Origin of the sequence: Brooklawnia cerclae (genome assembly GCF_011758645.1) — a bacterium.
Lineage (GTDB): Bacteria > Actinomycetota > Actinomycetes > Propionibacteriales > Propionibacteriaceae > Brooklawnia > Brooklawnia cerclae.
This window is the reverse complement of record NZ_JAAMOZ010000003.1, coordinates 115,343-171,844: the sequence shown is the minus strand read 5'-3', so window position 1 is coordinate 171,844 and position 56,502 is coordinate 115,343. Positions and strand designations below refer to the sequence as shown.

At 67.2% G+C, this 56,502-nt stretch carries 55 protein-coding genes and 1 pseudogene (2 of these 56 only partly in view); 26 read left to right on the top strand and 30 right to left on the bottom strand.

All coding sequences use genetic code 11. The annotated features are described in order from the left end of the window. On the bottom strand, positions 1-944 hold the 5' portion of the coding sequence (locus tag FB473_RS15405) for a DUF2207 family protein (protein WP_167170831.1). Its footprint begins 805 nt before the window's first position; 944 of the gene's 1,749 nt are visible here — the first part of the coding sequence; its start codon is at positions 942-944; the stop codon falls past the left edge of the window. 148 nt (positions 945-1,092) lie between these two features. Between FB473_RS15405 and FB473_RS18525 the strand changes: the two genes are divergently transcribed. Beyond that, positions 1,093-2,226, top strand: a complete 1,134-nt coding sequence (locus FB473_RS18525) for a neutral zinc metallopeptidase (RefSeq protein ID WP_167170828.1) — start codon at positions 1,093-1,095, stop codon at positions 2,224-2,226. A gap of 13 nt (positions 2,227-2,239) precedes the next feature. Here the strand turns inward: FB473_RS18525 and ispF are convergent, their stop codons facing one another. Both ispF and ispD read right to left on the bottom strand, forming a co-directional pair. Then, entirely contained in the window at positions 2,240-2,710 is a 471-nt protein-coding gene (ispF, locus tag FB473_RS15395) for a 2-C-methyl-D-erythritol 2,4-cyclodiphosphate synthase (RefSeq protein WP_376837127.1), read from the bottom strand. Positions 2,711-2,728: 18 nt separating this feature from the next. Continuing rightward, positions 2,729-3,518: pseudogene (gene ispD, locus FB473_RS15390) on the bottom strand (2-C-methyl-D-erythritol 4-phosphate cytidylyltransferase); the annotation flags it as partial. Between the two features lie 207 nt (positions 3,519-3,725). Between ispD and FB473_RS15385 the strand changes: the two are divergent. From FB473_RS15385 to FB473_RS15335, 11 genes are all read left to right on the top strand, one after another. After that, positions 3,726-4,439, top strand: a complete 714-nt coding sequence (locus tag FB473_RS15385; protein ID WP_167170817.1) for a triose-phosphate isomerase — start codon at positions 3,726-3,728, stop codon at positions 4,437-4,439. A gap of 33 nt (positions 4,440-4,472) precedes the next feature. Further along, entirely contained in the window at positions 4,473-5,324 is an 852-nt protein-coding gene (locus FB473_RS15380; protein WP_167170814.1) for a class II fructose-bisphosphate aldolase, read from the top strand. A 28-nt stretch (positions 5,325-5,352) separates the two neighbouring features. Beyond that, positions 5,353-5,883, top strand: a complete 531-nt coding sequence (locus FB473_RS15375; RefSeq protein ID WP_167170811.1) for a YjbQ family protein — start codon at positions 5,353-5,355, stop codon at positions 5,881-5,883. A 145-nt stretch (positions 5,884-6,028) separates the two neighbouring features. Further along, entirely contained in the window at positions 6,029-6,292 is a 264-nt protein-coding gene (locus FB473_RS15370; RefSeq protein ID WP_167170808.1) for an HPr family phosphocarrier protein, read from the top strand. Beyond that, a complete protein-coding gene (ptsP, locus tag FB473_RS15365) occupies positions 6,289-7,995 on the top strand; it encodes a phosphoenolpyruvate--protein phosphotransferase (RefSeq protein ID WP_167170805.1) in 1,707 nt (568 codons plus the stop codon). Before FB473_RS15370 ends, ptsP begins: the two co-directional genes overlap by 4 nt. A 95-nt stretch (positions 7,996-8,090) precedes the next feature. Next, a complete protein-coding gene (gene srlA / locus FB473_RS15360; protein WP_243864036.1) occupies positions 8,091-8,696 on the top strand; it encodes a PTS glucitol/sorbitol transporter subunit IIC in 606 nt (201 codons plus the stop codon). Next, on the top strand, positions 8,693-9,697 hold the full coding sequence (gene srlE, locus FB473_RS15355) for a PTS glucitol/sorbitol transporter subunit IIB (protein WP_167170801.1): 1,005 nt from the start codon (positions 8,693-8,695) through the stop codon (positions 9,695-9,697). The genes srlA and srlE overlap by 4 nt, the downstream gene beginning before the upstream one ends. 54 nt (positions 9,698-9,751) lie before the next feature. Continuing rightward, on the top strand, positions 9,752-10,123 hold the full coding sequence (locus tag FB473_RS15350; RefSeq protein ID WP_167170798.1) for a PTS glucitol/sorbitol transporter subunit IIA: 372 nt from the start codon (positions 9,752-9,754) through the stop codon (positions 10,121-10,123). A 1-nt stretch (position 10,124) separates the two neighbouring features. Continuing rightward, positions 10,125-10,553, top strand: a complete 429-nt coding sequence (locus tag FB473_RS15345) for a transcriptional regulator GutM (protein WP_167170795.1) — start codon at positions 10,125-10,127, stop codon at positions 10,551-10,553. Between the two features lie 76 nt (positions 10,554-10,629). Then, positions 10,630-11,937 (top strand): NAD(P)H-dependent oxidoreductase, encoded by a 1,308-nt coding sequence (locus FB473_RS15340; RefSeq protein ID WP_167170791.1) that lies wholly within the window; start codon positions 10,630-10,632, stop codon positions 11,935-11,937. Between the two features lie 409 nt (positions 11,938-12,346). Beyond that, complete coding sequence (locus tag FB473_RS15335; protein WP_167170788.1) at positions 12,347-13,315, top strand: sugar-binding transcriptional regulator; 969 nt, start codon at positions 12,347-12,349, stop codon at positions 13,313-13,315. Positions 13,316-13,317: 2 nt separating this feature from the next. Here FB473_RS15335 and FB473_RS15330 read toward each other — a convergent pair whose 3' ends face one another. Both FB473_RS15330 and FB473_RS15325 read right to left on the bottom strand, forming a co-directional pair. After that, positions 13,318-13,995, bottom strand: coding sequence for a response regulator transcription factor (locus tag FB473_RS15330; protein WP_167170785.1), 678 nt, complete (start codon positions 13,993-13,995; stop codon positions 13,318-13,320). Beyond that, positions 13,992-15,167: a sensor histidine kinase gene (locus FB473_RS15325; protein WP_208390861.1), complete on the bottom strand. Its 1,176-nt coding sequence runs from the start codon at positions 15,165-15,167 to the stop codon at positions 13,992-13,994. The genes FB473_RS15330 and FB473_RS15325 overlap by 4 nt, the downstream gene beginning before the upstream one ends. A 267-nt stretch (positions 15,168-15,434) precedes the next feature. On the opposite strand from FB473_RS15325, the gene phoU reads away from it, so the two are divergent. After that, positions 15,435-16,100, top strand: coding sequence for a phosphate signaling complex protein PhoU (gene phoU / locus FB473_RS15320; protein WP_167170778.1), 666 nt, complete (start codon positions 15,435-15,437; stop codon positions 16,098-16,100). Between the two features lie 190 nt (positions 16,101-16,290). Here phoU and FB473_RS15315 read toward each other — a convergent pair whose 3' ends face one another. Next, on the bottom strand, positions 16,291-17,040 hold the full coding sequence (locus FB473_RS15315; RefSeq protein ID WP_167170775.1) for a phosphoglyceromutase: 750 nt from the start codon (positions 17,038-17,040) through the stop codon (positions 16,291-16,293). 64 nt (positions 17,041-17,104) lie between these two features. Between FB473_RS15315 and FB473_RS15310 the strand changes: the two genes are divergently transcribed. After that, positions 17,105-17,845 carry an SDR family NAD(P)-dependent oxidoreductase gene (locus tag FB473_RS15310; RefSeq protein WP_167170772.1) on the top strand — a complete coding sequence of 247 codons (741 nt, stop codon included), beginning with the start codon at positions 17,105-17,107 and terminating at the stop codon, positions 17,843-17,845. A gap of 76 nt (positions 17,846-17,921) precedes the next feature. Next, positions 17,922-18,533, top strand: a complete 612-nt coding sequence (gene udk, locus FB473_RS15305) for a uridine kinase (RefSeq protein WP_167170769.1) — start codon at positions 17,922-17,924, stop codon at positions 18,531-18,533. Between the two features lie 24 nt (positions 18,534-18,557). On the opposite strand, the gene FB473_RS15300 is transcribed toward udk, so the two are convergent. From FB473_RS15300 to FB473_RS15280, 5 genes are all read right to left on the bottom strand, one after another. Continuing rightward, positions 18,558-18,872: an SMR family transporter gene (locus FB473_RS15300; RefSeq protein ID WP_167170766.1), complete on the bottom strand. Its 315-nt coding sequence runs from the start codon at positions 18,870-18,872 to the stop codon at positions 18,558-18,560. 397 nt (positions 18,873-19,269) lie between these two features. Further along, entirely contained in the window at positions 19,270-19,635 is a 366-nt protein-coding gene (locus FB473_RS15295; RefSeq protein ID WP_167170763.1) for a biotin/lipoyl-containing protein, read from the bottom strand. Between the two features lie 37 nt (positions 19,636-19,672). After that, the gene (locus FB473_RS15290) at positions 19,673-19,957 is read right to left on the bottom strand and encodes a hypothetical protein (protein WP_208390846.1); all 285 of its coding nucleotides are present in this window, start codon (positions 19,955-19,957) and stop codon (positions 19,673-19,675) included. A gap of 15 nt (positions 19,958-19,972) precedes the next feature. Continuing rightward, positions 19,973-21,529 (bottom strand): acyl-CoA carboxylase subunit beta, encoded by a 1,557-nt coding sequence (locus tag FB473_RS15285; RefSeq protein ID WP_167170760.1) that lies wholly within the window; start codon positions 21,527-21,529, stop codon positions 19,973-19,975. Positions 21,530-21,544: 15 nt separating this feature from the next. Further along, entirely contained in the window at positions 21,545-23,059 is a 1,515-nt protein-coding gene (locus tag FB473_RS15280) for a methylmalonyl-CoA carboxytransferase subunit 5S (RefSeq protein ID WP_167170757.1), read from the bottom strand. A gap of 158 nt (positions 23,060-23,217) precedes the next feature. Between FB473_RS15280 and asnB the strand changes: the two genes are divergently transcribed. The 4 genes from asnB to ilvD all read left to right on the top strand — a co-directional run bounded on the left by asnB (position 23,218) and on the right by ilvD (position 29,966). Continuing rightward, positions 23,218-25,119: an asparagine synthase (glutamine-hydrolyzing) gene (gene asnB, locus FB473_RS15275; protein WP_243864035.1), complete on the top strand. Its 1,902-nt coding sequence runs from the start codon at positions 23,218-23,220 to the stop codon at positions 25,117-25,119. A 376-nt stretch (positions 25,120-25,495) separates the two neighbouring features. Continuing rightward, positions 25,496-25,993, top strand: a complete 498-nt coding sequence (locus tag FB473_RS15270; RefSeq protein ID WP_167170748.1) for a MarR family transcriptional regulator — start codon at positions 25,496-25,498, stop codon at positions 25,991-25,993. Between the two features lie 56 nt (positions 25,994-26,049). Continuing rightward, positions 26,050-27,822, top strand: a complete 1,773-nt coding sequence (locus tag FB473_RS15265; protein WP_167170745.1) for an MDR family MFS transporter — start codon at positions 26,050-26,052, stop codon at positions 27,820-27,822. Positions 27,823-28,121: 299 nt separating this feature from the next. Beyond that, the gene (gene ilvD, locus FB473_RS15260; protein ID WP_167170742.1) at positions 28,122-29,966 is read left to right on the top strand and encodes a dihydroxy-acid dehydratase; all 1,845 of its coding nucleotides are present in this window, start codon (positions 28,122-28,124) and stop codon (positions 29,964-29,966) included. A 60-nt stretch (positions 29,967-30,026) separates the two neighbouring features. On the opposite strand, the gene FB473_RS15255 is transcribed toward ilvD, so the two are convergent. The 4 genes from FB473_RS15255 to FB473_RS15240 form a co-directional block, all read right to left on the bottom strand. Further along, complete coding sequence (locus FB473_RS15255; RefSeq protein ID WP_167170739.1) at positions 30,027-30,857, bottom strand: DeoR family transcriptional regulator; 831 nt, start codon at positions 30,855-30,857, stop codon at positions 30,027-30,029. Positions 30,858-30,972: 115 nt separating this feature from the next. After that, positions 30,973-32,001 carry a 4-hydroxythreonine-4-phosphate dehydrogenase PdxA gene (gene pdxA, locus FB473_RS15250; protein ID WP_167170736.1) on the bottom strand — a complete coding sequence of 343 codons (1,029 nt, stop codon included), beginning with the start codon at positions 31,999-32,001 and terminating at the stop codon, positions 30,973-30,975. Further along, a complete protein-coding gene (locus tag FB473_RS15245) occupies positions 31,998-33,398 on the bottom strand; it encodes a four-carbon acid sugar kinase family protein (RefSeq protein ID WP_167170732.1) in 1,401 nt (466 codons plus the stop codon). The genes pdxA and FB473_RS15245 overlap by 4 nt, the downstream gene beginning before the upstream one ends. After that, the gene (locus FB473_RS15240) at positions 33,395-34,744 is read right to left on the bottom strand and encodes an MFS transporter (RefSeq protein WP_167170729.1); all 1,350 of its coding nucleotides are present in this window, start codon (positions 34,742-34,744) and stop codon (positions 33,395-33,397) included. The genes FB473_RS15245 and FB473_RS15240 overlap by 4 nt, the downstream gene beginning before the upstream one ends. A gap of 394 nt (positions 34,745-35,138) precedes the next feature. Between FB473_RS15240 and FB473_RS15235 the strand changes: the two genes are divergently transcribed. The 5 genes from FB473_RS15235 to FB473_RS18520 all read left to right on the top strand — a co-directional run bounded on the left by FB473_RS15235 (position 35,139) and on the right by FB473_RS18520 (position 38,495). Continuing rightward, entirely contained in the window at positions 35,139-36,053 is a 915-nt protein-coding gene (locus FB473_RS15235; RefSeq protein ID WP_167170726.1) for a sugar-binding transcriptional regulator, read from the top strand. A 55-nt stretch (positions 36,054-36,108) separates the two neighbouring features. Further along, positions 36,109-36,603 carry a WXG100-like domain-containing protein gene (locus FB473_RS15230; RefSeq protein WP_167170722.1) on the top strand — a complete coding sequence of 165 codons (495 nt, stop codon included), beginning with the start codon at positions 36,109-36,111 and terminating at the stop codon, positions 36,601-36,603. Between the two features lie 373 nt (positions 36,604-36,976). Continuing rightward, the gene (locus FB473_RS18635) at positions 36,977-37,273 is read left to right on the top strand and encodes a TNT domain-containing protein (RefSeq protein ID WP_167171126.1); all 297 of its coding nucleotides are present in this window, start codon (positions 36,977-36,979) and stop codon (positions 37,271-37,273) included. A 12-nt stretch (positions 37,274-37,285) separates the two neighbouring features. Continuing rightward, positions 37,286-37,687: a hypothetical protein gene (locus tag FB473_RS15220; protein ID WP_167170719.1), complete on the top strand. Its 402-nt coding sequence runs from the start codon at positions 37,286-37,288 to the stop codon at positions 37,685-37,687. 73 nt (positions 37,688-37,760) lie between these two features. Further along, the gene (locus tag FB473_RS18520; protein ID WP_167170715.1) at positions 37,761-38,495 is read left to right on the top strand and encodes a glycohydrolase toxin TNT-related protein; all 735 of its coding nucleotides are present in this window, start codon (positions 37,761-37,763) and stop codon (positions 38,493-38,495) included. 55 nt (positions 38,496-38,550) lie between these two features. Here the strand turns inward: FB473_RS18520 and FB473_RS15210 are convergent, their stop codons facing one another. The 5 genes from FB473_RS15210 to FB473_RS15190 form a co-directional block, all read right to left on the bottom strand. Continuing rightward, positions 38,551-39,465 carry an SMP-30/gluconolactonase/LRE family protein gene (locus tag FB473_RS15210; RefSeq protein ID WP_167170712.1) on the bottom strand — a complete coding sequence of 305 codons (915 nt, stop codon included), beginning with the start codon at positions 39,463-39,465 and terminating at the stop codon, positions 38,551-38,553. 167 nt (positions 39,466-39,632) lie between these two features. Continuing rightward, a complete protein-coding gene (locus tag FB473_RS15205) occupies positions 39,633-40,568 on the bottom strand; it encodes a type IV toxin-antitoxin system AbiEi family antitoxin domain-containing protein (protein ID WP_167170709.1) in 936 nt (311 codons plus the stop codon). A 120-nt stretch (positions 40,569-40,688) separates the two neighbouring features. After that, on the bottom strand, positions 40,689-41,711 hold the full coding sequence (gene fbaA, locus FB473_RS15200; RefSeq protein WP_167170705.1) for a class II fructose-bisphosphate aldolase: 1,023 nt from the start codon (positions 41,709-41,711) through the stop codon (positions 40,689-40,691). Between the two features lie 52 nt (positions 41,712-41,763). Then, a complete protein-coding gene (locus FB473_RS15195) occupies positions 41,764-42,324 on the bottom strand; it encodes a hypothetical protein (protein WP_167170702.1) in 561 nt (186 codons plus the stop codon). 4 nt (positions 42,325-42,328) lie between these two features. After that, positions 42,329-43,378 (bottom strand): D-2-hydroxyacid dehydrogenase, encoded by a 1,050-nt coding sequence (locus tag FB473_RS15190; RefSeq protein WP_167170698.1) that lies wholly within the window; start codon positions 43,376-43,378, stop codon positions 42,329-42,331. Positions 43,379-43,460: 82 nt separating this feature from the next. Between FB473_RS15190 and FB473_RS15185 the strand changes: the two genes are divergently transcribed. Continuing rightward, complete coding sequence (locus FB473_RS15185; protein WP_167170694.1) at positions 43,461-44,201, top strand: HAD family hydrolase; 741 nt, start codon at positions 43,461-43,463, stop codon at positions 44,199-44,201. 6 nt (positions 44,202-44,207) lie between these two features. Here FB473_RS15185 and FB473_RS15180 read toward each other — a convergent pair whose 3' ends face one another. Further along, positions 44,208-45,656, bottom strand: a complete 1,449-nt coding sequence (locus FB473_RS15180; protein ID WP_208390845.1) for an MATE family efflux transporter — start codon at positions 45,654-45,656, stop codon at positions 44,208-44,210. A gap of 170 nt (positions 45,657-45,826) precedes the next feature. Here FB473_RS15180 and FB473_RS15175 point away from each other — a divergent pair, with 170 nt between their 5' ends. Beyond that, positions 45,827-47,155: an MATE family efflux transporter gene (locus FB473_RS15175; protein WP_208390844.1), complete on the top strand. Its 1,329-nt coding sequence runs from the start codon at positions 45,827-45,829 to the stop codon at positions 47,153-47,155. Between the two features lie 220 nt (positions 47,156-47,375). On the opposite strand, the gene FB473_RS15170 is transcribed toward FB473_RS15175, so the two are convergent. The 9 genes from FB473_RS15170 to FB473_RS15130 form a co-directional block, all read right to left on the bottom strand. Then, positions 47,376-47,999, bottom strand: a complete 624-nt coding sequence (locus FB473_RS15170; protein ID WP_341770152.1) for a TrmH family RNA methyltransferase — start codon at positions 47,997-47,999, stop codon at positions 47,376-47,378. 77 nt (positions 48,000-48,076) lie between these two features. Next, positions 48,077-48,616, bottom strand: a complete 540-nt coding sequence (pyrE, locus tag FB473_RS15165; protein WP_167170682.1) for an orotate phosphoribosyltransferase — start codon at positions 48,614-48,616, stop codon at positions 48,077-48,079. 46 nt (positions 48,617-48,662) lie between these two features. Continuing rightward, a complete protein-coding gene (locus FB473_RS15160) occupies positions 48,663-49,853 on the bottom strand; it encodes a sortase (RefSeq protein ID WP_167170679.1) in 1,191 nt (396 codons plus the stop codon). A gap of 9 nt (positions 49,854-49,862) precedes the next feature. Further along, a complete protein-coding gene (locus tag FB473_RS15155) occupies positions 49,863-51,377 on the bottom strand; it encodes a S10 family peptidase (protein ID WP_243864032.1) in 1,515 nt (504 codons plus the stop codon). A gap of 25 nt (positions 51,378-51,402) precedes the next feature. After that, positions 51,403-52,170 (bottom strand): alpha/beta hydrolase family protein, encoded by a 768-nt coding sequence (locus FB473_RS15150; protein ID WP_167170676.1) that lies wholly within the window; start codon positions 52,168-52,170, stop codon positions 51,403-51,405. 84 nt (positions 52,171-52,254) lie between these two features. Then, entirely contained in the window at positions 52,255-53,286 is a 1,032-nt protein-coding gene (locus FB473_RS15145) for an ABC transporter permease (RefSeq protein ID WP_167170672.1), read from the bottom strand. Next, the gene (locus tag FB473_RS15140) at positions 53,286-54,296 is read right to left on the bottom strand and encodes an ABC transporter permease (protein ID WP_167170669.1); all 1,011 of its coding nucleotides are present in this window, start codon (positions 54,294-54,296) and stop codon (positions 53,286-53,288) included. Before FB473_RS15140 ends, FB473_RS15145 begins: the two co-directional genes overlap by 1 nt. Next, positions 54,293-55,849, bottom strand: a complete 1,557-nt coding sequence (locus FB473_RS15135; protein ID WP_167170664.1) for a sugar ABC transporter ATP-binding protein — start codon at positions 55,847-55,849, stop codon at positions 54,293-54,295. Before FB473_RS15135 ends, FB473_RS15140 begins: the two co-directional genes overlap by 4 nt. After that, positions 55,827-56,502: the 3' portion of an autoinducer 2 ABC transporter substrate-binding protein gene (locus FB473_RS15130; RefSeq protein WP_167170661.1), read on the bottom strand. It continues 371 nt past the right edge of the window; the window shows 676 of its 1,047 coding nt (coding positions 372-1,047); its start codon lies beyond the right edge, outside the window; it ends in the stop codon at positions 55,827-55,829. Before FB473_RS15130 ends, FB473_RS15135 begins: the two co-directional genes overlap by 23 nt.

The window sequence follows — 56,502 nt, the reverse complement described above, 5'->3', positions numbered from 1 at the left end:
GGGAGGATCGGGACGACGAGCTGGAATCGCTCCTCGCCCTTGGCGATCGGCTCGAACTCGGCCACGATGGTCGGCTTGGCTCCGGTCTCGTCCGCACCTACCGCGCGATGCAGGAGGTACAACGCGACGCCGCCGACGACCAGGGCTCCGAGCGCGACGAGGAGCGGGAGAAGATCGGTCGAGAACGCGCGATCGAGCGTCCACCGGTGGTCGAGGATCTGATTGGGGACGACAGCACTGGACGGCACGACGAACGACAGATCGACGACCTCGCCGGTGCCGCGGGGCCCGTCGGTGAACTCGGGATCGAGCGCTTCGAAGGTGCCGGACGCGAAGGTCGAGCAACTCGTGGTCGCAGCGGGCGGGCCCGCCTGGCAGTCGATGTCGAGCGTCCTGGTGGAATCCGGCAGCGTGACGGTGCCGCTCACGTCCTGCACGCCCACGCTCAGCCCCTGCAGGTAGCGCCAGGAGACCTCGGTGCGGGGATCCTGACCGGAGACCTCGGGGAGCGCGACCGCGGCACCCTTCACCGTGTACTCGATGACGATCGGATCGGATCCGGCCTGCGCGGTATCGACGCTGATCACCAGGTAGTCGCCGTCGCTGGTGATCGACGGGCCGAGATCGGAACCGCCTGCGGTGACGCGTACATCGCTGATGTCGTACCTGAGGACGGTGTATTCGAGGCCGTCCTTGACCGTGGCGAGCCGTTGTTCGAGGCTGTCCGGCGCGTCGCCACCGAAGGTGATCGTCTCGGAGACGTTGAGGGTGCCGTCGGCGAGCACCTGCCCCTCGACGACGTAGGACTCGGCCATGTCCTCGGCAGCCGCGGGCGCCGTGAACGCGCAGAGCCCGACGAGCGAGGCGGCCGCGACCACGAGGCCGGCGCGCACGAGTCCGGCGCGAGGACGAGCGGGCTTGCGCAGCCCGTGGCGTGTGCTCACAGCGCACCTCTTTCTGGTCGGTCTTGCGGGAATGCCTGGTCACCCGGACGGACACCGGCATCCCCTCGGCCCATCGCCCCCAAGCTATCGCAAGCGAGGTTGAGTTTTTCCTCGTCGGGCTGCTCCCGCCTGCGGTTACTCTGGTCGCGTGAGTCAGTGGGGTCAGCAGAACTGGGGTCAGCAGGGCGGCCGGGCCGTCCCTCCGCAGCGATGGGCTGCGGCACAGCCCCAGTGGAGCGCGTCGGCGCAGCAGTGGGGTGCGCCACGCCAGCAGTGGGCCCCACCGGTCGCGCAGCAGCCCTGGGGCACCCAGGCCCAGACCTATCGTCCCCAGCAACAGGTGTCCCGCGGCAGGGGGGCCGCCTCCGCGATCCGCGTCATTCTGTTCGTGCTCGGGGCGATCGTCGCGGGCATCGTGCTGGTGGGCCTGTTCTCCGAGACCGACGATCTCCCGACCGTCGAGGCTCCGCCCGCGGAGTACCAGAACGAGAGCTACCAGGTGCCCGCACCCGACCTGAGCCCGCCGGACCTGCCCGTGCCCGACACGTACGAGGAAGCCAGCGAATGGCTCACCGACAACGCGGTCTACGACCAGTCTGTGGCGGAGCCGGTGCGCTGCGACGCCGCCCCGATCGACCTCACCTCGGCGTCCGACGCCCAGTTGGAGGCTCACTTCAACGAGTTGACCGGATGCCTCATGCGGGTGTTCGCGCCGGCCCTGGAATCGGCCGGGTTCGAGGCCGTTCGGCCCAGCGTCACGGTCTACAGTTCCCCGATCCAGACCAAGTGCGGGACGATGGACACGCAGAACGCCGCCTATTGCGGAGGTGACCAGCAGGTCTACTACGCGACCGACCTGCCCGACATCATCCCCGCCAACCTGCAGCGGGTCGACTACGTGGTCGAGAGCATCATCGCCCACGAGTTCGGGCACGCCATCCAGGCCCGTACCGGCATGCTCATCTCGGAGTCGGCATGGGAGGGCAGGTCGGACGAGTCCGACGCGCTGAGCCTTTCCCGGCGTCTCGAGGTGCAGGCCGACTGCTTCGCCGGCGAGTTCATCGACTCGGTGGGCTACTCGGTCGGTGTCGACGAGGCGGGCTCCCAGGAGATCTCGGAGCTGTTCTACGCGATCGGCGACGACCAGCTGTCAGGGGATCCCACCATCGAGGGCAACCATGGCCACGGCGACTCTCGTCAGCTGTGGTTCACCCGCGGCACGCAGAACACCTCCCTGGGCACGTGCAACACGTTCGTCGCCGCCGAGGACGAGGTGGCCTGACCTCCGCAGAACTTTATTGGGGTTGATCGTGGGTCGTACTCGACCCACGATCAACCCCAATAGTGTGCGCGGCCTCGATGAGTGCCGTCGCGACCGCCGCGACGCCCTCTCCCGCGCCGGTGAAGCCCATGCCGTCGGCAGTAGTCGCGGCGAGTGACACCGGGACGCCGCCCAGCGCGTCCGAGATCACCTTCTCGGCCTCCGCCCTGCGCCCCGCCAGCCGGGGCCGGTTGCCGATCACCTGGATCGAGACGTTCCCGATGTGCCACCCGGCGGCGGCGACCCGCGACGCTGTCTCGGCGAGGAACGCGACACCGCTGGCCCCGGCCCATGCCGGGTCGCTCGTGCCGAAATTGGAGCCCATGTCGCCGAGGCCGGCCGCCGACAACAAGGCGTCACAGGCCGCGTGACAAGCCACGTCACCATCGGAATGACCGGCGAGTCCCCGAGGTTCGTCCGGGAAGTGCAGCCCCGCGACCCACATGGGCGTGTCCTCGGCGAGTCGATGGGCGTCGAAGCCGATCCCGGTCCTGATCATCGAGGGCTCACCGCCCGAAATGACGGAAGAACCGCCGCCCGGAATGGTGGCCGAGGGTGTCGCGGACCTTCCAGAGCGCCTGCGCCACCGTCAGGTCGTTGGGTTCGGTGATCTTCATCGACAGCAGCGAGCCGGGCACGAGCGTGACGTCGTGGCCGGCTCGCTGGGCACAGGACACGTCGTCGGTGAACTCCGCGCCGTCGGCTGCCATGCGCTCGTGCGCGTCCCAGATGACGTCGAAGGGGAAACCCTGCGGCGTCTGGATCGCGCGCAACGTCGTACGGTCGACGACCTGGGTGCGTCCGTCGCCGTCGAGGCGCCGCATGCTGTCGGTCACGGGAACGGCCGGGGCCACCGCCTTGGCTCCCTCGCGCAGGGCCTTGATGACGCCGGCGATCACGTTGGCGGGAACCATGGGGCGCACCGCGTCGTGGATGAGGACGATCTTCGTCCCCTTGAGCCTCGGATCGTCCCGGATGACACGTAGGCCGTTGTGGACCGACTCCTGCCGGGTGGCACCGCCGAAGGTCTGGAGCACGGGGATCGGCAACGCGGCCAGGGTCGGGCCGATGGCCTCGGCGACCTTGGCGTTGACGACCACGACCGCGTGGGTGCAACCGCCCGCCGCCATGGCCTCGATCGACATCACCAGTAGCGCGCGCCCCGTGAGCTTCAACGCGGGTTTGGGAATGTCCCCGCCGTATCTCAGGCCGAGGCCTGCCCCCACTATGACCGCCACTACCGGTTCTGCCATGAGACGAAGTCTTCCACAGGTTCGTCCCGGGACCATCCGCGAGCCCAGCTTCCCGAACCGTGGTCGGGCCCGGAATCGACCACAGTCGTACGGCAACCGCTGTCGGAGCGGGTGTTGCGTCCTGCGCGAGCCGGTGTCACAATCGCATAGGCACATTGTTTCGTGCTTATGCATAAACTTGCAGATACCCAACGTCGGGAGGACACCATGACTGCAGAGCCGCAAAGTTCACCGAGAGCCGACTTCACGTCCCCGTTCCTGATCGTCAACCCCAAGGCATACCTGGGCAGCGCGGACACCCTCAAGCTGGCGCTGCTCACCGACGAACTCGCGGGCCGTTTCGGCATCGACGTCATCTTCACGGCGCAGCACGTCGACCTCCGCATGGTGGCCGAGGCAACGAAGAACCTGACAGTCACGGCCCAGCACATGGACCCGATCGTCAAGGGCCGCGGCATGGGCCACATCCTCCCCGATTCCCTCGTCGAGGCAGGGGCGAAAGCAGTGGTCCTCAACCACGCAGAACACCAACTCACCCTCGCCGCCCTTGACGCGACCCTGGAGCGCGCCCGCGAGGTCGGCCTCATGACCATCGTGTGCGCCGACACCGACGCCCAGTGCCGCGCGATCGCCACCCTGGGCCCCGACATCATGATCTGCGAGCCCACCGCGAACATCGGCACCGGGCAGATGGACGCCGGGGACTACATCGAACGCACCACCCGGATCGTCAAGGACGTCGACCCCTCGATCCTGGTCATCCAGGCGGCCGGCGTGAGCCGCGGCACCGACATCACCCGGGTGCTCGAGCAGGGGGCGGACGGCTCCGGCGGTACGAGCGGCATCATCAAGCACCCCGACTGGCGCGAGATCCTCACCGAGATGTTCACCGCCATCCAGGACTTCAAGAACCGGGCCTGACCGCTCGGCCCCACGCGAAAGGACGTCATTCCCATGCTCATCTCACTGCCCGAGGCCCTCGACTGGGCCGAGAAGAACAACGCCGGCCTGGCAGCGGTGAACACCCCCTTCTTCGAAGGGCTCCTGGCCACGATCGACGTCGGCGAGCGCACCGGTGTCCCGATCATCCTGCAGTTCGCCCAGGTGCACGAAGGCATCGTCAGCATCGAGGACATGGGACCGGCCATGGTCGCCCTCGCCAAGCGCTCACCGGCCCCATTCGTCCTGCACGTCGACCACGGCGACGACATCGACTACATCCGCACCGGGCTCGACATCGGCTTCAACTCGTGCATGATCGACGGCTCGCACCACAGCTACGACGACAACGTCCGGATCACTCGCGAGGTCGTCGAACTGGCGCGCGAGCGTGGCGTCGGGGTCGAGGGTGAGATCGGCGTCATGACGGGCAACGAGAACGGCGACCCCGACCAGGGAGTGGCCGACGAGACGCTGTACACCGACCCCGAGGTCGCCGCGCGTTTCGTCAAGGAGACCGGTGTGACCTGCCTGGCCGCGTCCTTCGGCACCGTGCACGGGATCTACCGTAAGAAGCCCCAACTCGACTACGACCTCATCACGACGCTGCGCGAGACCACCGGCGTACCGATCGTCATGCACGGCGGCTCGGGGCTGAATCCCGACGAGTACCAGAACTGCATCCGGCACGGCGTGCGGAAGATCAACTACTACACGTATGCCGCCAAAGCCGCCTACGACGCGGTCAAGCCGCTGATGGACGACGAGAACGTCATCCTCTTCTCGAACCTGGCCGTCGCGGCGCGCAAGGGCGTCGACGCCGATGTCTCGGCGTTCGTCGGCGTGCTCGCCGACGCCGGCAAGTGACCACCCGACCAGCCAGAGGAGCCATGCCATGACCGTCCACCAGACCACGCTCGAACTGCAGTCCCACGGTGGGACGCCGAGCTTCATCAATGTCACCGACCAGGTGCGCGAGGCCGTCGCGGCGAGCGGCATCACCAACGGCCTGGCCGCGGTCATGTCGCCGCACACCACCTGCGGGGTGTATTTCGACGAGTGGGTGCACGACGAGTACGAGGACGGCACCGACTACCTGCAGGGCGACCTGAACGCCGTGCTCGGCAAGATCGTCCCCGAGCAGCACGACTTCCCGCCGGCGGACGGGTACCACTACCCGGGCATCAAGCACTTCGAGGAGGTCGAGACCTGGCCGAGCGCCAAGGAGTACCTGCCCGGGGGCGACCGCAGCCAACTCCTCAACGTCGACGCGCACCTGAAGTCCACGATCATCGGCTCCAGCCAGGTGTTCCCCGTGACCGACGGCAAACTTGCCTTCGGCGTCACCGGTTACATCTTCTTCGTCGACTTCGATCGCGCCCGGGCGCGCACACGCAAATGCCAGGTGACGATCATCGGAGAGTGATCCGGTATCCGCTTTCGCACAGAATTGCATACCAGCAGCACTTTCTTGCATTTTGGCAAACCGGCTGACACCATGGACGTGTCGCTGGGCAGGGTTGCCGAACTCACAACAGCAGACAGAAACACCGCACCGAAAGAGGCCGAAGATGTCCACCCGTGAAGCCACCATCGCCGCAGCCGAGGGCCTGCACGCCCGCCCCGCGTCCCTGTTCGTCCAGGCCGCCAAGGCAGCTGGGATCCCGGTGACGATCTCCAAGGACGGCAAGGGCCCCGTGTCGGCGACCTCGATCCTGTCCGTGCTCAGCCTCGGCGCCAAGAAGGGCGATGTCGTCGTCCTGGCGGCCGAGGGGGACGGCGCGGACGCCGCTCTCGACACCTTGGTCGCCGAGCTCGAGAAGGACGAGAAGTGACCTCCAGCCGGGTACTGCACGGCATCGGCGTCGGTTCCACCGCCACGGTGGGCCCCTGCGTCCGGTTCTCGGCTCCCGTCACCGCACCGGCGGACGAACCCCGCCCGTCCTCACAGGCCGAGATCGACGAGGCCGTCCGACGCCTCACCGACGCCCTGCAGCAGGTGGCCGAGGAACTCGAGGCCGCGGCCGACGCCAACCGCAACAACGAGACCCTCGGAGCCGTCCTCCAGGCCGCCGCCGAGATGGCCGGCGACCCGGAGCTCAAGGATCGCTCCCTCCAGCTCATCCGCACGGGCGTGGGCCCCGCCACCGCGATCACCCGTGTCGTGGGCGAGTTCGCCGACGTGTTCCGCGAGATCGGCGGCTACATGGCCGAGCGCGTGGGCGACCTGCACTCCGTCCGCGACCGCGCGGTGGCCCGCGTCCTCGGCGTCCCCGAACCCGGCCTGGCCTCGATGGACGCCCCCGGCGTCGTCGTCGCGCTGGAGCTCACCCCCGCGGACACGTCCACGCTCGACATGGACAAGGTGCTCGCCCTGGTGACCCAGGAGGGCGGCCCCACCTCGCACACGGCGATCATCGCCCGGCAGATGGGCCTGCCCTGCGTGGTCAAGGTCGACGGCGCCGCGGACATCCCCGCCGGAACCCTCCTGGCCGTCGACGGGGCACACGACCGTGTCGTCGTCGACCCCGACGAGGCGACCCAGGCCGAGATCCGCACCCGCATGGCGAACCGGAGCCGCCTGCTCGACGACACCGAGCCCGGCGCCACCGCCGACGGCCACCGCGTACAGCTCCTGGCCAACATCGGCACCGTGGCGGACGCCGAGCAGGCCGCGGCCACCGCGGTCGAGGGTGTCGGCCTGTTCCGCACCGAGTTCCTGTTCCTGGACGAGTCGGAAGAGCCCACCGTCGACAACCAGGCCGAGGCCTACCGCCAGGTGCTCGCGGCCTTCGCCGGGCGCAAGGTCGTCATCCGGACGCTCGACGCCGGCGCCGACAAGCCGCTGGCCTTCGCCAACACCACTCCGGAGGAGAACCCGGCACTGGGTATCCGGGCGTTCCGCCTAGCCCGCCGCAACCCGCAACTGCTCGCCCACCAGCTCGAAGCGCTCGCCCGGGCCGTCGCGGACACTCCCCAGACCGAGGCCTGGGTCATGGCCCCGATGATCTCCACCGCCGACGAGGCGAAGGACTTCCGCGAGATGGCCAACGCCGCCGGCCTGGACCACGTCGGGATCATGGTCGAGGTGCCCGCCGTGGCACTGCAGGCCGACCGCGTCCTGACCAATGTGCAGTTCGCCTCGATCGGGACGAACGACCTCGCCCAGTACACGATGGCCAGCGACCGCCAACTCGGCGCCCTGGCCGACCTGATCGACCGCTGGCAACCGGCGGTACTGAAGCTGGTCGCCCAGACCGCCGCCGCCGGGCAGCGTCTCGGACGACCGGTCGGAGTCTGCGGCGAGTCCGCTTCCGACCCACTCATGGCGCTCGTCCTCGCCGGACTGGGAATCACCAGCCTGTCGATGTCGATCGCCGCCGTGCCCGAGGTGCGGTTCGCGCTTCGCCACACCACCCTCGACAAGTGCCAGGAGATGGCCCGGGCCGCGCTCGACGCGGCTGACGCCAAAGCCGCCCAGGAGGCGGTCAGGTCACGGGTGACCCCAGAGGTGAAGGAGGCCCTGGCACTCGACTGAGCATCCCCCCGGGCGACGCCGCCCGGTAGCAACACCGCCACGACGGCCTGACTCGCAACGAGGCGGGTCCGTTCCACAACACTCGAGGAGTTCTCATGGACAACAATCCCGTGATGCGCGGGATCACGTGGTTCGCGACGCACTTCATCGGCCTGTTCAACGCCAGCGCCGACGCGTTCACGAGCCTGCTCACCGGCATCCTCCCGCTCCTGATGGTCATGTTGACCTTCATGTACGCCCTCACCACCTGGATCGGTGAGGAACGAGTCACCCATGCCATCCAGTGGGCCGGCCGCTGGGCGCTGACCCGGTACACGATCATGCCGTTCCTGGCCATGCTCCTGTTGACCAACCCGATGGCCTACACGTTCGGCCGCTTCCTGCCCGAGCGCTACAAGCCCGCCTTCTACGACTCGACCGTGTCGTTCTGCCACCCGATCACCTCGCTGTTCCCGCATGCCAACGCCGGAGAGATCTTCGTGTGGAGCGGCGTGTCCGCCGGCGTGCTGCAGATCGCACCCGACAAGTACGCGACGCTGGCCGCGCTGTACTTCCTCGTCGGCCTCGTGGTCATCCTCATCCGCGGCATCGCCACGCAGTGGCTCACCGGCGTCCTGATCAAGCGGGGCGGGCATGAGGAGACCTTCAAGCGCTACGACGAGGCCTACGAGGCCGGACGCATTCAGGGGGTGCAGGAATGAGCTACAACACCATCAAGGTCTCGAAGGGCTCGGGCGGCTGGGGCAAGGGCCTCGTCCTCACCCCGAACGACCAGAAGAACGTCGTCCTGTCGGTGACCGGCGGCGGCATCCACCCGGTGGCCGCGAAGATCGCCGAGCTCAGCGGTGCGACACCCGTCGACGGGTTCACCAACCAGGTGCCGGACGAGCAGGTGCTGGCCGTGGTCATCAACTGCGGCGGAACCGCCCGCATCGGTGTCTACCCGAAGAAGCGGATGCCCACCGTCGACATCTACCCCGGCTCGCCGACCGGGCCGCTGGCCCAGTACATCACCGACGACATCTTCGTCTCCGACGTCGGGGTGAACAACATCGCGGCGCTCGGAGCCGCTGAGGCAGCCGCCGCGGTGGCGGCCGACGCCCAGGCCCAGACCGCGGCCGCCACCCCGGCGAGCACACCGGCGCCGACACCGCCCCCGCCACCGCAGCAGAAGGGCTTCATGTCCTGGGTGGTGAAGTTCGGCAACGCGATCGGCTACATCATCAACACGCTGCTGTCGTCCGGCCGCCAGGCCCTCGACATCATCCTGAAGACGGTGCTCCCGTTCATGGCCTATGTCGGGTTGCTGATCGGCATCGTGAACTACACGGGCATCTCGAACGTGCTGGCCTCGTGGGTCACCCCGCTGGCGTCCAACCCGGTCGGGCTGATCCTGCTGGGCGTCATCGTCGCGCTGCCGTTCCTGTCTCCCATCCTGGGCCCGGGCGCGGCGATCGCACAGGTGATCGGCGTCCTCATGGGAACGCAGATCGGCCTCGGCGCACTGCCGGTGCAGTACGCGCTCCCGACGCTGTTCGCCATCGACGGCCAGGTCGGCTGTGACTTCGTCCCCGTCGGCCTCTCGCTCGGCGAGGCGAAGCCCGAGACTGTGTCCGTCGGTGTCTCGGCGGTGCTGTTCACCCGTCTGGTAACGTCCCCGCTCGCAGTGGCGATCGCCTACCTGGCGTCGTTCCTCATCTGATCACCACATGGGTGGGTGCCCCTGCGGGCACCCACCCGACCGGAAGGAGACCCCATGACCACCAACATCTGGAATGCCGAAGTCAGCCGGATCGGCGGCGACGCCGGCGAGATGATCGAGGCAGGCGTCCTCATCCTCTTCGGCGAGCCCGTGCCGGAGGCGCTCGCCGACGTCAGCATCGTCCACACGAATGCCACGGCCCTGACCCGCCCCGTCCAGGCAGGCGACCGGCTCGTCATCGGCGAGCAGACGTACACGGTCGACGAGGTCGGTGGCCGCGCCAACGACAACCTGACCGAACTCGGCCACATCGTCGTCTACGTGAATCAGCCCGACCAGGAGTTGCTGCCCGGCGCCGTGAAGGCCTCCGGACCCGCTCCCGTCGCCCCCGCGGCCGGTTCCACCGTCGCCTTCACCGAAGCCTGACATGTCGGCGAGCGACTGGGTCTTCCCCGCGATCCTGATCGCGGCCATGGTGCTGGGGGTCGTCCTCACCTTCTTCCAACAGCGGGCCTACAGCACCGAGTTGAACACCGTCCTGCGCCTGTCGAAGGGTAGGGACGAGATGCTGGTCTCGGGGCGGGGGCGGTCGTTCCGCGGCGGTTCGATCGTCATCATGCTCGTCGACGCGGAGCAGCGACGCGTCACCTGGGCATCGGCCATGAACGGGATCAGCGTGTTCGCGCGGTTCCGCCCGGTCCCGGCGCTCCTGGGGGCCGCGGACACCGCGGTCGAGCGCGCCGAGGGCAAGCAGTTCAAGCAGGCCGTCGAGATGGCCGTCGCACAGCTGACCGCCCGGTCGTCGGTCACCCCCGAGACGAACTCCCGGTTCGTGCGCAGGAAACGACCCCAGTAAGCACAACTCTCCGAGGCGCGGTCAGGCCCATCCATTGACCGCCACGCCCCTTCGAATACCTACGAAAGGAATGGAAATGGGTTACACGACAGGTCTCCTGGAACGCCAGGAGAAGCTTGGACGCCCGGTTCTCGTCGGGGTCGTCGGCGCCGGCCAGATGGGGTCGGGCCTGGTGGCATCGATCTGCAAAGCACCCGGGCTGACGGTCGCGGCGGTCGCGGACATCGTCATCGACAAGGCGGAATCGGCCCTGCGCAATGCGGGACGCGATGACGTCGTGGTCGCCGGCGCGGATCTGGAGGCTGCGAAGAAGGCCCTCACCGAGGGCAAGTCGGTGGCGATCACCGACGGCCTGAAGATGCCGGAACTGCCGGTGGACATCGTCGTCGAGGTCTCGGGCGTTCCCGAGATCGCGGCACAGATCGCCTACACCTGTATCGCCCACAGCAAGGACGTGGCCCTGATGACGGTCGAGGCCGACATCACCGTGGGCGTCCTGCTGTCGTCCATGGCCAACGCCGGCAACTCGGTCTACACCGTCATGCGCGGTGACGAGCCCGTCGAGTGCCTCAAGCTCGTCGAGTACGCCGAGGACCTCGGTCTCAAGGTCATCTGCGCGGGCAAGGGCAAGAACAACGTCAACATCCACACCTCGGTTCCCGAGGACAACGAGGCGGACGCGGCGCGCAAGAAGATGAACCCGCGCATGCTCACCGAGTTCACCGACGGCACCAAGACCCAGCTCGAGATGGCCGCACTGTCGAACGCGACGGGTATCCCGGTCGAGGTCGAAGGCATGCACGGCCCTGAGTGCAACCTCGACGAACTCATCACCACGCTGATCCCGAAGGCCGACGGCGGCATCCTCGACTGGGAGAACGGCCCGTGCGTCGAGTACGTCACCGGCAACGTCGCACCCGGCGTCTTCGCCATCGTGAAGTCCGAGAGCGACGTCGTCACCCACGAGCTCGACTACCTCAAGCTCGGGCACGGCCCCTACTACCTCTTCTACCGGCCGTGGCACATCGCCTCGATCGAGGCCCACCTGTCGATCGGCGAGGCCGTCCTCAACCGCCGTGCGGACTTCCAGTCCCGCTACGTGTGCACCGAGGTGGTCGGACGCGCCAAGTTCGACCTCGAGCCGGGCACCACGATGGAGGGCATGGGCGGCCACCACTTCTACGGCTGGGCCATCCCCGCCGAGAAGGCCCGCGAGCTGAACGCGATTCCGGTCGGCCTGATCCAGACCAGCAAGCTCAAGGTCGCCAAGAAGCAGGGCGAGATCATCACCTACGACGACCTCGAGGTGGACGAGACCCGTCCGCTCGTCGCGATGCGCCGTCTGCAGGATGCGCTCGTCACCCGCGGCATGATCGGCGCGTGACGCCCGTCGAGCCTGTGAGGGGTCGCTGCCCTTCGACAAGCTCAGGGGCCGTTCGTCGAAACGCTCGTTGAGCCTGTCGAAACGCTCGTTGAGCCCGTCGAAACGCTCGTTGAGCCCGTCGAAACGCTCGTTGAGCTTGTCGAAACGACCTTCGACAAGCTCAGGGGCCGGCCGCACGTCGAAACGCTCGTTGAGCCTGTCGAAACGACCTTCGACAAGCTCAGGGGCCTGCCGCACGTCGAAACGACCTTCGACAGGCTCAGGGATCAGCGGCAACAGCCGGGAGGGACCTGGGGCACCTGGCCCCGGGGCACCTCCCGGTTTTTCGCATCTGCACGTATGTGCCAAACTTATTGACGTCTTCTCGCCAACGCACCATGGTGGTGCGCCGCGAGTTCCAGGGGGATACATGCCTGCCAAACGCGACCACCAGATGCTGATCGAGGCCGCCCGGATGTACTACCTCGAAGGCCTCGACCAGGGCCAGGTGGGACGCCGGCTCGGGCTGTCGCGGTCGAGCGTGTCGCGCATCCTCGCGTCCGCCCGCGAGTCGGGCATCGTCCAGGTGCGCATCGCCGGGGACGACCACATCTCGCGCAACCGTGACCTCGAGGGCCAGCTGATGCGCACGTTCGGGCTGCGCGAGGCCCTCGTGGCCGAGACGTCCGCGTCGACCACCGACGTGAAGTGCGTGGCCCAGCTCGGGGCGGAGGTCTTCGCCCGCAGAGCGCCCAGCGCGAACCGCATCGGATTCAGCTGGGGGTTCACGCTCGGACACGTGGTCGAGGCCATCCCCAGGCTGTCGCTCCACCCCAACATTTTGCTCACCCCGCTGGTCGGCGGCATGCCCCTGCTCGACTCAGGCCCGTCCGGCTACATCAACACCCAGATCCTGGCTGAGAAGTGCGGAGTGGTCTCCGAACGTTTCGACGCGCCGGCGGTCGTGGAGTCAGCTGCCACACAGCGAGCGATGCTGTCGGAGTCGTCGATCCGGATGGCGATCGCCCGGGCGGCAGCCAGCGATCTGGCCTTCGTCGGCATCGGCAACTTCGGCGTCCAGACCTCGCGCCGGGTACTGGAGGCGATGAACTTCAACGACCAGGAGATGGTCGAGGTGGTCGCCGCGAAGCCGGTCGGCGACGTCTGCGGCAGGTTCTTCACCATCGACGGTGTGCCGCTCGGCCCGCCCGCGTCGGAACGGGTGATCGGCATCACCATCGATCAACTGGCGGGCATCGACATCGTCGTCGGCATCGCGGCGGGAAAGACCAAGGCCGCCGGTACCCTGGGCGCTCTGCGCACCGGGGCGATCGGCATTCTCGTGGTGGACGAGGGCCTGGCCGCCGCCGTCCTCGCGCTGCACTCCCGCGGCGTCTGAGCTCAGCCCTCGTACTTGTAGCCGAGCCCGCGCACGGTGACCAGCTGCGAGGGGTGCGACGGATCGGACTCGATCTTGGCCCGCAGCCGCTTCACGTGCACGTCGAGAGTCTTCGTGTCGCCCACGTAGTCGGCGCCCCAGATGCGGTCGATCAACTGGCCTCTGGTCATGACGCGGCCGGCATTGCGCAGCAGGAGCTCGAGAAGCTCGAACTCCTTCAGCGCCAACCGGATCGTGGCCCCACGCACCGATACCTCGTGACGCTCCACGTCCATGCGCACGTCGCCGACCTCGATCACCTCCGGCAGCAGATCAGGGTCCTGGCCGCGGCGCAGCACGGCCCGGATACGGGCGACCAGCTCGCGATGGCTGAACGGCTTCGTGACATAGTCGTCCGCCCCGAGCTCCAGCCCGACCACCTTGTCGATCTCGGAATCGCGTGCGGTCACCATGATCACCGGCACGTTGCCCCGCATCCGCAGTTGGCGACAGACCTCGGTGCCCGGCATCCCCGGCATCATGAGGTCCAGCAGCACGAGGTCGGCGCCGTTGTGGTCGTACTCGGCGAGCCCGAGGGTCCCGTCGGCCGCCTCGTCCACGTCGAAGCCCTCCCTGCGCAGCATGTAGGCCGTGGCGTCCCGGTAGGACTCCTCGTCCTCGATGATCAGGATCCGGGTCATTGCATTCCTCCATCCGGCATGGGCACCGTGAGCGCGGTCACCTCGGGTTCCTCCGTCTCCAGATAGGCCGGCAGACGCAGGGTGAAGGTCGATCCCTGGCCGACCTTGCTCCACACGTTCACGGTGCCGCCATGGGCACCGGCGACGTGCTTGACGATCGACAGACCCAGACCGGTCCCCCCGCTCTGGCGGCTCCGGTCGTAGTCCACGCGGTAGAAGCGCTCGAAGATCCGCTCGAGATCGTCCGCGCGAATGCCGATGCCGTTGTCGGCCACGCTGATCTCGACGAACTCGTCGCCCCCGTCCTCGACCGCACGGGTGCTCATCGCCACCCGTGCGCCCGGGTCGGAATAGTTGATGGCGTTCTGCACCAGGTTGACCACCGCGCTGGTGAGCTGGTCCTCGTCCCCCACGACGCGCAACCCCTGCGCCCCGGCGAGAGTGAGCGTGATGGCTCGTCCCGACGCCAACTCGCGACAGCGGGCGACCGCCGCCCCGACGATGTCGTCCACCTCGACGACGTCCGCCTGGATCAGTGGATCCACCGACTGGAGCCGTGACAGCTCGATGATCTGCTGGACGAGCTCGCCCAGCCGCTCCGTCTCACGGGTCATCCTGCCCGCGAAGCGCCGGATCGCCTCGGGGTCGTCCGCGGCCTGTTCGACCGCCTCCGAGAGCACCTGAATGGCCCCCACCGGCGTCTTGAGCTCATGGCTGACGTTGGCCACGAAGTCTCGCTTGATCTCGTCGGCCCGTGTCTCGGCACTGCGATCGTCCGCGATCACCAGCACGATGCCGCCTTCGAGAAGGCTCACCCGCACGGCCAACTCACGGGTGGGCACGCCCGGCTCGCGCTTCAGTTGCAGCGTCGTCCCGACGGCCTGACCCCGCTGCCGCACGGAACGGACGAGCTCGAGCAGTTCGTCCGGAGCCACTCGGCTCCCCCGGACCAGACCGGTCGTGCGCGCCGGGGGGTTGGAGTGCCACACCTCGTCGTGGGGGCCGGCCACCAGCGAGGCCGACCGCATCAGGTCGACGGCCGCCTCGAGTTGGGACGACAGCCTCGGCGCGGGGACGACCGGTTCGGCGACGGGAGCACCCGCGTCCCGGGCCCGTGACCGCCCCACGAGAAGGCCGATGACGAGTCCGGCCAGGAGCGCGGCGGCCACCAGCACGAATTCCACGACTTGATCATAGAGTGCCGCGTCTCCTACCCCCCAGCCTCACTGAAACCAGGTGCCTCGCGCGGGTCTCGTGTTGCTCACGCAGGCCCCGCGTACTCCCGCGGGTGATGTGCGACCCGCGGGAGTACACACGACCCGCGCGAGCGGCACGCGGCCCGCATGAGGGCCGGGACGCCGCCGGCAGCGCCGCTGCCCGTACCACCTCCGAGCCCTAGAATCGTGATCACGTCCGCAAATCGACAAAGGGGTGCCCAGATGCGCGAGATCTACCACAACGACCTCGACAGTGTCGTCAACGAGCTGGTCGTGATGTCCGACAGCATTCAGATCGCCGTCCGGGACGCCACCCGAGCGCTCCTCGAGGCCGACCTCCAGCTCGCCGAGCGCGTCATCAGCGGCGACACGCGCGTCGACGCCATGCACGACCAGCTCGAACAGCGCACATTCACCATCCTGGCCAGGCAGTCCCCGGTCGCCGGCGAACTGCGCACGCTGGTCGCCGTGATCCAGATGGTGGCCGCGTTGGGCCGGATGGGCGACCTGGCGGCCCACATCGCCAAGATCGCCCGACTGCGCTTCCCCGACCACGCGATCCCCGAACCGCTCACCGAGAACTTCCGCCGCATGTCGCGTCTGGCACAGGACATGGTCGGCAACGTCGGGCGCATCCTGGCCGAGCGCAATCTGGAGGAGGCGAAGCACCTGGCCGAGCAGGACGAGGAGATGGACGACCTGCGCAGTCAGCAGTTCCGTGTGATCCTGGGCAGCGACTGGCAGCACGGTGTCGAGACGGCGGTGGACGTGGCGCTCCTCGGCCGTTACTACGAACGGATCGCCGATCACGCCGTGAGCATGGGGCGTCGCATCATCTACGTCATCACGGGCGACCTGCCCGAGGGTGAGAACTGGCCGACGACCTGATCACCGTCGCTTTGACGAGCGGCGCCTGAGTTTGTCGAGCGGTCGTTTCGACAAGCTCAACGACCACCGGGGCGACGCTCCCTGAACCCATCGAAGGACCGTTTCGACAGGCTCAACGACCACTAAGCCGACGCTCCCTGAGTCTGTCGAAGGGACCGCCGCCGCTTCGACAGGCTCAGGGAGCGTACGCCTACTTCTTGCCCTGGCTCGCGACGGCCTTCTGACCGGCCTCCGCAGCCTCGGGGTCGAGGTAGCGTCCACCCGCGACCACCGGGTGCAGGTCGTCGTCCAGCTCGTACAGCAGCGGGATGCCCGTCGGGATGTTCAGGGCGGCGATGTCGTCGTCGCCGATCTGGTCGAGGTGCTTGACCAGGGCACGCAGCGAGTTGCCGTGTGCCGCGACCAGCACCGTCTTCCCCGAGCGCAGGTCGGGAATGATCTGGTCGTACCAGTACGGCAGCATGCGCGCGACGACGTCCTTCAGGCACTCCGTCAGCGGGCGGATCTCCTCGGGGAGATCGGCGTACCGCGCGTCGTCCCACTGGGAGTACTGGTTGTCCTTGTCGATGGCGGGCGGCGGCTCGTCGTAGCTGCGACGCCACTTCATGAACTGGTCCTCGCCGAACTGATCGCGGATCTCGGCCTTGTTGAGCCCCTGGAGCTTGCCGTAGTGGCGCTCGTTCAGCCGCCACGAGCGCTTCACCGGAATCCAGTGACGGTCGCAGGCGTCCAGCGCCAGGTAGGACGTGTGGATCGCGCGACGCAGCACCGAGGTGTGCACGATGTCGGGCAGGAGGTTCTGCTCGGCCAGCAGCTCGCCGCCCCGCCTGGCCTCCCCGACCCCCTTTTCGTTGAGGTCGATGTCCACCCACCCGGTGAACAGATTCTTGGAGTTCCACTCGCTCTCGCCGTGGCGGAGCAGGATCAACTGGTAGGTCATGGCAAAAGTCTATCGATCGCACCGGGGTGCTCCCCGCGGTGGTGTCCATGGTTGAATCGATCCCATGAGCGAACGAATTGCTGTGGTCACAGGAGCATCGAGCGGCATCGGGGCAGCCAGCGCGCGAGCGCTCGCCAAGGAGGGTTACACGGTCTTTTGCGCGGCGCGGCGCTTCGACCGGCTGTCGGCGCTGGCCACCGAGATCGGCGGGGTCGCCGTCGTGTGTGACACCACCGACGCCGACCAGGTGGCCGCCCTCGCCGCGGCCGTCGGGCCCCGCTGCGATGTGGTCGTCAACAACGCGGGTGGTGCAGTCGGCCAGGATCCGCTGGAGACCGCCGACGTGGCCGACTGGGAGCGGATGTACCAGATCAACGTCGCGGGGACGCTCCGCGTCACCCAGGCGCTCCTGCCGGCGGTCGAGGCGGCCCACGGCGCCTTCATCTTCATCACCTCCACCGCGGCCGAGACCGCCTACGAGGGCGGCGGCGGATACTGCGGTGTGAAGTCGGCCGAGCGGTACATGGCCGGTTCGCTGCGCCTCGAGTTGGCCGGGCGCCCCGTGCGCGTGTGCGAGATCAGCCCCGGCATGGTGCACACCGACGAGTTCTCGCTCGTGCGGTTCGCCGGTGACCAGACGAAGGCGGACGAGGTCTATGCGGGCGTCGACCACCCCCTGGTGGCCGGGGACATCGCCGAGGCCGTCCGCTGGACCGCCACTCTGCCGGAATACGTGAACATCGATCGGCTGGTCATCCGGCCCCGTGCCCAGGCCGCCAACTGGAAGGTCGCCCGCGCCAACTGAGGCAGTGGTAGGCCGGGACGAGCAGTCCGCTGCGTCGTCCCGGCGTCGGTTCCGTGCGGGAAGGCGAGGAGGACAGATGACCAGCCTGGTGATCGGGATCGCCGGGGGCACGGGCAGCGGGAAGACGACACTGACCAACGCGCTGCTCGAGCGCTTCGCGGGCCGTGCGAGCGCGATGTACCACGACAACTACTACCGCGCTCACGACGACCTGGACGCGGAGCAGCGCACGACGCTCAACTACGACTCTCCCGACGAGTTCGACAACGACCTGATGGTCGAGCACCTCACCCGGCTCGTCGCGGGAGCCCCGGTGGACTCACCCACCTACGACTTCGTCCACAACAACCGGGCGGCGCGGACGGTTCGCATCGAGCCGAAACCGATCATCATCGTCGAGGGGATCCTCATCTTCGCCGAGCCCCGGTTGTGTCCGCTGTTCGACATCCGGCTGTTCGTCGACACGGACGCCGACGTGCGACTCCTGCGCCGTATCCACCGCGACGTGCTGGAACGCGGACGCACCCTGGAGTCTGTGGAACGCCGCTATCTGGCCACCGTGAAGCCGATGCACGAGCTGTATGTGGAGCCCTCCAAGCGCAACGCCCACATCATCATCCCCGAGGGCGGCCGCAACATGGTGGCCCTCGACCTGCTCATCCACGAGATCGAGCATCAGCTCGCCTGAGCGCCGACCGCGCGGCGCCCAGGCTCAGTGCAGCACCTTGAGCCCGACGATGCCGCAGACGATCAGGACCAGGCACGCGATGCGCCCGGCGGCGACAGGCTCACCCAGGGCGATCATGCCGAAGATGGCCGTGCCGACAGCGCCGATCCCGGTCCACACGGCGTAGGCGGTGCCCACCGGCAGCGACCGGAGTGCGTACCCCAGGCCACCCATCGACAAGGCCAGCGCTACGACGAACACCATCAATGGAAGAGGCTTTCGAAATCCTTCGGACTGCGCGAGCGCACCGGCCCACACTGTCTCCATGAGCCCCGAGAAGACCAGGACGATCCATGCCACGACTGCTCCAGCGCCTCGACCGTCGTGCTCGGCGGGTACGGTGGGCCACTCGTCCGCGTCATCCCGATGGGACGACCCCGCTCACGATAGCAAAGGCGGCGCCGGAGGCAAGTCCGCCAACCGGTCCTTGAGCTTGTCGAAAGGACCTTGAGCTTGCCACCCGGTCCTTGAGCTTGTCGAAAGGACCTTGAGCTTGCCACCCGGTCCTTGAGCTTGTCGAAAGGACCTTGAGCTTGTCACCCGGTCCTTGAGCTTGTCGAAAGGACCGCCCCATACATCGTTTCGACAAGCTCAACGAACGTTTCGACAAGCTCAACGAACGTTCCCAGCACAAAGACCGGCGCCGACCACCCCGAGGGATGACCGGCGCCGGATGATGTGAAGCGACTTCGTCGGCTCAGCTCGCCAGGGTCACCAGGGCCTGACCGCCCTGCACGGCCTCACGCGGCTGCACGAGGATGGCATCGACGGTGCCCGCGGACGGAGCGGTGATCTCGGTCTCCATCTTCATGGCCTCCAGCACCACGACGACCTGACCGGCCTCGATCGCGTCGCCCTCCTTCACCAGAATGCGGGCGACCGAGCCGGCCAGCGGCGCGACGATCGCGTTGGCGCTGGCACCCTTCACCGACGCGGTGGTCGGCGTCGAAGCCGCTCCCGCGCTGCCACCGATCACGATCGGCGCTGGGACGGCCCGTACCTCCGGCTCTGCTTCGATGTCAACGACGTAGTCGGTGCCGTTGACGGTCATCTTGAGACGCATTGGATTCCTCTTTCAGTTCATCAACTCTGGCACCGGGTCACATCGACCGCGGCATGACCCCGCGGACCTGGTTGGAGGCCAGGGCCCTACGGCCGGCAGCGGCCCAGGTTCCCTTGCTCGCGAAGGTCACGGCCTTGATCGTGCCCTTGTAGCCCATGTAGGCGGCGGCCGCCGCAGCGATCGCGATCAGGTCCTCCTCGGGCACCGGGCGGCTGGCGCGGAGGCCTTCGACCTCTGCCTCCAGCTTCTCGATGCGGGCCTCCAGGCCGGCGACGAGCGCCTGCAGCTCGGTGGCGGACAGTTCCTTCTTCTCGTTGCTCATCTGTCTCTCCTCCGATCAGACCGGGAACACGCCGTGCTTCTTGGGCGGACGCTGCGTCCGCTTGTTCGCCGAGAGCGCGAGCGCGACAGCGATCTGGCGGCGGGTGTCCGCCGGATCGATGATGTCGTCGACGTAGCCGTGGGCCGCTGAGGCGAACGGGGTGGCGAACCTCTCGCGATAGGCCTCGACGACCTCCACGCGCTTGGCCGCCGGATCCTCGGCCGAGTTGATCTCCTTGCGGAAGACCACCGCCGCCGCGCCGTCGGCGCCCATGACCGCGATCTCGGCGCTCGGCCAGGCGAACACCTTGTCGGCACCGAGTTCCTTGGAGCACATGGCCAGGTAGGAACCGCCGTACGCCTTGCGGAGCACCACCGTGATCTTCGGAACGGTAGCCGCCGAGTAGGCGAACAGCATCTTCGCGCCGTGACGGATGATGCCGCCGTGCTCCTGGGCGACGCCGGGCAGGAAGCCGGGCACGTCCACCAGGTTGATCACCGGGATGTTGTAGGCGTCACAGATGCGGATGAACCGCGCGGCCTTGTCGGACGCGTTGATGTCGAGCACGCCCGACATGGCCTTCGGGTTGTTCGCGATGAAACCCACCGAATGGCCGACGATGCGTCCGAAACCGGTGACGATGTTGGGCGCGTACCCGGCCTTGACCTCCAGGAAGTCCTGGTGGTCGACGATCTGGGCGATCACGTCGCGTACGTCGTAGCCCTTGTTGCCTTCGACCGGGACGATCTCCCGCAGCTTCGTGTTGAGGCTGACGTCGTCGTCCGGGAACAGGACCGGCGGCTCCTCCGCGTTGTTCTGCGGCATGAAGCTGAGGATCTTCTGCGCGACGAGCAGCGCCTGCTCATCGTTGTCGGTCACGAAGTCGGTCACGCCCGAGATCTGCTGATGCGCGTCCGCGCCACCCAGAGCGTCCTGCGTGACCTCCTCACCGGTGACCTGCTTGATGACGTCAGGCCCGGTGATGAACATGTGGGCCTTGCGGGTCTGGATGATGAAGTCGGTCAGGGCCGGGCTGTAGACCGCGCCACCGGCGCAGGGGCCGGCGATGATCGAGATCTGCGGCACGACGCCGGACAGCTTGACGTTGGCGAAGAACACCTTGCCGTAGCCCGACAGGGAGTCGATGCCCTCCTGGACGCGGGCGCCGCCCGAATCGTTGATGAAGATGAACGGCGCGCCGTTGGTGAGCGCGTTGTCCATCGTCTCGGTGACCTTGATGTTGTGCGTCTCGCCCGCCGAGCCACCCACGACCGTGAAGTCCTGGCTGGCGAGGTAGACAGGGCGCCCCATCACGGACGCATGGCCGGTGACCACGCCGTCGGCGGGCATGTCGGCCTTGTCCATGCCGAACGCTGTCGTCCGGTTGCGTCGGAACGCACCGGTCTCGATGAACGACCCGGGATCGACGAAGTTGTCGATGCGCTCCCGGGCGGTCATCTTGCCCTTGTCGTGCTGCTTGGCGATGCGGGCCTCGCCACCGCCCGCCTCGACACGCGCCCGCTCCTCGTTGAGGTGCTCGAGGCGCTCTGCCATCGTGTGCTGGACTGCCATCAGTTACGAGCCCCCTCAGGCCGGCTCGACGGCCACGGTGTGGCTGGCGCCGTTGACCGTGACACTGTAGGTGATCGGCCCGTTCAGCGCGGTGGACGCCTTGCCCTCGGCCTCGGCCTTCAGCTGCGCCTCGGACTTGGCCACGCTCTTGGGACCCTTGGAACGGTTCTCGAAGAAGGTGGAGGCCACGCCCGGGAACAGCGCGTAGGTGAGCACGTCCTCCTCGGTGCCGTCGAAGCCCTGCAGGGCCGAGGCCTCGGAGACGAGCTTGTCCCACTCGGGCTCGAGCAGGTCGGCCGGGCGGACGTCGATCGGATCCTTCTTGGCCTGAGCGGCGGCCTGCTTGATGATCTCCGGGTTGCGTTCGGCCGGGGATGCACCGTAGTAGCCCAGCATCATGTCGGCGAACTCACCGGTCATCACCTTGTAGGGGCCCATGAGCACGTTGAACACGGCCTGCGTCCCGACGATCTGGGACGACGGCGTCACCAGCGGCGGGTAGCCGGCGTCCTTGCGGCACACCGGGACCATGTTCATGACCTCGTCGATGCGTGCCTCGGCGCCCTGAGCGCGCAGCTGCGACTCCATGTTCGACAGCATGCCGCCCGGAATCTGCGACTTGAAGATGTTGGTGTCCACCAGGGTCTTCGACTCGAAGTCCGCGTACTTCGGGCGGATCTTCTTGAAGTGGTCGCGAATCTTGAGGACGCGGTCCAGGTCGAGCCCCGTGGTGTAGCCGGTGCCCTCGAGCATCTCGACGACCGACTCGGTGGGGTTGTGGCCCGGGCCGAGCGACATCGAACTCACGGCGGTGTCGACCACGTCGGCGCCCGCCTCGATGGCCTTCATCAGCGACACCTGGGTGACGCCGGTGGTGGAGTGGCAGTGGACGTTGATCTGCACGTCGCTGCCGTAGGTGTCCTTGATGCCCTTGACGATGTCGTAGGCGGGCTGCGGCTTGAGGAGCGCGGCCATGTCCTTGAAAGCGATCGAGTCAGCGCCCATGTCGAGCAGCTGGCCCGCCAGCTTCACGTATCCCTCGGTGGTGTGCACCGGCGAGATGGTGTAGCAGATGGTGCCTTGGGCGTGCTTGCCCGCCTTCTTGACGGCGGCCATGGCGTGCTCGAGGTTGCGCGGATCGTTCATCGCGTCGAACACGCGGAAGACGTCCATGCCGTTCTCGGCCGACTTGTCCACGAACCGGTCGACGACCTCGTCGTTGTAGTGGCGGTAGCCGAGAAGGTTCTGGCCCCGCAGCAGCATCTGCAGGCGGGAGTTGGGCAGCAGCTCGCGGAAGGTCCGCAGGCGCTGCCACGGGTCTTCGTTGAGGAATCGGATACAAGCGTCGTAGGTTGCTCCACCCCAACACTCGACCGACCAGTAGCCGGCCGCGTCGATGTCGGCGCAGGCATCGATCATGTCCTCCATCGCCATACGCGTTGCCATCAGGCTCTGGTGGGCGTCGCGAAGGACCAGTTCGGTGATGCCAACTTGGCGGGGTTCGGAGACCTCAATTTGTCGCGGACTCATGACCCTGATTCTGTCACGGCGCGTAATCCGTCTGTTACCCGGGTACGGTAATGCGCCCCGTGCCGTGGGGAATACTTACGAGGGTGGGCGAATGGCGCCCCGCCAGCGAGGCGGAGCGTGGACGACGACAAGAAGGGTGTGCGCGGATGTGCGGCTTGATGGGGTTCATCTCGACGGGGGCACTGGACGACTCCCGCGTCCGGCAGGTCGCGGAAGGCATGGTGTGCGCCCGGCATCGCGGCCCCGACGACACCGACGTCTGGCATGACGACCGGGCCTGCTTCGGATTCAATCGCCTGAGCATCATCGACATCGAGAACTCCAACCAGCCGCTGCGATGGGGTCCGCCCGAGGACCCGGAGCGCTACGCGATGGTCTTCAACGGTGAGATCTACAACTACGTCGAACTGCGGGCGATGCTCGCGGCCGACTCCGGTGCGGTCTTCCACACCGAAGGCGACGGCGAGGCGATCGTCGCCGGCTACCACTACCACGGGCCCAGGTGGGTCAAGCAGTTGCGCGGGATGTTCGCCTTCATCATCTGGGACACCCGCGACAAGGTGATCTTCGGCGCCCGGGACTGGTTCGGCATCAAGCCCCTGTACCTGGCACAGACCGCCGACGGGTTCGGGTTCGCGTCCGAGGCGAAGTCGCTGCGTGCGCTGACCGGCCCCGCCGTCGTCGACAGGACGGCGCTGCAGCACTACCTCGTCCTGCAGTACGTGCCCGAGCCCGAGTCCGCGGACGCGAACCTGCGCCGCATCGAGTCGGGGACGAGCTTCATGGTGCGTGACGGCGAGCTGACGACGAACCGCTACTTCTACCCCCGCTTCCAGCCCGCTCGCGTCCGCGGCCCCGAGGCCGAGAACGAGCTGTACGACCAGATCCGCGAGGTGCTGGACGACTCGGTCGCCAAGCACATGCGCGCCGATGTGACGGTCGGGGCGTTCCTGTCGGGCGGGATCGACTCGACAGCCATCGCCGCGATGGCCAAGACATACAACCCCGACCTGCTCACCTTCACCACGGGCTTCGAACGCGAGGGCTACTCGGAGGTCGACGTCGCCGTCGAGTCGGCCCGGGCGATCGGGGTGGAGCACATCGTCCGGACCGTGAGCGAGGAAGAGCTGTTCGAGACGCTGCCGCTGATCGTGTGGTACCTGGACGATCCGGTGGCCGACCCCGCACTGGTGCCTCTTTACTTCGTCGCCCGCGAGGCACGCAAACACGTGAAGGTCGTCCTGTCGGGTGAGGGAGCCGACGAGTTGTTCGGCGGCTACAACATCTACCGCGAGCCGCTGAGCCTGCGCCCCCTGACCACGCTGCCCAACCCGCTGCGCCAGGGGCTGGCGGCGGTCGGCCGGGCACTGCCGCAGGGCTTCCGCGGCAAGGACATGCTGCGACGCGGCTCCCTCGACCTGGAGGAGCGCTATTACGGCAACGCGCGCATCTTCCGCGAGGAGCAGCTGGCATCCGTCCTCGACACGTACTCGTCCGAGGTCTCGTTCCGTGACGTCACCGACCCGGTGTACGACGCGTCCCAGGGCTGGGACCCGATCTCGCGCATGCAGCACATCGACCTGTTCACCTGGCTGCGCGGCGACATTCTCGTCAAGGCCGACAAGGTGACCATGGCGAACTCCCTGGAGCTGAGGGTGCCGTTCCTCGACAAGGAGGTGTTCGAGGTGGCGCGCCACCTGCCGGTGAGCCAGCGGATCACTCGTAACCAGTCGAAGGTGGCGCTCCGCAAGGCGCTCGAGCCCGTCGTCCCGGCCCACGTGCTCAACCGGCGCAAGCTGGGCTTCCCGGTGCCGATCCGTGTCTATCTTCGCGATGACTACGGGTACGGCTGGGCACGCGAGATCATCGAGAAGGCACAGACCACGGACTACATCGATCCGGCCGCCGCTCTCGCACTGCTGGACGAGCACCGCGCCGGCAAGGTGGACAACTCGCGGCGCGTCTGGACGCTGCTGGTCTTCATGTTGTGGCACGACATCTTCGTCACCCAGACCATCAAGCCCGAGGTGCCGACCCCCACCTATCCGGTGAGGCTCTAGCAGGGATCGCCCGTTTCCGGTGAGGCTCTAGCGGGGTCGCTCGTTGAGCCTGTCGAAACGAGCCCCGTCCCTTCGACAAGCTCAAGGACCACAAACCGCTGGCCCCGACCTCGCGTAACACAGCTCCTTCCCGCACCCATCCGGCGAAGCTCCAGCGAGGCCGCCCGTTGAGCCTGTCGAAACGAGCCCCGTCCCTTCGACAAGCTCAAGGACCACAACCGCTGGCCCCGACCTCGCGTAACACAGTGACGGCACCGCGGCACCGCTCCTCCCCGCGGGTGCCGCCGGGGCCTGCGGCGACGATTTCTGGACGCTCTGACGGCGGTTTGGGTGGCGGGCTAATATTTGCATGCTGCATACATCTAAGGAGTACCGCGTGACCCACCGCCCACAGATCGCCCAACTCGCCTCCGACTTCACGAGGCTGAGCAAGGCGTTCTCCGCACTGCGGCAGATCGAGCCGCTGCTGCCGGGCGGGGTCGAGGCATCGGCGATCCCGATCCTGTTCAAGCTGTCCAACGGCCCGCTCCGGGTCGGTCAGCTCGCACACCTGCTGCACTCGGACATCTCGACGGTCAGCCGCCAGACCAGCTCGCTGGTGGCCCGCGGACTGGTCGCCAAGACCCGGGACAGCGACGACGGCCGCGTCCAGCAACTCGCCCTCACCGACCAGGGCGTCGAACTGGCCGGCGCACTCCGCGAGCAGCGCTGCCATCTGCTCGACCTGCTGCTCGCCGAATGGCCGGACGACGAGCTCGACTCCGCCGCACAGGCGGTGCACCGCCTGGCCGATGCGATCGAATCCATGCTGCGCGACCCCCAGCGCCGGCAGGTGCTCGAGGACGGGATCGCCGGCCTCGCGTCAGATCGCTGACCGGGCACCCACGAGCATCACTGACAACCACCCACGAGCAAGAAGGTCTCCACCCTATGTCCGACCCTGCGGTCGATACCCGGCCCACCACCGGCCAACTCACACATGCGCAGATTCTCACCATTCTCGCCGGGCTGCTCATGGGCATGTTCCTCGCGAGTCTCGACCAGACCATCGTGTCCACCTCGATCCGCACGATCGCGGACGATCTGCACGGTCTGGACGCCCAGGCCTGGGTGACGACGGCCTACCTGATCACGTCCACGATCACCACTCCGCTGTACGGCAAGCTCTCCGACATCTACGGCCGTAAGGGCTTCTTCCTCGCCGCGATCGTGATCTTCATCGTCGGGTCGGCGCTCAGCTCCTCGTCCATCTCGATGATCGAGTTGGCGGGCTTCCGTGCCCTTCAGGGAGTCGGGGCCGGCGGTCTGTTCTCGCTGGCGCTGGCGATCATCGGCGACATCGTGGCCCCGCGCGAACGCGCCCGATACCAGGGTTACATCGTCGCGGTGTTCGGCACCTCCAGCGTTATCGGCCCCCTGGTGGGCGGGTTCTTCGCCGAGCACGCGCAGATCCTGGGCATCGCGGGCTGGCGCTGGGTGTTCCTCATCAACGTCCCTCTGGGCCTGGCCGCCCTGTTCGTCGTCTTCAAGACCCTGCATGTGCCCCAGGTGCGGCTCAACCACCGGGTCGACTGGTGGGGTGCCGGCGCTCTGATGCTCGGGGTGACCCCGCTGCTGATCGTCGCCGAGCAAGGCCGCGACTGGGGCTGGACCTCGCCGGGATCGCTCGTGTGCTACATCGTCGGAGCCGTGGGGATCGTCTTGTTCGTGACCATCGAACACCTGATGGGCGACGAGGCACTGCTACCGCTGCGCCTGTTCCGGATCCGCGCGATGACGGTCGACGTCATCGGGTCGGTGGTGATCGGTGTCGGGATGTTCGGCGGGATGATGGTGCTTCCCCTGTACCTGCAGATCGTCCACAACGCCTCACCCATGCAGGCCGGGCTCATGATGACCCCGATGGTGCTGGGCACGGCCATCTCGTCGGTGACCGCGGGTCAGATCACCTCCCGCACCGGGGTCATCCGCATCTTCCCGATCATCGGGGTCGGTGTGCTGGCCGTGTTCGCCTTCCTCCTGTCGACGATCACAGCGGACACCCCGTTGCCCCTGGTCATGATCGCCATGTTCGGCCTCGGCCTGGGAGTGGGCCTGTGCAACCAGCCGATGACGCTGATAGCCCAGAACGCCGTCCGGCCCACCGAGATCGGCGTCGCGACGAGCACCGTCACGTTCTTCCGGCAGATGGGCGGCACCATCGGCGTCGCGACGTTCCTGTCGATGCTGTTCTCCAGCGTGGGCACCAACATCACTACCGCCCTGGTGGCGGCTTCCCGCGACGCGGGGTTCGTCCAGGCCGTGAAGTCCGCGGCTGCCGACCCGACGCTGATGGGTGACCCCGACGTGAACGCGATCATCACCGGGTTGATCGATCCCAGCCAGGCCGCCGGGCTGAGCCAGGTGACCAAGGACTCGTCCGTGCTGACACGCCTGCCCGACGCGATCGCCCACCCCTTCCAGGTCGGGTTCGCCACGTCCATCAGCACGGTGTTCCTCGCCGCGGGCATCGTCGCGGTGGTCGGCCTGATCGTGCTGCTGTTCATGCCGAGGATCGAGTTGCGGCGCACCGCGCCGGCCGCCCAGGCGCTGGCGGACGCGCAGTCCGACGCCGTCGAGGCGAGCCCGGCCGCCGCCGGCATCGTGGACGACCGGGGCGAGGATCCCGAGACCCCCTCGGACGAGGAGGTCGCCCGGCTCTAGGGATACGCTGACCACCGATCCCTGAGCCTGTCGAAGGCCCCTGAGCCTGTCGAAGGGTCGCGGAGCCTGTCGAAGGCCCCTGAGCCTGTCGAAGGTCCCTGAGCCTGTCGAAGGGTCGCGGAACTTGATCAACGGTCCCTGAGCCTGTCGAAGGGTCGCGGAACTGCCGTCCGGAAACGGTGCTTCGACGGGCTCAGCCAGCGTTGCCCGCATTGATCAGCGGTTCCCCACAGGCCACGGTGCCCGACCGTCATCGGGCACGCACTAGGCTTGGTGGGTAGCTCTTCGAGGAGGAACACATGCCGGAACTGCGTTCCCGCACCACCATCGACGGTCGCAACATGGCCGGCGCCCGCGCCCTGTGGCGCGCGACCGGTCTTGCCACCGAGGATTTCGGCAAGCCGATCGTCGCGGTCGCCAATTCGTTCACCCAGTTCGTCCCCGGGCACGTCGGCCTGCGTGACGTGGGGACGATCGTCGCCGAGGCGGTCAAGCAGGCGGGCGGGGTGGCGCGCGAGTTCAGCACGATCGCGGTGGACGACGGCATCGCCATGGGCCACGACGGCATGCTCTACTCGCTGCCCAGCCGTGAGATCATCGCCGACTCGGTCGAGTACATGGTCAACGCCCACAAGGCCGACGCGCTGGTGTGCATCAGCAACTGCGACAAGATCACCCCGGGCATGCTGCTCGCGGCCCTGCGCCTCAACATCCCGACGATCTTCGTCTCGGGCGGGGCCATGGAATCCGGTCGTCCCATCACGAAGGACGACGGCACCACCAGCCATCGCCTCGACCTCATCGATGCCATGAGCGCAGCAGCCGATCCCACGGTCTCGGACGACGAGCTGCTGCGCATGGAACAGGCCGCCTGCCCCACCTGCGGGTCGTGCTCGGGCATGTTCACCGCCAACTCGATGAACTGCCTCACCGAGGCGCTCGGCCTGTCGCTCCCGGGCAACGGGACGACGCTGTCGACCCACGCCTACCGCAAGGAACTGTTCACCGACGCCGGGCGGCGCATCGTCGAACTGGCGAACCGCTGGTACCGCGACGACGACGCGTCCGTGCTCCCGTTGTCGATCGCGACCCGCGACGCCTTCCGCAACGCGATGACCATGGACATCGCGATGGGTGGCTCGACCAACACGATCCTGCACCTGCTCGCGGCCGCACAGGAGGCCCGCGTCGACTTCACGCAGGACGACATCGACGAGCTGAGCCGCCGGGTGCCCTGCATCTGCAAGGTCGCCCCGAACACCAAGAACTACTTCATCGAGGACGTGCACCGCGCCGGCGGCATCCCCGCCATCCTGGGTGAGCTCAACCGCGCCGGGCTGCTGTCGACCGGCGTCCGCTCGGTGCACCACGACGATCTGCAGGGCTTCCTGGACGACTGGGACGTCCGCGGCGGCAAGGCCACCGACACCGCGGTGCGTCTCTTCCACGCGGCTCCGGGTGGCGTCCGCACCACCGAGATGTTCTCGACGACGAACACATGGCCGCAACTCGACCTGGACGACGCCGGCGGCTGCATCCGCAGTGTCGCCCACGCCTACACGGTCGACGGCGGGCTGGCCGTGTTGCGCGGCAACATCGCCGAGGACGGCTGCGTGGTCAAGACGGCCGGCGTCCCCGAGGCGCAGTGGGTCTTCCGCGGGCCGGCGAAGGTCACGGAGAGCCAGGAGGAGGCCGTGGAGGCCATCCTCGGCGGACGCATCGTCCCCGGTGACGTGGTCGTCGTCCGCTACGAGGGCCCGAAGGGCGGCCCCGGCATGCAGGAGATGCTCTACCCCACCAGCTATCTGAAGGGCACCGGGCTCGGCCCGAAGTGCGCGCTGATCACCGACGGCCGGTTCTCGGGCGGCTCCTCGGGCCTGTCGATCGGCCACGTCTCACCGGAGGCGGCATCCGGCGGGACGATCGGGCTGGTCGCCGACGGCGACATCATCGCGATCGACATCCCCGCCCGCACGATCACTCTCGAGGTGGACGACGAGGAACTCGCCCGGCGGCGTGCCGCACGCGACGAGCAGGGCTGGCGTCCGGCCAACCGCGACCGAGTCGTCGGGAATGCGCTGAAGATCTTCGCATCGCTGGCGCAGAGCGCTGACAAGGGGGCCGCTCGCCGGCAGCTGGACTGACAAGGCTCCGGCTGGTCTCAGCACCTGGCCGTGCCGGGGGGCATGCGGCCCGATCGAGTCTCAGACCGGGTCCGCATCCGGTGCGACGACGATGACCGGATCCGCACCTTCGGCCCTCAAGCCGGCGAGGAGTTCGCGATTCACCCCGTCATCGGTGATGAGGCCCCAGTGGGAGGGCAGCGGCGACCAGAACGGATAGGCGTCGTTGGCCACGATCTTGGTGGAGTCGGCGATGACGTAGATCTCCCGAGCCTGCTGCATCATCATCGACTTCAGCCGGGCCTGGTCGTAGGTGAGGGAAGCGATCCCCCGATGCGGGCTCACGTGCACCGCGCCGAGAAAGGCGTAGTCGGCACGGACGCGTCCGATCATGGCCTCCGCCTCGCCCCCGCAGATCGTTCCGTTCGATCCGCGGAGATAGCCGCCGAGCACCATGACCTGGACGTGGTCCTGGACCGCGAGCCTGTTGATGGCGCGGATCCCGTTGGTCACCACGGTCAGCGACAGGCGGTTGCCCATCTCCACGGCGACCTGTTCGGCGGTCGACCCGGCATCGAGGATGACCAGGTCGCCGTCGGACAGCAACCCGACCGCGGTACGGGCGATGGCGTTCTTCTGCCTTGCGGCGCTGCGCTCCCGGGACCCCATCGCGATCTCGCGACGCGTCGGGGCGACCGAGACGCCGCCGTACGTTCGCGAGACGGCGTCCTTCTCCTGGAGAAGGGCCAGGTCGCGGCGCACGGTCGCGATCGACACTCCGAGCGCCTCGGCGAGTTCGCGATTGCGTATGTTTCCCGTGTCCGGATCGCTAAGGATCCGCACGATGCGCTCGCGACGCAGTTCGCCCTTCCCCGCTCGGCGGCGAAGGGGTTTCCTGCTCAGTTGGCTCACGTGCGCCATGGTAGATGAACATCCTCCATCACTTGGGAACACGTGCCCGTGAGCCGCTCGGGCCGAAGCGCGAGGACGGAGGACAATCGCGACACCGTCCGCCCTCGCGCCCTCACTACCGGGGCATCGCCTCCCGATCGATCTTGCGCTGAGCGAACTCCGCGCACACTCTGGTGGCCTCGATCATCGAGCGACCGTTCGCCAGCCCCTTGCCTGCGATGTCGAAAGCAGTGCCGTGGTCCACGGAGCTTCGCATGAACGGCAGTCCCAGGGTCAGCGTGACCGCCTTTTCGAAGTCCAGGGTCTTGCAGGCGATGTGGCCCTGGTCGTGATACAGCGACAGGATGCAATCGTGGTGGCCGTCGAGCCCGAATGCGAAGACCGAGTCGGCGGGCAACGGCCCGCGCGCGTTGATGCCTTTGGCCTTGGCCTCCTCGACCGCTGGGATGAGCGCATCGATCTCCTCGGTCCCGAACATGCCCGCCTCACCACCGTGCGGGTTCAGCGCGGCGACCGCGATGGACGGGTTGTCGAAACCGATCCGGCGCATCTCGGTGTCGATGTCCTCCACGAAACGCAGGACGTTTTCCTTCGTCACCAGGTCGCAGGCCTGACGCAGGGACACATGGCGGCTCAGGAAGAAGACCCGCAACTTGTGCACGTGGAACATCGTCAGCGCGTGAGCGGAGCCTGTGAGCTTCTCGTAGATCTCGGTGTGGCCGACGTAGGGGATGTCGGCCAGCTTGAGTGCCCCCTTGTTGATCGGAGCGGTCGACACCGCGTCGATCCTTCCCGCCAGCCCCAACTCGATCGAGGACACCAGGTACGAGTAGGCCTGCTCGGCCGCGATCCTCTGAACCTTTCCGAACTCGATCTCCGCGTCCGAGTGGACCCCCGTGTCGAGCAGATCGATGGTGCCGCTGGTGAACAGCGCTTCCTCCGGGCCGGATATCTCATGAATGGTCACCTGTTTACCGGCGATGCTCGCTGCTGTCTCGAGCGCCTTCCTGTTGCCGATGGCGAACGGCTTGCTGACCTCGTAGATCGTGGGCTCGAGCAACGTGTCGAGGACGATCTCCGGGCCTATTCCCGCAGGGTCACCCAGTGTCAGGGCGGTTATGGGCAGTCGGGCATCGGATGTCATGAAACCTTCCTTTCATCGAAGAGTCGATTGACGATGTGGATCGCGGTGAGTGGGCCGCCGGTCAGGCCACCTTTGCCGACCACGGGCAGCCCTGCGAAAGGGCCGCCCACGATGCGGCCCTGGTCGGCCTGGGGAATGACGTAACCTTCGAGCGACAGCCCCTTGGCCTCCATGGCGTGACAGGTGTTGACCATGACGTCACCCCCCGTGAAGTACGTACCCGCGAGGCGCGCGCCACCGATGCGGTCGATCACCTCCCGCCCGATCTGCCCCAGACGGGCGGCGACGTTCGCGGCACCGACACCGCGCTCGATCCCTGCCTCCGTCTCGATGCGATCGATGTCGACGAGGCAACCGGTGAGCGAGGACTCCAGGCCCACGACCACGACCCGCGGAGGCCGCGACTCATCCCACGAACGATCGAGTTCTGCCAGGACGCGCTCGGATTCCTCGCGAAGCCGCTGCCCGCCGCAGACGAGCGGGGCGATCCGCACGCTGAGCGCCACGGAGCCCTCCTGATCGAGAAGCGACCTCATCTGCGTGTTGGTCACCGCCGTCGCGGAGCCGACGACGACCACCGCCGTGCCCCGTTCGTAAGGCTGTGGTTCTGTGCGCAAAGGCGGCTTGTCGACCTTCGCGTGCGTCGTGATGCCGCTGGCCAGCGCGAATGCCTGGGTGAACGGCCCCGGATCGACGCACACGACCTTCCACCCCAGGCCGACGAGCACCCGGGCGATGAGTTCCACATCGGCCAACGACGCAGCGTCGGCGAGGAAGACGCGGCACCCCTGCGAACGTGCCTCGGTGAATCGGCGGATCAGGGACTGCTCCCCGCCGAGCACGTCGCAGATGGAGATGTGCTCGAGTTCCTGCGTGAGCTGCGAGCCGATCAGGGTCGGCAGGTGGGACTCGTGCACCGGCGTACGCACGTCGGTGGCCACGCCTGTGAATTCCAGCATCACCGAGTCGATGAGAGAGTAGCCCCCCACCACGATCCTCTTCGACTGCGGCATCGCGGGGACGAGGACCGCGACGTAGTCCTCGTCCAACTGCGAGAGCATTCCCTCGACCTCGTACCCGATCCCCCCGCGCGACGTGGTGTCGGTGCGTTTGGAGAACAAAGTCGCCCCCGCCTCGAGAAGCGACCTGGTGGCCGCCGCGACCCGCACACGCGCCTCCTCCGGAAGCAGCGCGCGCGAGTCGGTCGAGACGACGACCGCGTCGTAGCCCGAGCCCTCGTCGCCTTGGCAGTACGAGGGGTCGAGGAGCACCGCGTTGGAGACTCCGGCGTGTGCGAGCAGCGCAGCCACAGTGGTGGCGCCGGTGACGTCGTCGGCGACGATCCCGAGGTGCGGCGGCATCCGTTCGTCCTTCATGTCTGCGTCCGGGCGGCTCATTCGACCACGAGAGCCTCGGCAGGCTTGACCGCGCGCGGTTCGGTCAGCGAGATGAGCAGGCCGAACGCGATGAGCAGCACGACCACGAAATAGCTGAACGCGATCGAGTAGTTGCCTCCCGTGCTGTCGAGGAGCATGCCGACGATGATCGGGGCGAAGAACCCGCCCAGGTTGCCACCGGAGTTGATGAGCGAGATGGCGAACGGGTAGGTCTTTGCCGTGGTCAGGCCCATGGCGTATGCGGTGAACATCGGCCAGCCCACGTTGAGGAAGAAGCCCGTGAGCACCAGGGACCCGACGACCAGGAACGTGTTCTGGGGCACGGTCAGGACGACGACGAACATGACCGCGGTGAAGAACGCGGTCAGCAGCATCGTCGGCTTGCGACGGCCCTGGAAGACGCGGTCCGAGATCACGCCGCCGGTGAGGGCTCCGACGAGACCGCCGATGGCCGGGGCGGAAGCGACGAACCCCATCTTGACGAAGTCGTAGCCGCGTTCTGCGACCAGGTAGGAGGGAATCCAGGTGAGCATCCCGTAGAGGACGTTGTTCATGAAGAAGTAGGCCAGGGTGTCTCCCCAGACGTTCCACGACTTCATCACCGAGCCGTTCGTGGACAGCGGGACGGTGTTGCGGCGGCGGATGACGCGGTCGACCGATGCCATCCAGGGACGCTCCACGACGGCTTTGGACGCGGCCGCGTCCGTGGCGCTGATGTGGCTGAGCTCGGCCTGGTTGACGCGTCTGCTCTCCGAGGGGAAGTTGCGGACGACCAGGTACCAGACCACCGCCATGATCGCGCCGGGGATCGCCAGGCAGATGAAGACGGAGCGCCAACCCCATTGCGTCGCGAGGAGGACGACGATCGGGGGGACGATGACGGGCGCGAACTGGGTCGAGGCGATGTAGAGGCCCGTAGCCGTTCCCTTCTCCTTCGGAGGGAACCAGTTGTTGATCGTGGAGGTCATGCCGACCGGCGTGGGACCCTCGGCCAGACCCAGCAGGAGCCGCAGGACGAGCAGCATGACGGCGGTCGTCGTGAACCCCATGAGGAAGGTGACGATCGAGAACCCGAAGATGGCCCAGGAGACGAGCTTTCGCGTGCCTGTGCGCCCCATGATGAGGCCGGCGGGAATCTGGGACACCGCGTACCCGAGGAAGAAGAAACTCGAGATGGCTCCCTGCTGCGTGTTGGAGATGTGGAACTCGTCGCCGATGAACGGCAACAGGGTCCCGATGTTCGAACGGTCTGCCATGCAGACGACGTACCCGACGAAGATCGTCGCCATGACGACCCAGCGGTAGCGAGTCGGCCTTCCAGTCGTGGGGCCGTTTATCTGATTCATGTGATCCCCCTTGATCCACCGTGAATGTGTCGATGATCGCCCGGCATGGAGCCGGGTGGTACTCCGGGTCGTGACCCGGAAAGGTTTGCTGCGCAGTCGTCGTCCAAGTCGGATCGCACCGATCCCGTACTGGCACGCGACCAGCGAAGCACTCGTTGAGCGAACCGTGCGTATTTCGCTCATTCTTGCAGTCAATATGATCGACATGCCAATCATGTCGACAAGCATGAGACTCTGTGGCAAGATGAGGACGCGGCCGATCGCAGGTCTCAGTGCGCCTGCAATATCCGCCATTGGCAAGGAATTTTTCTCACATCGGTCTCGCATCAGCATCACGGGAGATGCAGCAATGACACATCCGAGCCATCCGCGCGCCGAAACCACGACTTCTAGAATGATCGAAGTCGCTCATCTCTATTGGACGGATGGGGCGAAGATCGACGAGATCGCCGACCGCCTGCGCCTGTCCAGGTCCACGATCTCGCGCATCCTGTCCCGGGCGCGGGAGGAGGGCGTCGTGACATTCCACGTCCACGACGGCTCGGAGACCCTCTGCGAACATCTTGCGCACGCATTCGGAGTCAGCGCGGTGGTGATCCCGACCCCGGAAGGAACTCCACCGAGAGCCCGCGTCGACACGGTGATCCGTGCGGCGGCCTCCACCCTGACGGACCACCTGACCTCAGGAGTGGGCCTGGCGGTCTCCTGGGGAACCATGGCAGACGCTCTGGCTCGCTGTTTCCACTCCGACGGGCTGGAAGGATTGCGGCTGGTCCATGCCCACGGGCCAGGCGACAGCCGCGGAGGCGGGTACGCCACAGCATCCGACAGCCTCGGACGTCTCGCCACCGCCTGCAACGGGATTTCCCTCCCGCTGCCGCTGCCCGCGTTCTTCGACTCCGCGGCGACCCGTCGGATGGTCTTCGAGGAAGGTGCGATCAGACGCCTGCTGTGGACGCGGAACCACGCACACGTCCTGGTCGCGTCGGTCGGTGCGCTCGGCGGGCGCCAACCCGGTGACCTCTACCGCGGAGCCCACCTCTCGACCCGGGAATGCACGGAACTCGTCCGCGAAGGAGTCGTCGGTGACGTCGCAGGTCGTCTCTTGCGGGCAGACGGGACCAGCACGGAGATCCCCGCGAACGAACGCTCCACTGCCATGACGGTTCACGAGTTGCGATCGATCCCCGTCCGCATCGTCATCGCACACGACCCCTCCTCGGTACCGGTCCTGGAGGCAGCCCTCAAGGCGCAGATCCCCACGCATCTGGTCGTCGACGGAACTACCGCGCGCGCCCTCCTGAGATGACCCCGCCCGAGGAAACGAACATCGCGCTCGCCGACAAGATCACCGGAAGACTGTGATGGCGATCATGCTGCCGGGCGACCTCGCCCACTTTCTGCAGTTGCTGGGCTTCGACTGGCCCGAGGGCAATGAGGACGACGTGTTCGGCTACGGCAACGCCTGGACCGGATTCGCGAACAACCTGGCGCACGCGTCCAGCACAAGCTCACAAACAGCCCGCGAAGTGGTGTCCGTCAACCAGGGCATCGGCATCGATGCCTTCCATCAAGCAATGGACAAGAACGACAGCCCAGTCAACACCGCCCAAGACATGTCGCTCGGCGTCTCGATCGGAGGCGGCGTCCTGTTCCTCATGGCCGGGGCAATCGTCGCGCTCAAGGTGGCCGTTGTCATCCAACTCGTTCAGTTCGCCATCACCGTGGCAGAGGCCATCGCCGCCGCGGTACCGACGGCCGGTGCCTCTCTGGCACTCATACCCGTAGCCAGGATCGCCGCGGGCAAGGCGATCGAGTTCGCGATCAACTTGGCCATCGAGAAGGTGCTGGGCCAGTGACGGTCAAACCCCCCAAAGGCATCAGCAAGGAACTGGTCAGAGGCGTCGCGAAATCTGTCGGTATGGACGACCTCATTCGGCCGGCTGAACAAGTGATTGCTGACAGCAGCGAGAAGGTCACCAAAGACGCGGCCGAGGATCTCAGCAGCCAGGTCACCGAAGCCGTGTCCAAGGAAGCCGTTGAGACTACGGCGAAAGAAACGACCGAAAACTACAAGCAACAGATAATCGAATGGGTTCACGACGCACCCGACGGCTACAAACCGTTTGGGGATCTCACACCGGAGGATTTCTTCGATAAGTACTTCGATGGAATAGATGGCAATGGCGTTCCCGGTGGAAATGGCCAGATGCGCCCAACGGTTTCGACGGGATCCCGATTCCGAACACGCTTCAGCCAGGTCAAATCATCGATCGCATCGGGCACAAAGACTATCCCAACGGTAACTTTGCGGCGCCCGTGGACACTCCCTTCGACGCGAGAGCCCTTCCTCCTGACCGACTGGGGCCGGATTACGTCACAACCAGATACGAAGTTGTCGCACAACCGCTGCCAGAAGTCCGTCAAGGCCCGATAATGCCGTGGTTCGAGCAGCTTGGCGGCGGAACGCAGTACTTCTTTCCCGCAGGGATTCAAGATGCCGTCGAAAAGGCTACCTGCGGATCGTGAAAGGATGAGACCGTGGTTTTCGAAGAACTGATCCAACGTCTGGAGGCATCCGGCAGGGACGCCGCCAAGACGGCTGCCTGGCGTGTGGGGGACGACTGGCCAGCCTGGCATGTGGAGTACAGCATCATGACGCAAGATGGCCACTACGTCGTTGCTTCGCTCGTCAACGACCGCAGCAACGGTACCGTTCTGCTCAACAAGCACAATCTGTCCGATGGCACCGAATCGCCGTACTTCGACACCGCCGACCAAGCCTGCGACTGGATCTGGGAACGAGTCAACAACCCCGCCTTTATCCCGCAACCCGCTCCGAAGCGAACCCCCGAGCAGATCGAGGAGCATCGCAGACGCGTCATGGAAGACATCGAACGCAATCGCCGGGCGTTCAAAGAGACCCACCAGCAACAAGACTGACTTTTCCCTCCGAGCACGCTGCTCGGAGGTTCCGCGTCCGGTTTGGCGCATCTCCCACCAGGAAAGCCGAGCAGTGAAATACGACGAACTCGTCCAGCACCTCACTACCGCAGGAAACGACGCCGCCCATGTGGTCGCATGGCACGTCGTCGACAGCGTGCCCGACGTTGACGTCCGCTACAACATCGTCATCCACCAGGGGAAACACGCCGTCGTCACCCTCATCACCGATCGCAGCAACGGTACTCCCTTGTTCCACGAACACCCGACACCATCTGGGCCCTGGTCATGGCAGTTCGCCACCGCCGACGACGCCTGCGAATGGATCTGGGAACGGGTCAACGATCACGTCTTCACCCCATCAGGCCCGCAACGAACCCGCGAACAGGCACAGCAGCAGCACGCGAACCAAACCGATCGCGTCGCCCGGGCCCGACAAGCGACCCGTACACATCACCCGGAACAACTCGCCGACTGGCCTCCCGGTTTCATGGGCTACGCCGAGCGACCGCTTTCGAACCAACTGACCCCTGGCGACGTCATCGAACACCTCAGTTTTCGGGGCAAGGATGGCTTCTTCGCGTCACCCGAGGGCACCCCGCTCCAAGAACTCGCCGTGCCTCCGGACCGTCTTGACCCCCGCTACACCACGGTGAAGTATGCGGTCATCCGACACCTTCCAGACACTGTCGTGGAGGGAGTCATCGTCCCCGGGTTCTTCCAGCCCGGCGGAGGATCCCAGTACTACTTCCCCGGTGGCCTTGAGCAGGCTGTCGCACGCGGGTTCTTGAGGGTCATAAGCAACTGACCCCAACGGACGAGGTCCCAGCACCCGTCCCGGGAGCCAGGACCTCGCGGGGCCGCTATGGCCTGGCCGGAACGAGATCCAAACGCGCCGGCGTCTCCGCGCGTCCTGTCGTCCCGGGCCGGAACCGCAGGATCATTCCGGCGTGGGGGCCAGGGTTCTCGCCCCAGTCGGCCGTCGTGACGACCAGTTCGTCGAGGTCAGGCCCGACGAAGGCACAACTGGTCGGGCGCAGCATCGGCGTGTGGAACACATCGAGCACCTCGCCCTCAGGGCTCAGCCGGACGACAGCCGCGCCCTGCCACCGCGCTCCCCAGATACATCCCTCAGCGTCCACACACATCCCATCCGGGTGACCGGGGTAGAAGGCGTCGAGGAAGACTCGCTCCGCACTTGCTTCTCCTCTTTCCAGGTCGTATTCAGCGGTGAAGATCCGGCGCGGTACTCCGGAGTCCGTGTAGTACATGCGCGTGTCGTCCGGGCTCCAGCCAAGGCCGTTCGACGTGCACACACCGTCGAACACCCGTTCAGCGCCCATGGGGGTGAGCCGGTAGACGCTGCCGAGCGGCTCGGTTTCCTTGAGGTCCATCGTGCCGAACCACACGCGGCCCGCTCGATCGCATTTCCCGTCGTTGATGCGGATCCCGGGCCGGGCTTCGGCGATATGGGCCACCGGGGCCACCCGCCCGCTGGCGAGGTCGAGGTGGTAGATGCCATCCGGCTGGCCGACCAGAACGTTGCCGTCGTCCGCAGTCACAGCGAACCCCACCTCGGCCGGAAGTGTCCACTGGCGATGCCCGGAACCCTCCAACGACGCGATGTGGACGATCCGCTCCACGATGTCCACCCACAACAGTTCACCGGACAGGGGCAGCCACAGGGGCCCCTCGACCAACGTCCCAGCAGGAAGCGGGAGCAGATCGTAGTCAGGCGTGTGCTGCCGGGCATTACCCCACAGATCACGTGTCAGCATCATTGGTTCCTCTCGGATCTCGGACTTCCCTCAGCAGTGCGACCGCCAGAACGATCGAGCACGCACGTGTGCAGGCCTCCGGCACAACGAATCGGCTACGGCCCGACCGCGGCGTGGAAGCGGCCTTTGATCATTGGGGTTGATCGTCGGTCGAGTTCGACCCACGATCAACCCCAATGAGTTTTGCACCTCGCACAGAGCGACATCGTCCCGTCCCACCCGAGGCGACACAGCATCTCAGCCACCTGTACGGCCACCCCGCACGGACGCTGCCAGCAGTCATCCCAGCCGTAACGCAGCGTAAGTTCGCCGGCCAACAGATGAGCGTTGTCGCGGTTCATGTCCCGAAACGCACCGGATCCCTGATGACCCGCGCGCCCATCCAACTCGACGATCAGACCGTCGTACCGCACATCTGTGCGGTACTGACCATCGAAGACCTGCCGTCTGCCCCGAGGCAGGCCGTGGGCCCGTTCGACGTCACGGGCGTAGACGTGCTCCAGCTCAGAGTGAATGCCCTCTCGCACGCGCCCGAGTTGGGCTTCGATGCCTCGCCTGCCGGGGACGCGTTCTCTGGCGTCCAGCACTTTGAGCACGGCACCGGGCGAGGTACGCCGACCAGCAACGGCATCAGCGAGCAACCGCGTCTGCTGTGCCGGTTCAGCGATACAAAGATCAACGACCGTAGCCGGCAGCGGAGTCCTCGGAAGAGCGCCTACAGGGCGAGGCATCTCCCTCGTCCGGCGGAAATACCAGGGCCAGCGCTGCCGGAGATGCTGCTCGTGCCGAACAAGCACGGTGATCCGGCCTGGAGCATCATCCACCAGTCCCCAGACATAACCAGCCGCCTGGTCCGCGAGCATGGCATCGCCCCCACCGATCAGGACCCCGGCCCAGGCTCTGGCGTGCCACGACGTCGTCCCGCTGCGAACCGAGTAGATGCCGGGCGCAATACGACTCCATGAGCCTTGGTTGACGAGGCGTTTTATCACTTGATCGGTTAGCCCTCCGCCGAGGGCCTGCGTTCGGGAGATGACGCCCTCCTGGTACTCGGCCAGCTTGACCAGGGGATCGGAGAGTTCTGTTCGTGGGATCACACCCATGGTTGTTGGTGAGCAGAGTCCCGACGAACCATCTTCGCAAAACCTGTGGAAAAACTATTGGGGTTGATCGTGGGTCGAGTTCGACCCACGATCAACCCCAATGATCTGGAAAGCGATACGTCAGGCGGTATGAGTGCCGGCGGAGCGAAGCTGCTGGCAGGCCTCCACCACGCGGGCGGCCAGACCGGACTCGGCAGCCCGGCCCCATGCGCGCGGGTCGTACTGCTTCTTGTTGCCGACCTCGCCGTCCACCTTGAGGACACCGTCGTAGTTGCGCAGCACATGATCGGCGACCGGACGGGTGAAGGCGTACTGGGTGTCGGTGTCGATGTTCATCTTCACCACGCCGTAATCGACGGCGTCGCTGATCTCCTGGGGCAGGGAGCCCGAGCCACCGTGAAACACCAGGAAGAACGGCTTCTCCTTGCCGTACTTGGCGGCAACGGCATCCTGGGCCTCCTTGAGCACCTCGGGACGCAGCTTGACCGCTCCGGGCTTGTAGACGCCGTGCACGTTGCCGAAGGTCAGCGCGGTGATGTAGGTGCCCTTCTCGCCGAGGCCGAGCTTCTCGACGGTCGCCAGCGCGTCGGCGGGCGTCGTGTAGAGCTTCTCGTTGATCTCGGCGGAAACGCCGTCCTCCTCGCCGCCGACGACCCCGACCTCGATCTCGAGGATGATGCCGACCTTGCTCGTCCGCTCCAGCAGCTCAGCGGCGATGTCGAGGTTCTCGGGCAGGGGCACCGCCGAGCCGTCCCACATGTGCGAGTTGAAGATCGGGGGCAGTCCCTTGGCGACACGCTCCTCGCTCAGGGTGATCAGGGGGCGCACGTAGCCGTCCAGCTTGTTCTTCGGGCAGTGGTCGGTGTGGAGGCCGATGTTGATCGAGTAGCTCTTGGCGACCTCGCGGGCGTAGTCCGCCAGCGCCACGGCTCCGGTCACCATGTTCTTGACCTTCTGGCCGGACGCGTACTCCGCGCCGCCGGTCGAGATCTGGATGATGCCGTCCGACCCGGCGTCCGCGAAGCCCTGCAGGGCCGCGTTGAGGGTCTGGGAAGAGGTGATGTTGATGGCCGGGTAGGCGAATTTGCCGGCCTTGGCCTTCTCGAACATCTCCGCGTAGACCTCTGGGGTTGCAATGGGCATGTCCACTTCCTTCTGTCAGTTGTTGCAAAAATCCCGCGCACGCGCAGGCGTGTCACCAAACATCATCCACCGCCGACAAGTCGAGCCCGAAACGCCCTCGGGAGTACGCCCGCAGGGCGGAGTCGATCGCGCTGGGCGGGACGTCGAGCACGATCATCGGGACGGACCAGGAGCGTTCCGATCCCCACCGGAACTCGAGTCGAGGCCCGGGGTTGATCGACTTGTTGCGTCCGGTGACGACCGACACGTCCGGCCATCCGATGCGTTCCCCCTCGGGCACGGTCGACAGCACGATCCCGAGGCTGTCCACCTGAAAAGCCGGGCCCAGCGGCACCTGGCTCGTGGTCTTGCGGGCCCACTTGAGCTGGACGAACAGCTTTATCACCTGCGCCAGCGAGTAGGCCACCGCCCCGACGAGCAGCCAGAAGAACAGCGTCGCCGGGCCGGGCCGGTAGAAGAACCACAGGACACCGCTGAAGACGGCACTGATCACCAGGGAGATGGTCCGCCGGTTCAAGGTGCTGCGGAACCGGGCGGCTCGCTGCGCGATCGCCACCGGCGAATAGCTGACGAGCATTCCCCCCGACGTCGGAGCCACCGGCTGGTCTGTCATGGTGTCAGTAGAAGAGCTTGGTGTCGACCACATTGCGTAGTCTGCCACCATCCAGGAAGGCCTTCACGTTCTCGATGAACAGATCCGCGATCCGCGAGTCCTCCTTGTCGGAGTTGGCAGCGGTGTGAGGAGAGATGATCACGTTCGGCAGGTCCCACAACGGGGACTCGGTCGGCAGCGGCTCCACCGCGGTGACATCGAGTGCCGCGAAGCTCAGCTGCCCCGACTGCAGGAACTCGATCATGGCCGGCTCGTCGACACAGATCCCTCGTCCGACGCTGGCGAGGATCGCTCCAGGCTTGAGCGCCTGCAACGCCTCACGGCTGATGAGGCCCTCGGTGCCCACCGCCCCCGGCAGCGCGTTGACGATGGCGTCCGCGCCCTGGCAAGCCTCGACGATGTCGCCCGACAGGTAGAGCTTCGACAGATGCTCGACCGGCTTGTCGCTGCGGTTGACGCCGACGACGGTGGCGCCGAGTTCGGCGAACCGACGGACGCATTCGCGGCCGATCGCGCCCAGACCGACGACGACCACAGTCATGTCGGAGACCGCGCGCATCGCCCAACGCGAGGTCGGCCAGTGGTGTCGTCCCTTGTTCTCGAGCAGCAACGGCAGATCCTTGGCGCCGGCGAGCACCCCGAACAGGGCCCACTCGGCAAGTGTCCCCGCGTGCACCCCGGCCGAGGTGGTGAAGATCACGCGCTTCAACTCCTCGTCGGTGAGGTTCGCGGCCCGCACCTGGGAGCCACCCCCCGCAGCCATGGTCTGTACCCATGCGAGCCGGGGATTCGCCCGCACGGTGCGCGCCAACGAGGCCGCCTTCGTGTCGGGGATCCCGTACAGCACATCGGCACTGTCGACGAGCGCCTCGAAACGCTCCTCCTGCTCGGGCGTCCGGCTGAATGCCGGGTCGCCCTCGTGATCGCTCGGCCACCGCATCGGGGGAAGCAGATCGGGTTCGATGACAACATCGATTCGCGGGTCCGAATGCGCAATCCGCTCGACATACTCGTTGGCGAGGGGCTTCGCGACGACGACGCGCAACTTCTCCATATCTCAGAGCCTTCCAGTCGTGTGGTTGCCATTCAATCAGGTCGATGAGGCAGTTCAATCCCCCCTCGGGCAAACTGGACGCATGACCGACGCTCCCCAGCCCATCGCATCCCCTCACGGTCTGCGGAACGGCTCCGCGTCGCCGACCACCGCCGCGGACGGTTCGCTGCCCTTCGACGCCCTGATCTTCGACATGGACGGCACCCTCACCGACTCGGAGCATTGGTGGGACGAGATACGCAGAGGCCTGGCGGCCCACGACGGGCGTCCCTGGCCACCAACCGCGACCGTCGACATGATGGGCTTGTCGACGCGGGAATGGGCCACCTATCTCGTCGAGAAGGTGGGCGTCCACGGCACCTGGCAGGACGCCGCCGAGCGCACCATCCGGGGCATGATCGACCGCTACCACTCGGGCGTGCCGCTGCTTCACGGGGCTGACGCGGCCGTCCGGCGTATGGCCGCGCTGCTGCCGATCGGGATCTGTTCGTCGTCCCCGCGACGCCTGATCGACGCCGTGGCCGCCGACACGGGTTGGGAGACCCTGCTCTCGGTGCAACTGTCGACCGAGGAGGTCGCCCGGGGCAAACCGCACCCCGACGGATACCTCAGGGCTGCCGAACTGCTGGGCGCCGACCCGGCCCGTTGCGTCGTGGTGGAGGACTCGTCCAACGGCCTGACCTCGGCCCTGGCCGCGGGAATGGCCGTGGTGGCCGTGCCACCGCACTTCCACCCGCCAGCGGCCGACGTGCTCGCACGCTGTGATCTCGTCATCGACAACCTGGACGAGCTCACCGCCGACGCACTGGCCGCGACGCGCTGAACCGGCTCAGGCGACCGCCTTGTTCTCCCAGCGGTGGCCCCGGAACCGCAGGTCGAACGCGATCGCGCGCAGCACCCACTCGGCGACCATGACGGCCCACACGCCGACGACCCCGTACCCGAGATGGACGCCGACATACCAGATGCCCGCGACCCGCAACAGCATCGACACCGACGCGATCACCGTGGTGTAGACGGCGTCCCCGGCGGCGCGCAGGCCACTGGGCGTCATGAACGACATCGACCACACACACAACAACCGGGCCAGGGCGACGAGCCCGAAGATCATCAGCACGTCCGACCGAGCGCGCGCCGGGGTGTTGAAGAGATCGAGCAACCAGTCGAAACCGGCGAGCATGACCCCCGACACGATCACCGCGACCGCCGACGAGGAGATGACGAAGGAACGGACCAGGCGGCGCGCATCATCGGGCCGGCCGGCGCCGATCGCCTGGCCGACGATGGGCACCAGCGCCAGGCACATCGCCTGCCCGACGACGTCGCTGAGCCCGACCAGCGAGTTCGCAACGGCGTTCGCCGTTATCTGCACGGTTCCCATGCCGACGACGAACATCTGGATGAGCACCTTGCCACCGTTGAAGAAGACCTGCTCGGCCACGAACGGCAGGCCCAGCATGACGGCCTGACGCACTCGGGTCGCGTCGATCGGCCACACGAGCCGTCCACCGGTTCCGAGCACCCGGTCGTGACGCACCAGCCACAGGGCCAGGGCCGCGGTGGGATAGCGGGTGGCCACGACGGCGATCGCCAGCCCCATCACGCCGAGGTCGAACGTGCGGACGAGGACGACCGCCAGGGCGAGGAAACCCCCGCTCATGGCGACGGTCAGGTAGAGGGCGGGGGCCGTCCGGGCGACACCACGCAGGGACGCCGAAGCCGCCTCGACGATCGCCTGGGCCGGGTAGCCGAGTGCGAGCGCGAACAGGTACATGCGGCCGAGCGCGACGGCCTGATCGCCCGCCGGCCCCAGCAGACCGTTGGCAACCGCATCGGAGGCCACGAGCAGCGCCACACCGACGACCAGCGCGGGCACCGCGGTCACCCACAGTGTGGCGCCCGCCGAACGCTGCGCCGCGGTGCGGCTGCCCCGCCCCATGTTCTGCGCGACGACGATCGAGCCCGCTGTCGCCAAGGCGATCAGGATCTGGACGACGAAGATGTTGACGTATTCCACGGTGCTCACAGCGCTGACCGCCACAGGACCGGCGTTCGCGACGACCATGGGTGTCAGGGAGGTGAACCCGATGGTGAATGCCTGGCTGACGATGACGGGCAGGAGCAGGGCACCGACCGCGCGATGACTCAGCTGCGATGTCGCGAACCAGCGCCGCAACAAGGCGTCGACGCGTCCACCGCCAGGACGGGTCGCACGGTCCACCGGATCAGGTATGGCCTCGAACGATCCGGTGTCGGCGTGCTCGTCCAGTTGTGACACCTGACAAGCCTAGAACGTTTACGGTCGTAATATTCCGCGAGTCCGTTTCCCGCGTCCGGAAACCCGGATGCCCGTTGGAGTGGCAGGCGGCCCGGCGAGAGCGGGTGAGGACGCGTCCGGGCTTCTCCCAGGCTTCTCACCCGACCCGCGGATGCAGGTATCGTCGCCACGTGCCCTCACGAGATCCCCAGTTGCGCGCGATCGACCACGACATCCGGGGCCTCGCCGTACCCGCGCTGGGTGCGCTCATGGCCGAGCCCCTGTTCCTGCTGGCCGATTCGGCGATGGTCGGCCACCTCGGCAGCACGCAGCTCGCCGGGCTCGCCGTCGCCTCGACGCTGCTGCAGACCGCGGTCGGCCTCATGATCTTCCTCGCCTACGCGACGACACCGAGCGTCGCCCGGAGGGTCGGGGCCGGAGACCGAACCGGGGCCCTGACGGCCGGCGCGAGCGGCATGTGGCTCGCGCTGCTCATCGGAGTGGTGCTGTCACTGGCGGCGTTGCCGGCCGCGCGTCCCATCATCGGCTGGTTCTCCTCGGACGCCGGGGTCGCCGCCGAGGCCGCCACCTATCTGCGCGTCTCGCTGGCCGGCATCCCCGCGATGCTGCTCGTCCTGGCCGGTACGGGAGTGCTGCGCGGCCTCCAGGACACCCGCACCACGCTGGTCGTCTCAGGAGCGGGATTTCTCGCCAACATCGCGCTCAACGCCATACTCATCTACGGGTTGCGGATGGGCATCGCCGGATCGGCGCTCGGCACCGTCATCGCACAGTGGGCGATGGCCGCCGCATACGTGGCCATCGTGGTCCGGGCGGCCCGGGGCTCCGGTGCGTCGCTCATGCCCGATCCGGCGCTCATCGGCGGGGTCGCGACCTCGTCGTGGTGGCTGTTCGTTCGCACCGTCGGGCTACGTATCGGCGTCGTCGCCACCGTATGGGTCGCGGCCCGTCTCGGGCCCGCGGAGACCGCCGGATACCAAGTGCTGTCCACCGTGTTCTCGGCGTTCGCGTTCGGCCTGGATGCCCTGGCCATCGCCGCTCAAGCCCTGCTGGCCAGGGCGATCGGGGCAGGCGACCGCGAGGCCGTGACCACCACGACGCGACGGCTCATCACCTGGGGATGGCGTTGCGGAGCGGCCGGCGCGCTGGTGATCGCCGCCGCCTCGCCCGTGCTGGGACGCGTGTTCACCTCCGACCCGACCGTGCTCGGGCCACTGCCATGGACGTTCCTGCTCATGGCCTCAGGGCTTCCGCTCGCCGGATACGTGTTCGTCCTCGACGGCATCCTCATCGCCGCGGAGGACTACCCCTACCTCGCCATCGCGAGCGTCGCCACGATCGCCGTGTTGCTGCCCGTCCTGCTGGGTGTCGCGGCAACGGGCACGACAGGGGTCGCGGGCATGTTGCTCATCTGGGCGTCCTATGGCTTCGTGTTCATCGGCATGCGGGCCGTCATGCTCACGCTGCGCATCCGCGGGACCACCTGGCTGCGAGCGTAACCCCGGCCTCTTGAGCGAGGTCTGCTCGTCCCGGCGTGACCACGTTCCTTCAATTCTTCGCCGTCAGCCGACCGAATCGCTCCGACTACGTGTGATGCAGCACGAACCGAGCGACCGCACAAGTTTGAAGGAACTCAGTCACGGGCGGTCGGGCTGAACACGCCACAGCTGGGGTCCGAGGGAGCGGGATCGGGCACGAAACGAGGCGGAACCGACGGGATCAGCCCTCGTGCGGCACGTGCTGAACCATCCAGTGGTGCATCGCGATGGCCGCCGCGGCCCCGGCATTGAGCGAGCGCGTCGACCCGTACTGGCTTATCGCCACCAGGGATTCGCACTCGGCGACCATGGCTTCGGTGAGCCCGGGGCCCTCCGACCCGAACACCAGGCAGCACGCCTCGGGCAGGACGAAAGTCTCGAGGGGCCGCGAACCCGGCAGGTTGTCTACGCCGACCAGGACGAGGCCCTCCGCCCGGCAGTGATCGGCCAGTGCCCGTTCGTCGGGCTGGTGGACGACATCGAGGTAGCGATCGGTCACCATGGCTCCGCGGCGGTTCCAGCGGCGACGTCCGACGATGTGCACGGTCTCCACGTCGAAGGCGTTGGCCGTCCGGATGATCGACCCGATGTTGAAGTCGTGCTGCCAGTTCTGGATGGCCACCTGCAACCGTGCCGGACGCCATGCCCCCCGCCGCGCTGCCAGGTCGGCGCGGATCGCGTCCATCGTCCAGTACCGATATCCGTCGACCACGTTGCGGCGATCGCCGGCGGCGAGCAACTCGGGGTCGAGGCGCGGGTCGGTCGGCCAGGGCAGAGGGTGCGGGCCCACGCCGACATCGGGCACGGTGGGGTCGTGGGGGTCGTTGTCATCCCCGTGGAGCTGCGGCTCGTCCTTCGTCACGCCGGGGTCGTCGTCCCGGCTCACAGCCGTAGGTCATCCAAACCGAACGCGTAGCGGTAGGGCATTCCGGCCGCCTCGATCGCTTCGGCGGCACCGGTGGCACGATCGACGATGCCGGCCACGCCGACGACCTCGGCCCCCACCGCGCGCAGCGCCTCGGCGGCCGTGAGCGCCGACCCGCCAGTGGTCGAGGTGTCCTCCAGCACGAGCACCCGGCGGCCGACGACGTTCGGGCCCTCGATCCGCTTGTTGAGGCCGTGGGCCTTGGTCTCCTTGCGCACGACGAACGCGTCCAACCGCTCCCCCGCGGCTGAGGCAGCATGCAGCATCGCTGTGGCGACCGGGTCCGCACCCATCGTCAGCCCACCGACGGCGACGAAGTCCCAATCGGCGACCAGCTCGCGCATGACACGCCCGACAAGAGGGGAGGCCACACCGTCGAGGGTGATACGCCGCATGTCGATGTAGTAGTCGGCCTCTTTACCGGACGCCAGCGTCACGCGGCCACGCACGATGGCCAGGTCGTTGATCAGGTCCAGCAGCTGCTTGCGATCGCTCATAGGATCCGAGCCTAGCGGCCGCGTCCTTCCGACCGCTCCTCGTGGTCTATGAACGGGGCTGGGCCTCGTCGAGGCGCGCGAAGCCGACCGAGCGGTCGCTCGTGGGCAGCAGGTCCTGGCTGGTGACCAGGGTGACCATGGACGCAGTGGGCAGCCGCCCTGGGTCGCCGGGCACCGCATCCATCACCCAGTCGTCGTGGTCGCCGACGGTGAGATCGCGCGGCGCGACCTCGATCACGTAGGTGAGCACCTGATCACAGGTCTCGATCTGCACGCGATCACCGGCGTCGAGGTCGAGCAAGTGGCGGAACGGTTCACCGTGGGCGAGCCGATAACCCGCCACGACCGTGTTGCCCACCTCGCCGGGTTCGGCCGTCGAGGGATACCAGGCGACTCCTGCCGACAGCGCGTCGTCATCGGATCCGGTGACGATCGGCCAGGACTCCCCATCGAGGTCGGGCAGGCTGAGGACGCCCACGACCTGCGCGTCCCCACCACTGTCGCAGGACGCGAAGTAGTCGTCGATCAGGTGATTCGCGGTGTTCCTGGCCAGCTGATTCGTGCCGACGAGCAACCAGGCGGCCCAGGCACCGGCCGCGAGCACGACCACGAGCAGGACGATCCATGCCGTTCGCAATGCGCGCCGCGCGCCTCTCCCGGAAGCCGGTGGCCGCTCGTCGGCGAGGAGGTCGGACATCGCGGTCGCCTCGTCATCCACCTCCCGTGACGGCGGCGTGACAGGCGCCGACAAGACGGCCGCGACCGGTGCCGGCCTCGTCTCGGGGACGACGGTCACAGGCTCGTGGATCACGGCCGCCGGCGACTCGGCAGCGGGCTCACCCGTCGGGGATGCCGCCGCCTCGACGACCTCCTCGTCGATCGTGGCAGTCACGGCGGCGTCCTCGGTCACCCGGGGCAATGCCACCTCCGTGACATCGTCGTCCACCTCGACCGGGGGCTCCTCGACCGGGGATTTCTCGGCCGGTGGCGCCGCCACGATCTCGTACGGGTCGGCTGCGGAGTTCGGCGCCACCACAGTCTCCGGCTCCCCCGCGGGACCGGGCGCCGCCACGGGATCGGGCATCACGACAGGTGCGTCGAAGGGGCCGACGACGGCCGGGAGTACCTGGGTGGGCGGGCCTTCGAGCTCCGCGTTCCAGCCTTCCACCCGATCAGGCGTCGGGGCGTCCGCTTGCGGCTCCCCCGGTTCGCCTGCCTCCTGCTCGGACGACAACACCCGCCAGTCCTATCGCGGCCCGGATGCCGAACGGGCGAAGCGCCCGGAGGCGGACCGGATGAAGGCACACTGCTCGTCCGCCTCGCGCTCCCGGGAGGGGCCGTGCAGGTAGGGCATGTGCCCCGTCTCGAACCAGGCGTGCTCGATCCGGTCGAAGGCCTCGTCCGGCAGGTGAAGGTGGTCAACCATGTCGCGGGCGGCACAGTACGGTGTCGCGAGATCGTAGTAGCCGTACTCGATCCGCACGCGGCAGGCGGCGTTGGCCCGCATGACGCGTTCCAGCTTGTCGGCCACGTTCACCGGCCGACCCTCGAACTCCTTGTAGCTCCAGTCCTTCCACAGCTCGGCGGCCACCTGGTAGTTCATCTCCTCGGTGCTGCCCAGTTCCGAACGCAGATAGTGGTGCAGTGCCGCAGTGAAGGGGCCGAGCGTCTGATCGCTGCTCGGATCGGTGTCCATCGCTTCTTCCGTGGCCGACCGGGCCGGGCCGGTGAACCGGCCGTCGATGCGCCCGACGATCAGCCCCTGGTCGCGCAACAGTTCCTCACAGAACCGCGCATGCTCGATCCGCAGGTTCGTGCGCTCGACATATGCCTCGTCCAGCCCCGTCAGCGCCGCGAGCTTCGCCACGACGGCCTTGCGCTCGTCCGCGGGAAGCCTGCGCCCCTTGGCCAGCGCCAGGCGGTAGGGCTCATCGGCGAACGCCTCGGCCTCCGCGCGCACCTCTCCCAGGCTTCGGTAGGGATGCTTGCCGTGGTACCAGGCGATCGAGGCATAGGTCGGCAGGAAGTTGACGCAGGCCTCGTCCCAACGGGGGTTGTCGAAATCCTGTGACCCGAAGTCCACGACGCTCGACAGCAGGATGATGCCGTTGAGGTAGCAGCCGAAGTCGTCCTGCAGTTTCTGTGCCACCGAGACCGCGCGCACCGTGCCATAGCTCTCGCCGAGCAGGAACTTGGGGCTCATCCAGCGGTCCTCGCGCGTGATCCACAGGCGGATGAGTTCACTGAACTGCGCCACGTCAGCTTTCCACCCGTGCCAGTCCTTGGCCTTGCGCCCCTCGACCACGCGGCTGTAGCCCGTGCTCATCGCGTCTATCACGACCAGATCGGTGTCGCGCAGCAGGGTGTGCGGGTTGTCGGCCAGCCGGTACGGCGGCGGCACGAGGGCACCGACGTCGCCCACGTCGACGATCCTCGGGCCGACGAGCCCCAGGTGCAGCCACAGGGAGGCCGATCCCGGCCCGCCGTTGAAACAGAACGTGATCGGGCGGGTCGCCACATCGGCGTCGTCCAGCGTGTAGGCGGTGACGCCGAGCTGGGCCCGCTGGGCGAGCCCGCCGAACACGCCGTCGGTCGACTCCTCCTCGCCCACGACGACGCGTCCGGTGCGCGCGGTATACGAAAGCGTCCCATCGGTCGTCTCGATCGTGTGACGCGTGGTCACGAGCGAGTCCTCGACATCCTTGCGCTGCGGCTCGGAGACCGTCTGGACAACCAGCGGGGTCGACTGTGTCGCGTTCATGTCCCAACCCTAGCGCCGGGCACTGTCACGAGCCCCATAGCACCTTCTCGGGCCAGCCGAGAGCGGCGTCCGCGACACGGGCGGAGCCCGATCGGGGGGCCGCGATCCCGTCGAGCCAGGCGTCGACCTGGCGCCACAGCGGGTGCGTCGGGTCGATGACGTCGAAGTGGTCGGCGCCGTGATCGACGACCAGGTCGATCGGGGCCTTCCGATGGGCGTTCAGGTAGTCAAGTGTGTGTGTCAGCGGCACACGGTCGTCCGGCGCCCCGTGGACGAGCAGGGTGGGCACGCGCGGTGGGGGGCAGTGCAATGGGGACGACTCCCGATAGGCCCTCGGCGCCTCCCGCGGGGGCACACCGAAGTAGCCGAGCGTGGCATCGTCCCCCAGTGCCTCGTCGTGCACACGAGCGGTGTCGGTGACAGGTGCCAGCCCGACGACGGCGTCCAGCAGGTCGGCTGCCAACAGCACGAGTTCCCCACCGACGGAGTGGCCGACACCGATGAGCCGGGGCCCTCGTACCCACGAGCGCAACGCCGCTGTCGCGGCCCGCACGTCGTCCCGGACGATCGGCCATGCCCCCGCGACCGGGCCGCGCCGATACTCCACGTTCGCGACGTCGAACCCCCTCCCCACCAGGTGCTCGGCCAACGGCCGTAGACCGGTGAGGGTCACCGACTCGCGCCAGTACCCGCCATGGACGAGCATGACCGTCGCGCGAGGGTCGTCGACCCGAGACATCTCTACGTATTGGTCGGCCCCGGGTCCGTACTCGATGCGGCTGACACTGGCCATTGTCATCGTCCTTCCAGAAAGAACCCCGTGATGAATCTCCTTCATCCACCATGGCATTCGAAACAGACGAAAGCGGCATGTTGCTCAGGAGCCCTGCGCTCCGTCGGCGACAAGGGCCGCCGTGGCCTGCTCCCGACGCCTGCGAGCCGTGCGCCGACCCAGCCACCGCGAGAAACCGAGGATGGCGATGAGCAGGACGCCCCAGGCGAAGTCGGACGCGAAGGCCGAGCCGCTCCATCCTCCGAGCACCATGTTGAGACCGGTCTGGAGTTCCTGGGCCGCGATCGCCGCGAGCGCGACCATGCCGACGCGCCCCGAGCCACCGTAGGGGTCCATGCCGGCGATGACCGCGATGAGCAGTGCCTGCGTGAGGTAGGACGAGCCGAACGAGACGTTGGCCGCGTTCAGCCCCGCGAACAGCAGTATCCCTGCCAGCGAGGCGAACAGCCCCGAGATCATGTAGGCGATCACCTGGTCGCGCTCGACCCGCATACGGGCGAACCGTGAGACCCTGGTCGATTCCCCGATCGCGTACAGCCGGAATCCGAGCCGGGTGCGCTGCGTCACCACCATCAACGCGGCCACGGCGAGCAGGAATACCCAGAACGACAGTGGCAGCAGCGCCACCGTGCTCGTGCTGAGCGAGCCCAGCGTCCCCTGGCCGAAGACCGTGCTGCCGTTGGTGATGCCGGTGAAGATGCCCAGGAACACCGCAGAGGTTCCCAGGGTGGTCGGGATCGGATGCACCCGCAGCATCGCGATGACCAGCCCGTTGACCAGCCCGGCCAGCAGCCCGGTGCACAAGGCCGCGACGAGCCCGATCGCGGTGGCCGGGCCTGCCCCTGTCGACGGGGCCAGGGCGTTCATCACGAGCGCGGCGATCACCGCCGACCCGTTGGCCACGTTGACGCACGACAGGTCGATGCCGCCGATGAGGAAGGTGATCGCGATACACAGGGCCAGCAGACCCAGCGGCGCGATCTGCACGGCCATCGACTGCAGGTTGCCGACCGTCGGGAAGGTCTGCGGCGCGAGCGCGCTCAACAGTACGGTGAGGCCCAGCACGAGGCCGATCAGCGACCAGGTGTGGGCACGGGGGCCGAATCTCGATTGCATCAGTCCGCCACCACCACTCCACGCCTGATCCGGTTACGCCGGTCACGGATGGCGGGCATCACGACGCCGAACAGCAGGAAGACGCCGACGAACAGCTGCTGCCAGGCCGACGGGATGCCGACCAGCACCAGCGAGTTGCCCACCAGGGTGATCAGCAGGACGCCGAGCACCGTGCCCAGCACGGTTCCGCGTCCGCCGGTGACGTTGGCACCACCCAGCACGACGGCGGCGAGCACCGACATCTCGAATCCGACGAGGGTCGACGGATCGGCAGCCCGGTTCATGGACGCGTAGAAGATGCCGGCCAGACCGGCCATCGTCCCCGACAGCACGAACGCCGAGATGCGGATGCGGTCGGGCTTGACGCCCATGCGGCTCGCCGCCTCCTGGTTGTCGCCGATCGCGTACAGGTAGCGCCCCCACCAGGTGTCGCGCAGCACCACCGCCAGGCCGATCGCCAGCACGATCCAGACGAGCACCGACACGTGCAGGGACGCCAGTCGTCCACCCGACGAGACCTGGATCAGCTGGAGCTGGCCGAACTCGGCCATCTGCGCCGGCAGCTCCCGGATGCGCTCGGTGCCGACGAAGGCGAGCAGGCCCCCGCGGTAGAGGGTCAGCGTGCCGATGGTGACGATCATGGCAGGCAGCTTGAGCCAGGCCACCAGGATGCCATTGACGAGCCCGAGCACCGCCCCGATCAGGCAGCCCAGCAGTATGGCCACCAGCACGGTGCCGTGGAAGCCAACCGCATTCAACGTCACCGTGGTCACGTACATGGCGACCACAGCCGTGGCCGACACGGAGATGTCGATGCCGTTGGTGATGAGCACCGTCATGACCCCGAGCGCCATGATGCCGAGCACCACCGAGCTGCGCAGGATGCCGAAGAGATGCGCGGCCGAGAAGAAACTCGGGTTGAGAAGCCCGAACAGCACAGAGATCACCAGCAGCACGACCACGAGCAGCATCTCGCGGTGGCCGGTGAACCATTTCAGGGACGCGTTCATGCCGCTGCCCCGGTCGAGATGATGTCGATGACCTGCTCCTCGGTGAGGCCCCGGGCGTCGCGCATGGTCACCACGTGCCCCTTCACCACGAAGGCCACCTCGTCGCTGAGAGAGACGACCTCGGCGGGCTCGTCCGAGATCAGGAGGACCGCGGCCCCCTGATCGGCCACGGCCCGGATCAGGTCGTGGATGGCGGCACGCGAACCCACATCGACACCGACGGTCGGGTTGTTGAAGACGACCACGGCCGGGCCCGGCGCGAACGACCGGGCGAGCAGCACCCGCTGCTGGTTGCCCCCCGACAGGGACGACACGGGCGCCTCGACCGTCGGTGTCTTGATGGCGAGCCGGTCGCGCCACTTCTCGGCCAGCGCGAACTGCCTGGCGCCGGACAGCAGACCGATCCGGCCGCGCACCTCGTCCAGGTCGTTGGGAATGATGTTCTCGGCGATCGACCAGTCGAGGTAGAGGCCCTCGGTGAGGCGGTCATCCGGCACGTACTGCAGGTCGGGGCGGCCCCGCATGGAGGCGATCCGCCGGCCACGGAACTCCACCGTGCCGGCATCGGTGGGGATCAACCCCGCGATGGCCAGGCCTATCGAACCCTTCCCGCAGCCGACCAGGCCCGCCAGGCCGAGCACGCGTCCGGCATGCAGTTCGAGCGAGACGTCGGTGAAGGTGGTCCCCAGACCGAGGGAGTGAGTGGCCAGCACGGGCACACCGGCCTTGTCGGGGACGACGGCCCGGCGCTCGTTCACCACATGGCCGCCGGTCATCAGGAACCCGATGCGCTCCTGGTCGAACTCGTCGGCCGGGCCGGACGCGATCAGGCGGCCGTCGCGGATGACCGTCACGTGATCGGCGATCTCGACGACCTCCCGCAGCTTGTGACTGATGAAGACGAACGACACCCCGGTCGCGGCCAGCGCGCGCACCGACCGCAGCAGGCGGTCGATCTCGTCCTGGGTGAGGGCGGCGGTCGGCTCGTCCATGAGAATGATGTCGCCTTCTCCGGAGACGGCACGCGCTATCGCGACCAGCTGCCGTTCTGCGGTCGACAGGTCGCCCAGGCGGGTGTCGGGGTCGATGACCAGCCCCAGGCGGGCCAGGGATTCGGTCGCCGCCTGACGCGCACGCGCGCGCGGCACACGGCCCAGGCCTGGCCGGTCGCCCTCGAAGCCGATGTTCTCGGCGACCGTCATGTTCGGGAACAGCGCGAAGTCCTGGTAGATCACGCGGACCCCGCGGGTGAGGGCCTCCCTGGGGGTGACGCGGGGCAGCAGATCACCATCGATCCACACCTCACCCGAGTCCGGCTCGTAGGCCCCGGCGATGATCTTCGTCAGGGTGGACTTGCCCGACCCGTTCTCCCCCACCAGCGCGTGCACCTGCCCGCGCCGCAGTTCCAGATCGACCCCGTCGAGGGCCTGGACGCTGCCGAACCGTTTCGAGACGTTCACGCAGCGCACAGCCGGTGCGGCGCCCCCGGCCACGGAGGCCGGGAGCGCCCCTCCCGCGTCCTCGAACTCGTCAGAAGTCGTAGGCGTCTGCATTGTCTTTGGTGACGTTGATCCAGGCGTTGTCGCCGTAGATGACCTTCCCGTCGATGGTGATGCCGGAATAGCCGTCGGCCTCCAGCGAGATGCCCTCGGTGATCTTCTCGCCGTCGAGCAGCATCTTCGCCGCCACGTTCTGGGCGTAGGCGGCCATGCCCGGATCCCAGAACTGGATGAGGTCGATCGCGCCGCTCTCCAGCAGCGCCTTGGTGTCCTTCGGCGTCGACGTCCCGCAGACGACGATCCTGTCCTGCAGGCCGGCTTCCTCCACGGCCTGCCCGACGCCGACGACATCGGTGGACGCCGAGCCCTGGACGCCCGCCAGGTTGGGGAACGCCGTCAGGGCCTCCTGCATCTTCGCGTAGGCCTCCTGGGAGTCGTCCGAGGTCTCGATCCGGTCACCGACGCGCGTCATGTTCGGGTAGTTCGCCTTCTGATACTCCTCGGCCGCGTCGACCCACTCCATGTGGGTCGTGGAACTCAGCGAGCCGACCATCTGGACGTATTCACCCTGCTCACCCATGCGCGAGGCGAGTTCCTTCATCAGGTTGACGCCGTAGTCCTTGTTCTGGAACGCCTCGACGTCGTAGTCGGCGTTCTCGATGTTGGGCGCCTCATGGGTGATGACGACGATGCCCGCGTCCATGGCC

What these genes read in the sequence shown, in the direction of transcription:
- ispF (WP_376837127.1), bottom strand. Translation starts at nt 2,710, where the DNA reads ATGTGGGTCGCGGGGCTGCACTTCCCGGACGAACCTCGGGGACTCGCC.
- FB473_RS15385 (WP_167170817.1), top strand. Translation starts at nt 3,726, where the DNA reads ATGACTGCAGAGCCGCAAAGTTCACCGAGAGCCGACTTCACGTCCCCG.
- FB473_RS15380 (WP_167170814.1), top strand. Translation starts at nt 4,473, where the DNA reads ATGCTCATCTCACTGCCCGAGGCCCTCGACTGGGCCGAGAAGAACAAC.
- FB473_RS15375 (WP_167170811.1), top strand. Translation starts at nt 5,353, where the DNA reads ATGACCGTCCACCAGACCACGCTCGAACTGCAGTCCCACGGTGGGACG.
- FB473_RS15370 (WP_167170808.1), top strand. Translation starts at nt 6,029, where the DNA reads ATGTCCACCCGTGAAGCCACCATCGCCGCAGCCGAGGGCCTGCACGCC.
- srlA (WP_243864036.1), top strand. Translation starts at nt 8,091, where the DNA reads ATGGACAACAATCCCGTGATGCGCGGGATCACGTGGTTCGCGACGCAC.
- srlE (WP_167170801.1), top strand. Translation starts at nt 8,693, where the DNA reads ATGAGCTACAACACCATCAAGGTCTCGAAGGGCTCGGGCGGCTGGGGC.
- FB473_RS15350 (WP_167170798.1), top strand. Translation starts at nt 9,752, where the DNA reads ATGACCACCAACATCTGGAATGCCGAAGTCAGCCGGATCGGCGGCGAC.
- FB473_RS15345 (WP_167170795.1), top strand. Translation starts at nt 10,125, where the DNA reads ATGTCGGCGAGCGACTGGGTCTTCCCCGCGATCCTGATCGCGGCCATG.
- FB473_RS15340 (WP_167170791.1), top strand. Translation starts at nt 10,630, where the DNA reads ATGGGTTACACGACAGGTCTCCTGGAACGCCAGGAGAAGCTTGGACGC.
- FB473_RS15335 (WP_167170788.1), top strand. Translation starts at nt 12,347, where the DNA reads ATGCCTGCCAAACGCGACCACCAGATGCTGATCGAGGCCGCCCGGATG.
- FB473_RS15330 (WP_167170785.1), bottom strand. Translation starts at nt 13,995, where the DNA reads ATGACCCGGATCCTGATCATCGAGGACGAGGAGTCCTACCGGGACGCC.
- phoU (WP_167170778.1), top strand. Translation starts at nt 15,435, where the DNA reads ATGCGCGAGATCTACCACAACGACCTCGACAGTGTCGTCAACGAGCTG.
- FB473_RS15315 (WP_167170775.1), bottom strand. Translation starts at nt 17,040, where the DNA reads ATGACCTACCAGTTGATCCTGCTCCGCCACGGCGAGAGCGAGTGGAAC.
- FB473_RS15310 (WP_167170772.1), top strand. Translation starts at nt 17,105, where the DNA reads ATGAGCGAACGAATTGCTGTGGTCACAGGAGCATCGAGCGGCATCGGG.
- udk (WP_167170769.1), top strand. Translation starts at nt 17,922, where the DNA reads ATGACCAGCCTGGTGATCGGGATCGCCGGGGGCACGGGCAGCGGGAAG.
- FB473_RS15295 (WP_167170763.1), bottom strand. Translation starts at nt 19,635, where the DNA reads ATGCGTCTCAAGATGACCGTCAACGGCACCGACTACGTCGTTGACATC.
- FB473_RS15290 (WP_208390846.1), bottom strand. Translation starts at nt 19,957, where the DNA reads ATGAGCAACGAGAAGAAGGAACTGTCCGCCACCGAGCTGCAGGCGCTC.
- FB473_RS15285 (WP_167170760.1), bottom strand. Translation starts at nt 21,529, where the DNA reads ATGGCAGTCCAGCACACGATGGCAGAGCGCCTCGAGCACCTCAACGAG.
- FB473_RS15280 (WP_167170757.1), bottom strand. Translation starts at nt 23,059, where the DNA reads ATGAGTCCGCGACAAATTGAGGTCTCCGAACCCCGCCAAGTTGGCATC.
- asnB (WP_243864035.1), top strand. Translation starts at nt 23,218, where the DNA reads ATGGGGTTCATCTCGACGGGGGCACTGGACGACTCCCGCGTCCGGCAG.
- FB473_RS15265 (WP_167170745.1), top strand. Translation starts at nt 26,050, where the DNA reads ATGTCCGACCCTGCGGTCGATACCCGGCCCACCACCGGCCAACTCACA.
- ilvD (WP_167170742.1), top strand. Translation starts at nt 28,122, where the DNA reads ATGCCGGAACTGCGTTCCCGCACCACCATCGACGGTCGCAACATGGCC.
- pdxA (WP_167170736.1), bottom strand. Translation starts at nt 32,001, where the DNA reads ATGACATCCGATGCCCGACTGCCCATAACCGCCCTGACACTGGGTGAC.
- FB473_RS15245 (WP_167170732.1), bottom strand. Translation starts at nt 33,398, where the DNA reads ATGAGCCGCCCGGACGCAGACATGAAGGACGAACGGATGCCGCCGCAC.
- FB473_RS15240 (WP_167170729.1), bottom strand. Translation starts at nt 34,744, where the DNA reads ATGAATCAGATAAACGGCCCCACGACTGGAAGGCCGACTCGCTACCGC.
- FB473_RS15235 (WP_167170726.1), top strand. Translation starts at nt 35,139, where the DNA reads ATGATCGAAGTCGCTCATCTCTATTGGACGGATGGGGCGAAGATCGAC.
- FB473_RS15230 (WP_167170722.1), top strand. Translation starts at nt 36,109, where the DNA reads ATGGCGATCATGCTGCCGGGCGACCTCGCCCACTTTCTGCAGTTGCTG.
- FB473_RS15210 (WP_167170712.1), bottom strand. Translation starts at nt 39,465, where the DNA reads ATGCTGACACGTGATCTGTGGGGTAATGCCCGGCAGCACACGCCTGAC.
- FB473_RS15205 (WP_167170709.1), bottom strand. Translation starts at nt 40,568, where the DNA reads ATGGGTGTGATCCCACGAACAGAACTCTCCGATCCCCTGGTCAAGCTG.
- fbaA (WP_167170705.1), bottom strand. Translation starts at nt 41,711, where the DNA reads ATGCCCATTGCAACCCCAGAGGTCTACGCGGAGATGTTCGAGAAGGCC.
- FB473_RS15195 (WP_167170702.1), bottom strand. Translation starts at nt 42,324, where the DNA reads ATGACAGACCAGCCGGTGGCTCCGACGTCGGGGGGAATGCTCGTCAGC.
- FB473_RS15190 (WP_167170698.1), bottom strand. Translation starts at nt 43,378, where the DNA reads ATGGAGAAGTTGCGCGTCGTCGTCGCGAAGCCCCTCGCCAACGAGTAT.
- FB473_RS15185 (WP_167170694.1), top strand. Translation starts at nt 43,461, where the DNA reads ATGACCGACGCTCCCCAGCCCATCGCATCCCCTCACGGTCTGCGGAAC.
- pyrE (WP_167170682.1), bottom strand. Translation starts at nt 48,616, where the DNA reads ATGAGCGATCGCAAGCAGCTGCTGGACCTGATCAACGACCTGGCCATC.
- FB473_RS15155 (WP_243864032.1), bottom strand. Translation starts at nt 51,377, where the DNA reads ATGAACGCGACACAGTCGACCCCGCTGGTTGTCCAGACGGTCTCCGAG.
- FB473_RS15150 (WP_167170676.1), bottom strand. Translation starts at nt 52,170, where the DNA reads ATGGCCAGTGTCAGCCGCATCGAGTACGGACCCGGGGCCGACCAATAC.
- FB473_RS15145 (WP_167170672.1), bottom strand. Translation starts at nt 53,286, where the DNA reads ATGCAATCGAGATTCGGCCCCCGTGCCCACACCTGGTCGCTGATCGGC.
- FB473_RS15140 (WP_167170669.1), bottom strand. Translation starts at nt 54,296, where the DNA reads ATGAACGCGTCCCTGAAATGGTTCACCGGCCACCGCGAGATGCTGCTC.
- FB473_RS15135 (WP_167170664.1), bottom strand. Translation starts at nt 55,849, where the DNA reads ATGCAGACGCCTACGACTTCTGACGAGTTCGAGGACGCGGGAGGGGCG.